This is a genomic window from Glaciimonas sp. CA11.2, from assembly GCF_034314045.1.
Classification (GTDB): domain Bacteria; phylum Pseudomonadota; class Gammaproteobacteria; order Burkholderiales; family Burkholderiaceae_D; genus Glaciimonas.
Genome location: NZ_JAVIWL010000001.1, coordinates 4,380,244 through 4,437,464 on the forward strand (window position 1 = coordinate 4,380,244; position 57,221 = coordinate 4,437,464).

55 protein-coding genes and 2 pseudogenes (1 of these 57 running past the window's edge) are annotated in these 57,221 nt (G+C 54.2%); 24 read left to right on the top strand and 33 right to left on the bottom strand.

Annotated features, from left to right (window positions below):
* Positions 1–72: 72 nt before the first annotated feature.
* The 5 genes from gspN (at position 73) to RGU75_RS19065 (ending at position 6,395) form a co-directional block, all read left to right on the top strand.
* On the top strand, positions 73–807 hold the full coding sequence (gene gspN / locus RGU75_RS19045; RefSeq protein WP_322240665.1) for a type II secretion system protein N: 735 nt from the start codon (positions 73–75) through the stop codon (positions 805–807).
* Between the two features lie 8 nt (positions 808–815).
* Complete coding sequence (gspD, locus tag RGU75_RS19050; RefSeq protein WP_322238634.1) at positions 816–3,068, top strand: type II secretion system secretin GspD; 2,253 nt, start codon at positions 816–818, stop codon at positions 3,066–3,068.
* A complete protein-coding gene (gene gspE, locus RGU75_RS19055) occupies positions 3,065–4,516 on the top strand; it encodes a type II secretion system ATPase GspE (protein WP_322238635.1) in 1,452 nt (483 codons plus the stop codon). Before gspD ends, gspE begins: the two co-directional genes overlap by 4 nt.
* Before the next feature lie 12 nt (positions 4,517–4,528).
* Positions 4,529–5,749 carry a type II secretion system inner membrane protein GspF gene (gspF, locus tag RGU75_RS19060; protein WP_322238636.1) on the top strand — a complete coding sequence of 407 codons (1,221 nt, stop codon included), beginning with the start codon at positions 4,529–4,531 and terminating at the stop codon, positions 5,747–5,749.
* 151 nt (positions 5,750–5,900) lie between these two features.
* Positions 5,901–6,395: a type II secretion system protein N gene (locus tag RGU75_RS19065; protein ID WP_322238637.1), complete on the top strand. Its 495-nt coding sequence runs from the start codon at positions 5,901–5,903 to the stop codon at positions 6,393–6,395.
* Positions 6,396–6,466: 71 nt separating this feature from the next.
* On the opposite strand, the gene RGU75_RS19070 is transcribed toward RGU75_RS19065, so the two are convergent.
* Positions 6,467–7,333, bottom strand: a complete 867-nt coding sequence (locus tag RGU75_RS19070) for an oxidoreductase (protein ID WP_322238638.1) — start codon at positions 7,331–7,333, stop codon at positions 6,467–6,469.
* Between the two features lie 192 nt (positions 7,334–7,525).
* Here RGU75_RS19070 and RGU75_RS19075 point away from each other — a divergent pair, with 192 nt between their 5' ends.
* The gene (locus RGU75_RS19075; RefSeq protein WP_322238639.1) at positions 7,526–8,431 is read left to right on the top strand and encodes a LysR family transcriptional regulator; all 906 of its coding nucleotides are present in this window, start codon (positions 7,526–7,528) and stop codon (positions 8,429–8,431) included.
* A 331-nt stretch (positions 8,432–8,762) separates the two neighbouring features.
* Here the strand turns inward: RGU75_RS19075 and RGU75_RS19080 are convergent, their stop codons facing one another.
* Positions 8,763–9,650, bottom strand: coding sequence for a LysR family transcriptional regulator (locus RGU75_RS19080; protein WP_322238640.1), 888 nt, complete (start codon positions 9,648–9,650; stop codon positions 8,763–8,765).
* A 101-nt stretch (positions 9,651–9,751) separates the two neighbouring features.
* On the opposite strand from RGU75_RS19080, the gene RGU75_RS19085 reads away from it, so the two are divergent.
* The 6 genes from RGU75_RS19085 to RGU75_RS19110 all read left to right on the top strand — a co-directional run bounded on the left by RGU75_RS19085 (position 9,752) and on the right by RGU75_RS19110 (position 17,634).
* Positions 9,752–11,047 carry a CoA transferase gene (locus RGU75_RS19085; protein ID WP_322238641.1) on the top strand — a complete coding sequence of 432 codons (1,296 nt, stop codon included), beginning with the start codon at positions 9,752–9,754 and terminating at the stop codon, positions 11,045–11,047.
* Complete coding sequence (locus RGU75_RS19090; RefSeq protein WP_322238642.1) at positions 11,044–12,210, top strand: acyl-CoA dehydrogenase family protein; 1,167 nt, start codon at positions 11,044–11,046, stop codon at positions 12,208–12,210. The genes RGU75_RS19085 and RGU75_RS19090 overlap by 4 nt, the downstream gene beginning before the upstream one ends.
* A 54-nt stretch (positions 12,211–12,264) precedes the next feature.
* Positions 12,265–12,768 carry an acyl dehydratase gene (locus RGU75_RS19095; RefSeq protein ID WP_322238643.1) on the top strand — a complete coding sequence of 168 codons (504 nt, stop codon included), beginning with the start codon at positions 12,265–12,267 and terminating at the stop codon, positions 12,766–12,768.
* An 88-nt stretch (positions 12,769–12,856) separates the two neighbouring features.
* Complete coding sequence (locus tag RGU75_RS19100) at positions 12,857–14,173, top strand: MFS transporter (protein WP_322238644.1); 1,317 nt, start codon at positions 12,857–12,859, stop codon at positions 14,171–14,173.
* Positions 14,174–14,250: 77 nt separating this feature from the next.
* The gene (locus RGU75_RS19105; RefSeq protein ID WP_322238645.1) at positions 14,251–16,383 is read left to right on the top strand and encodes a 3-hydroxyacyl-CoA dehydrogenase NAD-binding domain-containing protein; all 2,133 of its coding nucleotides are present in this window, start codon (positions 14,251–14,253) and stop codon (positions 16,381–16,383) included.
* Positions 16,384–16,446: 63 nt separating this feature from the next.
* On the top strand, positions 16,447–17,634 hold the full coding sequence (locus RGU75_RS19110; protein ID WP_322238646.1) for an acetyl-CoA C-acyltransferase: 1,188 nt from the start codon (positions 16,447–16,449) through the stop codon (positions 17,632–17,634).
* A gap of 681 nt (positions 17,635–18,315) precedes the next feature.
* On the opposite strand, the gene RGU75_RS19115 is transcribed toward RGU75_RS19110, so the two are convergent.
* The 5 genes and pseudogenes from RGU75_RS19115 to RGU75_RS19135 form a co-directional block, all read right to left on the bottom strand.
* Positions 18,316–19,011: an MBL fold metallo-hydrolase gene (locus RGU75_RS19115; protein ID WP_322238647.1), complete on the bottom strand. Its 696-nt coding sequence runs from the start codon at positions 19,009–19,011 to the stop codon at positions 18,316–18,318.
* An 81-nt stretch (positions 19,012–19,092) separates the two neighbouring features.
* A complete protein-coding gene (locus RGU75_RS19120) occupies positions 19,093–19,437 on the bottom strand; it encodes a sulfite exporter TauE/SafE family protein (protein ID WP_322238649.1) in 345 nt (114 codons plus the stop codon).
* A 79-nt stretch (positions 19,438–19,516) separates the two neighbouring features.
* On the bottom strand, positions 19,517–20,746 hold the full coding sequence (locus RGU75_RS19125; RefSeq protein ID WP_322240668.1) for an FAD/NAD(P)-binding oxidoreductase: 1,230 nt from the start codon (positions 20,744–20,746) through the stop codon (positions 19,517–19,519).
* Positions 20,747–20,791: 45 nt separating this feature from the next.
* Positions 20,792–21,115: pseudogene (locus RGU75_RS19130) on the bottom strand (TIGR01244 family sulfur transferase); the annotation flags it as partial.
* 431 nt (positions 21,116–21,546) lie between these two features.
* The gene (locus RGU75_RS19135; RefSeq protein ID WP_322238651.1) at positions 21,547–22,236 is read right to left on the bottom strand and encodes a VIT family protein; all 690 of its coding nucleotides are present in this window, start codon (positions 22,234–22,236) and stop codon (positions 21,547–21,549) included.
* Between the two features lie 489 nt (positions 22,237–22,725).
* Here RGU75_RS19135 and RGU75_RS19140 point away from each other — a divergent pair, with 489 nt between their 5' ends.
* From RGU75_RS19140 to RGU75_RS19150, 3 genes are read left to right on the top strand one after another with little or no spacing between them, the layout of a single operon-like run.
* Positions 22,726–23,064 carry a metalloregulator ArsR/SmtB family transcription factor gene (locus RGU75_RS19140; protein ID WP_322238653.1) on the top strand — a complete coding sequence of 113 codons (339 nt, stop codon included), beginning with the start codon at positions 22,726–22,728 and terminating at the stop codon, positions 23,062–23,064.
* Positions 23,057–23,485, top strand: coding sequence for a YeeE/YedE family protein (locus RGU75_RS19145; RefSeq protein ID WP_322238655.1), 429 nt, complete (start codon positions 23,057–23,059; stop codon positions 23,483–23,485). Before RGU75_RS19140 ends, RGU75_RS19145 begins: the two co-directional genes overlap by 8 nt.
* Before the next feature lie 10 nt (positions 23,486–23,495).
* On the top strand, positions 23,496–23,942 hold the full coding sequence (locus tag RGU75_RS19150; protein WP_322238657.1) for a YeeE/YedE family protein: 447 nt from the start codon (positions 23,496–23,498) through the stop codon (positions 23,940–23,942).
* A 98-nt stretch (positions 23,943–24,040) separates the two neighbouring features.
* Here RGU75_RS19150 and merR read toward each other — a convergent pair whose 3' ends face one another.
* On the bottom strand, positions 24,041–24,472 hold the full coding sequence (gene merR, locus RGU75_RS19155; RefSeq protein WP_322238659.1) for an Hg(II)-responsive transcriptional regulator: 432 nt from the start codon (positions 24,470–24,472) through the stop codon (positions 24,041–24,043).
* Between the two features lie 71 nt (positions 24,473–24,543).
* On the opposite strand from merR, the gene merT reads away from it, so the two are divergent.
* The 3 genes and pseudogenes from merT to merA all read left to right on the top strand — a co-directional run.
* On the top strand, positions 24,544–24,894 hold the full coding sequence (merT, locus tag RGU75_RS19160) for a mercuric ion transporter MerT (RefSeq protein WP_322238661.1): 351 nt from the start codon (positions 24,544–24,546) through the stop codon (positions 24,892–24,894).
* A 13-nt stretch (positions 24,895–24,907) separates the two neighbouring features.
* A complete protein-coding gene (gene merP / locus RGU75_RS19165; RefSeq protein ID WP_322238663.1) occupies positions 24,908–25,201 on the top strand; it encodes a mercury resistance system periplasmic binding protein MerP in 294 nt (97 codons plus the stop codon).
* Between the two features lie 89 nt (positions 25,202–25,290).
* Positions 25,291–26,676 (top strand): annotated as a pseudogene (gene merA, locus RGU75_RS19170) (mercury(II) reductase); the annotation flags it as partial.
* A gap of 195 nt (positions 26,677–26,871) precedes the next feature.
* Here the strand turns inward: merA and RGU75_RS19175 are convergent.
* From RGU75_RS19175 to RGU75_RS19270, 20 genes are all read right to left on the bottom strand, one after another.
* Positions 26,872–27,540: a hypothetical protein gene (locus tag RGU75_RS19175; protein ID WP_322238665.1), complete on the bottom strand. Its 669-nt coding sequence runs from the start codon at positions 27,538–27,540 to the stop codon at positions 26,872–26,874.
* A 195-nt stretch (positions 27,541–27,735) separates the two neighbouring features.
* Positions 27,736–28,161, bottom strand: a complete 426-nt coding sequence (locus tag RGU75_RS19180; RefSeq protein ID WP_322238667.1) for a beta-lactamase hydrolase domain-containing protein — start codon at positions 28,159–28,161, stop codon at positions 27,736–27,738.
* Between the two features lie 266 nt (positions 28,162–28,427).
* Positions 28,428–29,054 carry a class I SAM-dependent methyltransferase gene (locus tag RGU75_RS19185; protein WP_322238669.1) on the bottom strand — a complete coding sequence of 209 codons (627 nt, stop codon included), beginning with the start codon at positions 29,052–29,054 and terminating at the stop codon, positions 28,428–28,430.
* Between the two features lie 107 nt (positions 29,055–29,161).
* On the bottom strand, positions 29,162–29,752 hold the full coding sequence (locus RGU75_RS19190) for a c-type cytochrome (RefSeq protein WP_322238670.1): 591 nt from the start codon (positions 29,750–29,752) through the stop codon (positions 29,162–29,164).
* 176 nt (positions 29,753–29,928) lie between these two features.
* Positions 29,929–31,149, bottom strand: a complete 1,221-nt coding sequence (locus RGU75_RS19195) for a PQQ-dependent sugar dehydrogenase (RefSeq protein ID WP_322238672.1) — start codon at positions 31,147–31,149, stop codon at positions 29,929–29,931.
* A gap of 615 nt (positions 31,150–31,764) precedes the next feature.
* Complete coding sequence (locus tag RGU75_RS19200) at positions 31,765–32,781, bottom strand: Ldh family oxidoreductase (RefSeq protein ID WP_322238674.1); 1,017 nt, start codon at positions 32,779–32,781, stop codon at positions 31,765–31,767.
* Positions 32,782–32,856: 75 nt separating this feature from the next.
* Entirely contained in the window at positions 32,857–33,795 is a 939-nt protein-coding gene (locus tag RGU75_RS19205) for a hydroxyacid dehydrogenase (RefSeq protein ID WP_322238676.1), read from the bottom strand.
* A 35-nt stretch (positions 33,796–33,830) separates the two neighbouring features.
* On the bottom strand, positions 33,831–34,736 hold the full coding sequence (locus RGU75_RS19210) for an ABC transporter permease (protein WP_322238678.1): 906 nt from the start codon (positions 34,734–34,736) through the stop codon (positions 33,831–33,833).
* A complete protein-coding gene (locus RGU75_RS19215) occupies positions 34,729–35,517 on the bottom strand; it encodes an ABC transporter ATP-binding protein (protein WP_322238680.1) in 789 nt (262 codons plus the stop codon). The genes RGU75_RS19210 and RGU75_RS19215 overlap by 8 nt, the downstream gene beginning before the upstream one ends.
* Positions 35,518–35,717: 200 nt before the next feature.
* Entirely contained in the window at positions 35,718–36,887 is a 1,170-nt protein-coding gene (locus RGU75_RS19220; protein WP_322238682.1) for a UxaA family hydrolase, read from the bottom strand.
* Between the two features lie 94 nt (positions 36,888–36,981).
* Positions 36,982–37,263, bottom strand: coding sequence for a UxaA family hydrolase (locus RGU75_RS19225; protein WP_322238683.1), 282 nt, complete (start codon positions 37,261–37,263; stop codon positions 36,982–36,984).
* Between the two features lie 159 nt (positions 37,264–37,422).
* Complete coding sequence (locus RGU75_RS19230) at positions 37,423–39,099, bottom strand: thiamine pyrophosphate-binding protein (protein WP_322238685.1); 1,677 nt, start codon at positions 39,097–39,099, stop codon at positions 37,423–37,425.
* A gap of 39 nt (positions 39,100–39,138) precedes the next feature.
* On the bottom strand, positions 39,139–40,872 hold the full coding sequence (locus RGU75_RS19235; RefSeq protein WP_322238687.1) for an L-aspartate oxidase: 1,734 nt from the start codon (positions 40,870–40,872) through the stop codon (positions 39,139–39,141).
* Positions 40,869–41,483, bottom strand: coding sequence for a fumarate hydratase C-terminal domain-containing protein (locus RGU75_RS19240; protein WP_322238690.1), 615 nt, complete (start codon positions 41,481–41,483; stop codon positions 40,869–40,871). Before RGU75_RS19240 ends, RGU75_RS19235 begins: the two co-directional genes overlap by 4 nt.
* 2 nt (positions 41,484–41,485) lie before the next feature.
* The gene (locus RGU75_RS19245) at positions 41,486–42,361 is read right to left on the bottom strand and encodes a fumarate hydratase (RefSeq protein WP_322238692.1); all 876 of its coding nucleotides are present in this window, start codon (positions 42,359–42,361) and stop codon (positions 41,486–41,488) included.
* Positions 42,362–42,410: 49 nt separating this feature from the next.
* The gene (sdhC, locus tag RGU75_RS19250) at positions 42,411–42,767 is read right to left on the bottom strand and encodes a succinate dehydrogenase, cytochrome b556 subunit (RefSeq protein ID WP_322238694.1); all 357 of its coding nucleotides are present in this window, start codon (positions 42,765–42,767) and stop codon (positions 42,411–42,413) included.
* Positions 42,764–43,111, bottom strand: coding sequence for a succinate dehydrogenase (locus RGU75_RS19255; protein WP_322238695.1), 348 nt, complete (start codon positions 43,109–43,111; stop codon positions 42,764–42,766). Before RGU75_RS19255 ends, sdhC begins: the two co-directional genes overlap by 4 nt.
* On the bottom strand, positions 43,108–43,824 hold the full coding sequence (locus RGU75_RS19260) for a succinate dehydrogenase/fumarate reductase iron-sulfur subunit (protein WP_322238697.1): 717 nt from the start codon (positions 43,822–43,824) through the stop codon (positions 43,108–43,110). The genes RGU75_RS19255 and RGU75_RS19260 overlap by 4 nt, the downstream gene beginning before the upstream one ends.
* Positions 43,825–43,963: 139 nt before the next feature.
* On the bottom strand, positions 43,964–44,980 hold the full coding sequence (locus tag RGU75_RS19265) for an ABC transporter substrate-binding protein (protein ID WP_322238699.1): 1,017 nt from the start codon (positions 44,978–44,980) through the stop codon (positions 43,964–43,966).
* 117 nt (positions 44,981–45,097) lie between these two features.
* Positions 45,098–45,829, bottom strand: a complete 732-nt coding sequence (locus RGU75_RS19270) for a sulfite exporter TauE/SafE family protein (RefSeq protein WP_322238702.1) — start codon at positions 45,827–45,829, stop codon at positions 45,098–45,100.
* A gap of 187 nt (positions 45,830–46,016) precedes the next feature.
* Here RGU75_RS19270 and RGU75_RS19275 point away from each other — a divergent pair, with 187 nt between their 5' ends.
* Complete coding sequence (locus RGU75_RS19275; RefSeq protein WP_322240671.1) at positions 46,017–46,757, top strand: GntR family transcriptional regulator; 741 nt, start codon at positions 46,017–46,019, stop codon at positions 46,755–46,757.
* Positions 46,758–47,039: 282 nt separating this feature from the next.
* Here the strand turns inward: RGU75_RS19275 and RGU75_RS19280 are convergent, their stop codons facing one another.
* From RGU75_RS19280 to RGU75_RS19290, 3 genes are all read right to left on the bottom strand, one after another.
* Positions 47,040–47,927 (bottom strand): hypothetical protein, encoded by an 888-nt coding sequence (locus tag RGU75_RS19280; protein ID WP_322238703.1) that lies wholly within the window; start codon positions 47,925–47,927, stop codon positions 47,040–47,042.
* Between the two features lie 287 nt (positions 47,928–48,214).
* Entirely contained in the window at positions 48,215–48,553 is a 339-nt protein-coding gene (locus tag RGU75_RS19285; RefSeq protein WP_322238705.1) for a hypothetical protein, read from the bottom strand.
* A gap of 439 nt (positions 48,554–48,992) precedes the next feature.
* Positions 48,993–50,681 (bottom strand): methyl-accepting chemotaxis protein, encoded by a 1,689-nt coding sequence (locus tag RGU75_RS19290; RefSeq protein ID WP_322238707.1) that lies wholly within the window; start codon positions 50,679–50,681, stop codon positions 48,993–48,995.
* A 162-nt stretch (positions 50,682–50,843) separates the two neighbouring features.
* Here RGU75_RS19290 and RGU75_RS19295 point away from each other — a divergent pair, with 162 nt between their 5' ends.
* Complete coding sequence (locus tag RGU75_RS19295) at positions 50,844–51,059, top strand: hypothetical protein (protein WP_322238709.1); 216 nt, start codon at positions 50,844–50,846, stop codon at positions 51,057–51,059.
* A gap of 168 nt (positions 51,060–51,227) precedes the next feature.
* On the opposite strand, the gene RGU75_RS19300 is transcribed toward RGU75_RS19295, so the two are convergent.
* On the bottom strand, positions 51,228–52,091 hold the full coding sequence (locus RGU75_RS19300) for a patatin-like phospholipase family protein (protein WP_322238711.1): 864 nt from the start codon (positions 52,089–52,091) through the stop codon (positions 51,228–51,230).
* A 504-nt stretch (positions 52,092–52,595) separates the two neighbouring features.
* Between RGU75_RS19300 and RGU75_RS19305 the strand changes: the two genes are divergently transcribed.
* Positions 52,596–53,972, top strand: a complete 1,377-nt coding sequence (locus RGU75_RS19305; protein WP_322238713.1) for a gluconate:H+ symporter — start codon at positions 52,596–52,598, stop codon at positions 53,970–53,972.
* A gap of 188 nt (positions 53,973–54,160) precedes the next feature.
* On the opposite strand, the gene RGU75_RS19310 is transcribed toward RGU75_RS19305, so the two are convergent.
* Positions 54,161–55,003: an IclR family transcriptional regulator domain-containing protein gene (locus RGU75_RS19310; RefSeq protein ID WP_322238715.1), complete on the bottom strand. Its 843-nt coding sequence runs from the start codon at positions 55,001–55,003 to the stop codon at positions 54,161–54,163.
* Positions 55,004–55,241: 238 nt separating this feature from the next.
* Here RGU75_RS19310 and RGU75_RS19315 point away from each other — a divergent pair, with 238 nt between their 5' ends.
* From RGU75_RS19315 to pcaF, 3 genes are all read left to right on the top strand, one after another.
* Positions 55,242–55,940 (top strand): 3-oxoacid CoA-transferase subunit A, encoded by a 699-nt coding sequence (locus RGU75_RS19315; protein WP_322238717.1) that lies wholly within the window; start codon positions 55,242–55,244, stop codon positions 55,938–55,940.
* Between the two features lie 163 nt (positions 55,941–56,103).
* Positions 56,104–56,748: a 3-oxoacid CoA-transferase subunit B gene (locus RGU75_RS19320; protein ID WP_322238719.1), complete on the top strand. Its 645-nt coding sequence runs from the start codon at positions 56,104–56,106 to the stop codon at positions 56,746–56,748.
* 91 nt (positions 56,749–56,839) lie between these two features.
* Positions 56,840–57,221, top strand: partial view of a 3-oxoadipyl-CoA thiolase gene (gene pcaF, locus RGU75_RS19325; protein ID WP_322238721.1) — the 5' end (the start) only. The gene runs 821 nt beyond the window's last position; the window shows 382 of its 1,203 coding nt (coding positions 1–382); it begins with the start codon at positions 56,840–56,842; the stop codon falls past the right edge of the window.

Sequence of the window (57,221 nt, forward strand, 5' to 3'; positions counted from 1 at the left end):
GATTAAGTCAGTGAGAACATTATGCGGGCGTTAACCCTTGGAATCAGGTGGGCCGGAGCCGCAACATTGAGTGTGCTAATAACGGTGTTGGTTTTTCTCCCAGCGGCGTGGTTGGGGCCGCTATTAGAAAATAAGACAGGCGGCCGAATCACCTTGGGCGATACACAAGGTTCGTTGTGGCGGGGCTCTGCTTTTATCGGCGTTGCGGCCAACGACAACGGTCCCGTGATGCCGTTGTTGCCAGGTCGATTGGTCTGGCATCTTTCGCCGCTGGTATTGGTGGGATTGGTGGACGCGACATTCGCAAATGTGCAAGTACTGTCGCAACCGGTCACGGTACGCGGCAACTGGACTAGCTTGACCATCAGTGCGGCGAGTGTTGCGGTCCCGGCAGAACGGTTGATGGCATTTGGTGCGCCCTTAAACACACTACAGCCATCAGGGATGATTCGGTTAGCCTGGAATCCCATGACGCTCCTAAGGACGACTAAGGGCCTGGATTTGCACGGAGTGATGACACTAGACATGATCGGGATCGGATCGCGCCTTTCGCCGGTCAAGCCGCACGGCAGTTATCGTATGCATTTTGATTGGATGGGTAGCCAGGCAGGGTTAACGTTGAAGACAATAACCGGATCATTATTACTGAATGGTAGTGGTAATTTACACAACAGTCATGTACAGTTTTCAGGAACAGCAGAAGCGGCGGCGGGGCAAGAGAAACAATTGGCGATGATACTGAGTTTAATCGGCCAACCTCGCCATCTGAACGGGAAAAACGTTACCGATCTAGATTTCAAATCTTGAAAGATAAAATGCATCTCTTCACCCCCTCACCATTGGTATCGCTCAGCTGGCGTGTCGCCATTATGACGTTGCTGACTTGCGTAACTGCGGCCACCGTCCCCTCTGTCTTTGCAGCAACTATTAAAGATAATATAAATGACGGCGTCGGCGGTCAGGCAATAATGAATTTTGTCGGTGCTGACATCGAGTCGGTGATCAAAGCCATCGGACAGTACACCAATAGGACATTCATCATTGATCCGAGGGTTAAGGGAACGATCAATCTGGTGTCGGAAAAACCGCTGAGCAAATCGCAGGCCTTCGCATTGCTGGCATCAACTCTGCGTCTACAAGGTTACGCGGTGGTGCAGGGCGACGGCTTCGTTAAAGTGGTTCCTGAGGCGGACGCCAAGTTGCAACTAGGCGCGATACCTTCGGCGGGTGTCAGAGGCGACCAGATTGCAACGCAGATATTTGCGCTGAACTACGAATCTGCAAGCAATATCCTTCCAATATTACGGCCATTGATTTCGCCAAACAATACGATCAATGCCAACCCCGGCAACAACACACTAGTGGTCACCGACTATGCCCAAAATCTGCAGCGCCTCGGAAAAATGATTGCTGCGCTCGACGTGCCAGCGGTCAGAGATCTGGATGTCATACCGGTGCGCTATGCAGTGGCCAGCGATATCGCTGTTATGGCGAGTAAATTGCTTGATACCGGTGCTGTTACACAAGGAGGAAACGATAGCGCGCGCACCATGATTCTGGCCGATTCCAGAACTAATTCGCTGGTTATTCGCGCGCCTTCTGCGGCGCGCGCCATGTTGGCAAAAGCGCTGATTACCAAGCTTGATCAGCCCACGACGCAGGTTGGCAATGTACATGTGGTTTACCTGAAAAATGCCGATGCCGTAAAGCTGGTGAAAACGTTGCGCTCCATTGTTTCGTTCGACAGCTCGGCAACCACGGCCGGTCCTTCGTCCAGCGGTCCGGCTTCCAACGTTAACGCTGGTGGGGCATTCCAGAATACGAACAGCGGCGCATCCGGTACGTTAATGTCAAGCGCATCGTCGGCTTCGGTCGGCAGTCCCGTCCCATCAGTCGGAGGTGGCGCCGGCTTTATTCAGGCGGATGAAACGACTAATACGCTGATCATTACTGCCAGTGATGCTGTCTATCGTAATATGCGCGGCGTTATCGATCAACTCGATACGCGGCGCGCGCAGGTCTATGTTGAAGCCTTAATCGTTGAGGTGACAGATACGGCGGCAAGCGAGATCGGCGTGCAGTGGCTGGCCCTCAGCGGAGATAAAAATAGTGCTTATCGCGTCGGCGGAGGCACGGGATTTACCGGAACGAATACAGGCATCACTAGCGGCAACCTGTTCAATACTGCGATCGCTCTGCAAGCGAATTCTGGCGCATTGCCTAACTTCGGCGCTGGCTTGCAGCTCGGCGTGTTTCGCCAGATTGCAGGAAAAATTGGCTTAGGTGCGCTTGCCAGTGCCTTGAACGCCACGAGCGGCAGCAACGTGCTATCGATGCCAAACTTGCTGACGCTGGATAATGAAGAGGCGCGGATCGTGGTCGGACAAAACGTTCCTTTTGTGACTGGATCGTACGCCACAACGGGTGGAACCACCACCAATCCCTTTACCACAGTCGATCGAAAGGACGTGGGAACTGCGCTCAAAATTAAGCCGCATATTTCCGAAGGTGGTACTGTGCGGCTGGAAATTTCTCAAGAAGTGTCAGCGGTGGTCCCGAGTACCGCATCCAATCAGAATGGGCCAACTACCACCAAGCGGTCGCTAGAGACGAATGTGCTAATTGATGATGGCGGCATCATCGCATTGGGTGGTCTGATTGGGGACGATAACGAACATACTATCCAGAAGGTACCCTTGCTGGGGGATCTGCCATTTATTGGTAATTTATTTAAATATCAGTCTGGCTCCCGCAACAAAACCAATCTGATGATCTTCCTTCGCCCCACCATTATCCGCAACAAGGAGCAGAGCGCTACGATCGTTGCTGACCGTTACGATTACATGCGTAATGCCCAGATTAGTGTTCAGCCGAACAAAAGTATTCTTACCGATTTCGGTTCCTCCGTGACACCAACACTAGAAGATGGCGGTCCGTTCGTCGATCTCAGGTCGAGACAGCAACGTGCTCCGGACATGCTGATCCCAGAGCAGCAGCAAGGTACAGCAGATAAACTCGGAATAGAAGTAAGGGAATCACCGGAAGTGTTGAAGGAAAAAATGCCATGAGCGATATTGGCAGGACCGATACGCAACTATTGCCGTATGCATTTGCCCGGCATAACGCATTGCTGGCTCAACGCACCGGAGGTGCCGATAACACGGACCATCCGGTGGAGTTGTGGATTTCCGACATAACCCAGCGGGCCGCGATTGCTGAAGTCGGTCGTCGCTTCGGCCAGATGCGGTTGCATGTGATATCGCGTGAAGAGCTTGATGCCGCAATTGCGCGCGCTTATGCAGGTTCTGGCGGCGATGCAGCGCAAGTAGTGGATGAGTTTGAATCCGATCTCGACCTCGCCAAACTGTTACAGGATATGCCTGCAGTCGTGGATCTGCTAGAGTCATCGGACGATGCGCCGGTGATTCGCATGATCAACGCTTTGCTGACACAAGCTTTACGAGAAGGGGCATCGGATATTCATATCGAACCATTCGAGCAGATCTCGGTAGTGCGCTTTCGCGTTGACGGTAGTTTGCGCGATGTCGTACGACCACGGAAGGCAATCCACGCGTCGCTGATTTCTCGGATCAAGATCATGGCGCAAATGGATATTGCGGAGAAACGATTACCGCAAGATGGTCGCATTACTCTGCGGGTTGGTGGCAAGCCTGTAGATGTAAGGGTCTCCACTTTGCCGACCGGTCATGGTGAACGGGCAGTGCTGCGCTTGTTGGAAAAAGAAGCTGGTCGGCTCGATCTGCAACATCTCGGTATGAGCGCTATCGTGCAGACGCAGTTCGACCGATTGATCGCCCAGCCGCATGGCATCGTTCTGGTAACAGGACCAACTGGTTCCGGAAAAACGACCACGCTGTACGCTGCGCTATCGCAACTGAATACTTCCAGTACGAATATTTTGACAGTTGAAGATCCGATCGAATACGAACTGGCGGGGATTGGCCAGACCCAAGTCAATGCGCGTATCGACATGAGTTTCGCTAAAGCGCTGCGAGCAATTTTGCGGCAAGACCCGGATGTCATCATGATTGGTGAAATACGTGATCTGGAAACCGCTCAAATTGCGGTACAGGCTTCGCTGACCGGACACTTGGTACTGGCAACGTTACACACCAATGATGCGGCTGCAGCGGTAACGCGGTTACTGGATATGGGTATAGAACCCTTTTTGTTGTCATCCTCTTTGTTGGGTGTGGTGGCACAGCGTCTGGTTAGAAAATTATGCACTCATTGCCGCCGCCATGATGGACAGTTCTGGCAGGCCGTCGGTTGTGAGCGCTGCGCGCACATCGGGTATCAAGGGCGGGTGGGTGTGTACGAATTAATGCAGGCAACTGATCAGATTCAGTCACTCATTCACAATCGTGCGTCCGAAGCCGAAATACAGCAAGTGGCGCAACGCGACGGCATGCAAACCATGCGCCAGGATGGCGAGCGCTGGCTTGCCGACGGTGTCAGTACGCATGCGGAATTGCTACGCGTCACCAAAGAGTAAGCGAGGACTACCATGCCAGCATTTCGGTACGAAGCAGTGGATAATAATGGTAGTAGTATCAAGGGCGTGGTCAATGCCGACAGCGCAAAAATGGCGCGGACCGGTTTGCGCAGCCAAGGCTTATTGCCGCTTAATGTCGATCCGATTACGCAGCAGGTGGATGCTGCCGGAAATCTTCAACGGCGGGGCTTTGCCGGACACCTTTCCACCGTTGAGATTGCATTGTTCACGCGCCAGCTCGCCAGTTTGTTAGAAGCCAGCCTGCCGCTCGAGCAGGCATTAACTGCACTGATGGAGCAAGCTGAGCGAACCTATCAGCGTGATTTGATCGCTTCTATACGCTCGGACGTTATGGGCGGCGCGTCCTTGTCTGCCGCGTTGGCTGCGCATCCGCGAGATTTCGCTGACATTTATCGCGCTCTGGTCGCTGCCGGTGAACAAATTGGTCAATTATCGCGTGTACTTTCGCGCCTGACAGATTACATCGAAAGGCGCAATGCCCTCGTACAAAAGGTCAAACTGGCATTCACGTATCCGGCTATCGTCACCGTGGTGGCATTCATCATCGTGATCTTCCTGTTGACGTATGTGGTGCCACAAATCGTTGCTGTATTTGCCAATACCAAACAGAAATTACCGTTGCTGACCGTGCTGATGCTGGCGACCTCCAGCTTCGTACGCAACTATGGCTGGGCGGTGTTGTTGACGGTGTGTCTCTTGATGTATGGCTGGCGCATGGCTTTGAAGAATCCTGTGACCAAAATGCGCTGGGATACCTGGCTGTTACGCGCACCGCTTTACGGAAAGTTCGAACGTAGCCTCAATACGGCGCGTTTTGCCAGCACGCTAGCCATTACCACCGGTTCCGGTGTACCGATACTGAAGGCATTGCAAACCAGTCGGGATACGCTCTCCAATGTCGCGATGCAGCAACAGGTGGATACGGCCGCTGCCAGCGTTCGTGAGGGTATTAGTCTGGCGCAGGCTTTGTCAGCACACAAACATTTTCCTCCTTTGTTGATTCATATGATCAGGGCCGGCGAGGTCACAGGCGAGCTACCAGCAATGTTGGAGCGGGCTGCCAATGCGCAGGAACAAGATCTTGAACGACGCGCAATGACCATGGCCGGCTTGCTGGAGCCAGCCCTGATTCTGGCGATGGGGGTGGTGGTATTGCTGATTGTGCTGGCGGTACTGATGCCGATCATCGAAATCAATCAACTGGTGCGCTAAAACACATATAACTCGCTCACATCAGGTTTGGCGTCTGGAATTGGTATTAGTAAAAGAAAAATAGCCGAGGGAAGGATCGCGTTGCTTCTCTATACTGCGCGGCTATTTCTGACATAGTGTTTAATAAAATAGATCAGCGCAAGGCGGTCATATGAGTGAAAAATTAAGTAAAAGGTTAAGCAAGCATTCCAAACGTATGCCGGAACGTCTTAGCCTGCTGCTATTCATGCTGCTTTGCGCTTGCACTGCTTACTGGGTAATAACACTGGTCAAGCCTCCAACACGCGTGGTCGTAGCACCGCCGCAGCCGGAGAGACCACCGATCAATGTGATGATGGCGGCAGGTTTATTTGGAGGGCGCGAGACGGTGACGGTCGCCAGCAATTACCAGTTACTGGGTGTAGTCGCTGCGAAAAAATCTGAGGAAAGCGTTGCCATTCTGAGTGTCGATGGCAAGCCTGCCAAAGCGGTGAGGCAGGGTAGGGAACTGTTACCCGGGACCAGTATTCAAGAGGTGCATCCTAACTATGTTCTGCTGTCCGAAGCAGGTATTTTGAAGCGTGTAATGCTGCCTGAAGAAGTGCAGCCCAAATCGGGGCCACTCGGACCGCCTTCGTTATTGACACCTCCTCAGACGGCACAATAAACGTTTGCGCAGGATGAAAATATCGGCATTTGAGCACCGATCGTTACTGCACAAAAGTCGTCGCGGCAAAACTAGATATTATTCAATGCAATTAATGCCTCCGCATCAAGTTGCAGCGCACCCGCCAACACATTCTCACGCAGATGGGCGATTGACTTGGTACCGGGAATCACGAGTATGTTCGGCGCCCGCTGTAGCAGCCATGCCAGCGCTACTTGCATCGGGTTGACCTGCATGGAGGCGGCCACGCGCGTTAAGGTGTCCGACTGCAGCGGTGTGAAACCACCGAGCGGAAAAAACGGCACGAAAGCAATCTTCTGCGCAGCCAGCGTATCGATCAGTGCGTCGTCGTCACGGTGCGCCAGATTGTATTGATTTTGCACGCAGACGATATCGGTAAATTGCTGCGCCTCTGCCACTTGCTCTGCGGTCACATTGCTAAGCCCGATGTAACGGATCAGCCCTTCTTGCTTCAACCGTACCAACGTTTCCATCGAAGCCGCTAGTGACGAATTATCGGGGCCAGTAATGCCGGGCGCGCGCAAATTGACAACATCGAGCACATCGAGTTGCAGGTTGCGCAGATTATCATGCACGGCGGCACGTAACTCCTGTGCGCTATGGGATGGTATCCATGATTCGTCTTCGCCGCGCCGGAAGCCGATCTTAGTGACGATGGTTAGCCCGTCAAAGTAAGGATGCAACGCTTCGCGAATAATTTGATTGGTAACGTGTGGCCCATAAAAGTCCGATGTGTCGATGTGGTTGATGCCCAGTTCCATTGCGTCGCGCAGAACAGCCACCGCACCAGCACGGTCCTTCGGCGGACCCCATACGTGGGGACCGGCCAGTTGCATGGCGCCATAGCCGACGCGATTAAACGAAAGGGCGCAATTGGCCGGGGTGAATTGGTCGTCGGAAAGTTGATAAATGGTCATGAAAAATCCTTGGGTTGTGTTGTGATTAGTCAGGCCTTCACCGCCAGCCTGTCTGGTTATCTAATTCTCTAATTGTCTGTCAAGCACCGTTGCGCAACTGGTCACGTCATTGTAGCCACGTCCACGTTGTGTGATAATCCGTTCAGCACCGAACGGGCTGTTCGGCATACCGCACAATCAGGTAGACAAATAATGAGTTCAGAATCTTATTCGATGGCAGATCTAGCGACCTTCGCGCTGGTGGCTCAGCACAAGGGGTTTCGTCAGGCTGCGCGCGCCAGCGAGCAATCAGCATCGACGCTCAGCGAGGCTATTCGCCGGTTAGAAAATCAGCTTGGCATACGTTTACTGCTCAGGACCACTCGCAGCGTCACGCCGACAGAGGCCGGAGCGTTGCTATTGCGGCATTTGATGCCAGCATTGGACAACGTTCACAGCGCGTTAGACGTGCTGAACGATCTGCGCGATAGTCCGCGCGGCACACTGCGTTTAAATGTGCCGGTAGTCGCGGCCCGGTTTTTTCTTTTGCCGATTATTAACGCCTTTATGAGCGCCTATCCGGACATCACGGTGGAGGTGGTGGTGGACAACAATTTTGTCGATGTCATTGCCAGCGGTTGTGACGCTGGCATACGCTACGGGGAAGAGTTGGAGCAGGATATGATCGCAGTGCCGATCGGCCCGCGTAAGCAACGCTTTGCGGTCGCTGCCGCACCATCCTATCTGGCGTTGCGCGGTATGCCGATACACCCGCGTGATTTGATGGAACACGCTTGCTTGCGTGGTAAATTTCTCAGCGGCGCGATGCACCCTTGGGAATTCGAGCGCGACGGCAAGAAGTTGTGTGTAGAGCCAACTGGCCCACTGATCATCACGCCGACCATCGCCGACATCGCGGTCAGCGCTGCTGTAGCCGGACATGGCATCATCTATCTGTTCGAGGAATGGCTCGCGCCTTATCTGGAATCCGGTCAATTGGTGCCGATATTGGAGGAGTGGTGGCCACGCTTTCCTGGCCCGTTTTTATACTTTTCCGGACGGCGTCACCTACCGGCTCCGTTGCGGGCATTTGTCGATTTCATCCAAACACCGGTCTAACGGGAAGAAGCTGCCGACCGTTAAACTTCCTCAACTTAACTTCAATCTTATTGATAACTTAAGCATCGAATGATGTGGGTGAGGTCGATGACGTTCTTTCATTTTAAAGATGACTTTCAGGCTTGAGAGACGCTTGATATGGTGAACCGTAAAAGCTCGGCGTTTATGTAGTAGAAGGAAATGCTTTCCAAATTAAGCCTTCCTTTTAGCATACACATAGCGGCACATTGCCTCTTGGCTAATCTGCATCTCTCCACTTATATTTCTATTTTGGCTTCGGGTTACCCCATGGACGTCAGCTAAGCGAAGCTTGCCAGCAGCATTAGCGAGGTCAACCCGCGATTGCCTTCGCAAACTCCAGGAAATGCCGGGCCAGTGGCGTTACGGCGTTGGTCCGGTACGCGATGCCTAGTCCGGTGGTGCCATCGCGTTGGTCGGAAAGCGGGCGCAGGGCTACCGAACGCCCCGCCATCATCTCCCAGAGCTTGGGTACAAGTGCAACGCCCAGCCCGCTCTCAACCAGCGCAATAATGGTCTGCGCCTGTGATCCCTGCTGAACGATGCGCGGGATGAACCCGGCCTGATGACAGGCCGCGAGCACACCCAGATGCGAGGTTGGCGTCATGCGCTGCGATGGAATGATGAAGGGTTCGTCGCGTAACTCTATCAGCCGTAATGACTTGCGTCCTGCGAGCCGGTGATTCTCCGGCAACGCTGCGATATAGCGGTCACTCAGCACGGGTTCCATTGTGATCGATGCCAGCCTAGGTGTTGGAAAGCGCACTATGCCGATATCGGAGTCACCGACCTCGATTGCCTTGAGTATGGCTTGCGTATCTGCTTCGTACAAATCTAGCTCCGCTTTGGGGAATGCCTCATGAAAGCGCGCAATCGTACGCGGGACAAATGCCATCATTGATGAAGCGACAAAATGCACGCGCACCTTGCCAATGGCATTCGTGTTGGCGAGCGCGATACTTTCGCGGACCTGATCTGCATGAAATACCGCATTGCGTGCATGTTCCAGCGCAGCCTGACCAGCGGCCGTTAGCACCACACCGCGTTTGGTGCGGTCAAACAGCGCCGCACCAAGCGAGGTCTCGAGACGGCGTATGGCCATCGATAGAGGAGGTTGGGCAATATGCAAACGCGCAGCCGCCTTGTGAAAGTTAAGCGTTTCCGCGACGGCGAGAAATTGACGAAGTTGACGAAGTTCCATGGCGATACTCTTTTGATATCAGAAACGATAAAACTAATATTAGACCGGTTTCGGGTCGACGTATACGATTGACTGAGTGATAAAAAACAAAGGGAACTGGAATGGCCGAGGCAAAACAAATGGGCGATGCAGCGCCACTGGCTGGCGTCCGTATACTTGATCTGACGACTATTATGCTAGGGCCGTTCGCTAGCCAGCAACTGGGCGACTACGGCGCCGACGTGATCAAGATCGAGGCACCCGGTGGTGATGCGACGCGCCAAATCGGGCCGTCCCCCGAGGTGGACATGGCGGCTGCCTTTCTAGGTGTCAATCGCGGCAAGCGGAGTATTATTCTCGATCTTAAGCAATCGACCGCACGCGATGCGCTGTTCGCGCTGATCGACAATGCCGATGTTCTGCTACACAGCATGCGCCCGCAAAAAATGGCGGCACTCGGCTTTAGTCCCGAGGCGCTGCTTGAGCGCAATCCCCGACTCATCGTTGTTGCCGCACATGGCTTTGGTGAAGACGGCCCGTACGCGGGACGTCCCGCATACGATGACATCATCCAGGGCTTGTGCGGTCTCGCGGGGCTATCGGCGGACCAGGGTGGAGAGCCGTCCTATGTGCCGAGCGTGATTGCCGACAAAATCTGCGGCATGTTCGCTACTCAGGCAGTCTTGATGGGGCTCGTCCGGCGTGCGCGCGAAGGCAGCGGCGTCTATGTAGAAGTGCCTATGCTCGAATCGATGGTGCACTTCACACTCATCGAGCATTTCTACGGTGCACACTTCGTACCACCCGAAGGCGAAGCTGGTTATCCGCGTCTGCTGACACGCTGGCGTCGTCCATATCGGACGACCGATGGCTATGTCTGTATCGTTCCCTACACTGATCGTCATTGGCGCCTTTTTTTCAGTGAGGCGGGTGTTCCTGAATACGCTGACGATCCGCGTTTCATGGGAATCGGCGCACGCACGCGACATATCGATGAACTTTACCGGCTGGTCGGAGAGCGTGTAGCGATGTGTTCGAGCGCGGTGTGGCTTGCCGCTTGCGATCGACTCGATATTCCAGCTGCACCGCTAAATCGGCTGGCTGATCTTGAGCGCGACCCGCATCTGATGGCGGTCGGGATGTTCCCAACAGTGGATGACGCGGCACTAGGCAAGGTAAAACTGGTCGCGCCACCGATGCGGTTCAATGGCAAGCGGCCGCCTGTCGCGATGCCGCCCCGATTAGGAGAGCATACCAACGAGATTTTGGCTCAGGCGGGGATTGGTACTTCCGCCCGCGAGGCGATGCTAGCCAGCGGCGGCGCCATTCAGTTTTATCCAAACACAGCCGATGGCGAGGGTGTCGTCAAAACCAACAGTCCGGCGACGGGTTATACGATTTCTGGAGTGACATCATGAATTTTTCTTTAAACGATGAGCAACGCGCTATCCAGGATGGAGTGCGTCAGGTATGTAGTGATTTTCCAGCCGAATATTGGCTAGAGCGCGACCGCAACGGTGGCTTTCCGCTCGACTTCCATGAAGCGATTGCGCAGGCGGGCTATCTCGGCGTCTGCATGCCCGAAGCCTATGGCGGAGCCGGACTCGGGATTACCGAGGCGGCCCTGATGGTGGAAGCACTATCCGGTTCGGGTGCTGGCATGAGTGGCGTGTCTGCCATTCACATGAACATCTTCGGCCTGAACCCGGTTGTGGTGTTTGGCACGGAAGCGCAAAAGCAGAGAATTCTACCGCCGTTGATCATGGGCAAGGAGAAGGCTTGTTTCGCGGTAACAGAACCCAACACGGGCCTCGATACAACCCGCCTCAAGACCTTCGCCCGCCGCGATGGAGATCGTTATCTTGTTACCGGCCGCAAGGTATGGATTTCGACTGCTCAAGTCACCGAAAAAATGCTATTGCTGGCTCGCACCACACCAATTGAGGAGTGCAAAAAGCCAGTTGACGGCCTGAGCTTGTTCTACACTGATCTTGACCGGCGCTATGTAGACGTGCGCGAAATCGAAAAGATGGGACGCAAATGCGTCGACTCGAACGAATTGTTTATCGATGATCTGCCGGTACCTGCGGACGACCTGATCGGGGTCGAAGGCCAGGGCTTCCGTAACATCCTTCATGGTATGAATCCAGAACGCACACTGGTCGGCGCCGCTGCCGTCGGTCTGGGCCGTGCCGCATTAACACGTGCCGCTGGCTACGCCAACGAGCGGGTGGTATTCGGTCGACCGATCGGGAAGAACCAAGGTATCCAGCATCCGCTCGCACAGTGTTGGATGGACCTCGAGGCTGCGTGGTTAATGGTGCTTCATTCGGCCTGGAAATACGATCAGGGTCTTCCGTGTGGCGCGGAAGCGAACGCGGCGAAGTACTTGGCGGGGGAAGCCTGCTTTCGCGCTTGTGAAGCGGCTGTTTTGACCCATGGCGGTTTCGGTTATGCGAAGGAATACCACGTCGAGCGCTACTTTCGGGAAGCGATGCTGCTGCGCATTGCGCCGGTCAGCATGCAGATGATCTTCTCGTTTATTGCTGAGAAGGTGCTCGGACTGCCGAGATCCTACTAAGACACTATGCGTAACGTGTAATTGCCTGCAGTCAAACTTTTGAGGGAAGATACGATGAGCGATAACAATACCGAAGGAACCGATCTTGGTCGGATCGGCATCGGCATGATGTGGGAAGAGTTTGTGCCGGGTACGCGCTGGCACACGGCCGGACGCACGATCACCGAAACCGACCTCGTATCTTTTATTAACCTCACCTGGTTTACCGAAGAGCTTTTCACCAATCGTCACGATCAAAGTGTCAATGTGATTGGCGGGCGTCCGGTACCCGCGGGCCTGGTATTCACGATGGCCGAAGGGCTGGTCTCGCCATCGCTTGATCGTACCGGCCTCGCATTTCTACACACCGACCTTGATGTAAAGCACGCGATCCAGATCGGCGACACGATCTATGTACATTGCAAGGTCATCGAGCGGCGCGAGTCGAAGAAGCTGGATCGGGGCTTGGTGCGCACGGAGAACACCGTCGTTTCGGGGGATGGTACTCCGCTCATGGTGTACCGTCCGCTGCGACTGGTGCGACGTAGGCATGTATCGAGTGCGCCGGCCCATGCGTGACTGGACATGGAATGGACCTGGCGTAATTAACTGAAGGGCCATGCGGGGCTTACCGCATGTTTTGATAAATAAGACGGAGACAATCACTATGTTGAATGCGCACACAGATGCGTTACCGAGGTTCGAAGTAGCATCTGACACTGAACAGCCCACAGCGAGATTACTGTTCGCCGGTTGCGTCGGCAATGCTCTGGAGTGGTTCGACTGGCTGGTCTACACCGGCTTCGCGATCTTCTTCACCAAGCAGTTCTTTCCGACCAACAACGAGACGACATCCCTATTGTCGACGTTCGCAGTTTTTGCGGTTGGCTTCAGCATGCGCCCGATAGGCGGCTGGTTGACGGGCGCATTTGCCGATCGTTACGGACGTCGTACCGCCCTTGCATGGACCATCGGCTTGATGGGAGGCTCGTCGCTGCTGATTGCGATATTACCGACCTTTCATCAAATCGGAATCGCAGCACCGATTGCGCTGACCATCTTGAGGATGCTGCAAGGTCTGTCTGCGGGAGGTGAATATGGTGCGTCGGCGGCTTATATGGCGGAATCGGCACCGCCTGCGAAACGCGGATTTTATGCCAGCTTCATGTACGTCGGTGTCGCCTCGGGACTTTTGCTAGCCTCTATATTAACTTGGGCGATGACGTATTTCGTTGGTACTCCGACGCTTGAAGCTTGGGCTTGGCGCATACCTTTCTTCATCGGTGGATGTGCCTCGATCTTCGGCGGTTGGCTGCGCTACGGCATACGTGAAACTGACACATTTATCGCTTTGCGCGCGCGCGGAATCAAGCGTCGTTCTCTATTGTGGATTTGGCGAAATCATCGTCGAGAGGTGCTGCGCGTGATCGGCATCGCGGCGCTTGGGGCGCCCAGCTTTTATCTGTTCGTCAGCTACATACCTGTTTACGCGATCCGCCATGCGGGTGCGGTTCCGAGCGTCGCATTCGGTGCTGCAACTGCTGGCATCGCGGTGTTCCTCATCTCACAGCCGTTCTTCGGCATGCTGTCCGACCGCATTGGTCGTCGGCCACCGCTCATCGCCTTCGCACTGTTAAATGTGTTGTTCCTGTACCCAGTCGTTATGTCGACTGGCGCAAGCTTTACGTCAGTTTTTCTGGTGGAGTGCTTCGGTCTCTTGAGCTACGGACTATATTCAGCGATCGCTCCGACGGTCATGGCCGAGGTCTTCAGCGCTGAGATCCGGGTCACTAGCATCGGCACGGTCTATAACCTGGTGGTTGCGTTGATCGGCGGTACGACGCCCTATCTGATGACGTATTTCGCATCACGTCATCAGGAAGGTTGGTTCATCACTTATGTGATCTTTTGGGCATTTATCAGCCTGATCACTTACATCATCATGCCGGAGACGCGCGGCATCAGCCTTGATCCGGGCAAGTGACTCGCGAGATGACCCGATGACGCAATACGCGAATAACTTTCACCCGGCTTGCCTCTTCTTTATGAACTCCGACCATCATGACACCTTACACAGAAAACCTATCCAATTCGATCTCCAATGGACACGTCAGCATTACGACGCAGGGCGAGGTTGCCGTGGTGACTATCGATCATCCGCCTGTCAATGCGCTCTCACGTTCCGTGCGACGAGAGCTTCTCGCTACCTTCGCGTTGATCAGCGCCGACCAACAGGTGAGGGCTGTTGTACTTGCCTGCGCCGGGCGCACGTTCGTCGCGGGGGCTGATATAGGTGAGTTTTCTGATCGCAGTGGCGTACTAATGACCAGCGAACCCGATCCGAATGAGGTGATTGCCGCAATCGAACAATGCGGTAAGCCTGTGGTGGCCGCACTGTTCGGTCATACGTTGGGTGGCGGACTTGAATTAGCACTGGGCTGCCATGCGCGCATCGCCCACGTCGATACGCGTATCGGGTTTCCCGAAATCACGCTGGGTGTAATTCCTGGAGCCGGGGGAACGCAACGTTTGCCGCGCCTGGTCGGCCTACCGCTGGCGCTAGAGATGATCTTAACCGGCAAGTTGCTCTGGGCGCAGGACGCACTCGCCGTAGGACTGATCGATGCAGTGATCTCGACTAACGACGATTTGGTAGGGCGGGCGATCGCTTATGCTACAGAGCTTGCCCTCAAGGCTAACGCCGGCCTGTTGGCGCGTGACCGTGCGGTCGATGTCGCCAACATGCCGGTTGGATTGTTCGCCAAAGCACGCGCTGAGAAGACTCGCAACCGCGCTCAGGCGCGTGCGCGTATTGCAGCAATCGATGTTATTGAGGCAGCAGTGGAGCAGCAGTTCGACGAGGCACTGCGGTTCGAGCGCATGCAGTTTGTGGCCTGCAATGCAAGTCCCGAGGCAGCGGCATTGCAGCACGCCTTCTTTGCGCAGCGTGCCGCCACAAAAATTGCCGGTGTGAGTTCTATGACAAAGCGCCGCCCTCTGGCGTCAGTTGGTATCGTGGGAGGTGGCACGATGGGACGCGGTATTGCCATTGCCTTTATGAACGCAGGTATTGCGGTCGTATTACTTGAAGTCAGTACCATCGCGCGCGATGCCGCGCTGGCTGCCATTTCGGCCGAATACGAGCGCGGTGTGAAGGCTGGCCGGATCGACGTGAAGACGGCCCTTGCCTGCGTTGGGCGCTTGGCAGGAGCGCTTGACGATGCGGCACTGGCCACTTGCGATCTGGTGCTGGAAGCCGTGTACGAGAATCTTGAGATCAAGCAGGCGGTATGCCGACGGCTGGGCCATATTGCAAAGCCCGGGGCGATCATTGCGACCAATACGTCGACGCTGGATGTCGACGTGCTCGCGGCTGCCACTGGCCGTCCGCAAGATGTAGTCGGCTTGCATTTTTTTAGTCCTGCGAACGTGATGAAGTTACTCGAGATAGTGCGCGGTAAAGAGACCTTGCCCGATGTGCTGGCAACGGTTATGGCATTAGCTACCAGACTCGGAAAGGTACCGGTGGTGTCGGGCGTTTGCTACGGCTTCATTGGCAACCGGATGCTCGAAGGCTATCTCCGCGAAACCGAGGCGATGCTTTTAGAGGGATTGACTCCGCGTCGTATCGATACCGCCCTCGAGCAATTCGGCATGGCGATGGGACCATGCCGCATGATGGATCTGGCAGGAGTAGATGTCTGTGCCAAGGTAGTGGAAGAGCGCGGGAAGGAGGGCAAGCTACCGTCCGATCCGACCTATCGCATTGTCTGTCGAGAATTGGCCGCGCTAGACCGTTTCGGCCAGAAGTCCGGTAGCGGCTTCTATCGCTACGATGGACGCACGGCGCGCGACGACGCCGCTGTTGATGAAATCTGTTCCAAGCTTGGGACACTAGCCGGAATCGCTCGCCGCAACGACATAACGGATGAAGAGATTGTCGAGCGCTGTTTGCTACCGCTTATCAACGAGGGTGCGCACATTATGGAGGAGGGCGTAGCTACCCGACCGGGGGATATCGACATCGTTTGGCTTGCTGGTTATGGCTTCCCACCTGAGCGTGGCGGCCCGATGTATTACGCTGATACACTCGGCCGTCAACTGGTGTCCGACCGCCTTGACGATTATGGTCGCAGACGCGGCAACCGTTTCGGCTATTGGACGCCAGCGGCATCACTAGGCCGTGCCAGCTAATTTGGTCGGTCAACCATCATCACGGGAGCGTCTTCATCAGCGCAGCCCTTTCCGGAGTCAGACATGAGAGAAGCGGTTATTGTTTCCACAGCGCGCACGCCGATCGGGCGCGCTTTCAAGGGCGCGTTCAACGCCGTCCACTCGCCGACCTTGCTTGGACACGCACTGCGCCACGCGGTCGAGCGGGCAGGTGTCGAGGCTGCGGAGATCGAGGACTTCGTTGCCGGAACCGTGCTTGGTGCCGGTACCGCCGGGATGAACGTTGCGCGCAATGCAGTTTTCGCGGCAGGTCTGCCGGTCAGTGTGGCAGCGCAAACGATCGACCGGCAATGCGCATCGGGGTTGATGGCGATTGCGATTGCCGCCAAGCAAATCATTGTCGATAAAATGGATATAGTCGCGGCTGGAGGGCAGGACAATATTTCAGCACTTCAGCAGCGCTACTTCGACTGGATCAAGGAAACCCGCGATCCCGCAGTCGATATATGGGTCCCACACGCTTACATGCCTATGCTGCTAACCGCCGAAAACGTTGCCAACCGATACAAGATCAGTCGCGAGGCGCAGGATGCGCTGGCGTATGAATCACAGCGGCGGACCGCAGCGGCGCAGTTGGCAGGGCGTTTTTCGGCTGAAATCGTACCTTTGGCGACGACCATGACGCTGACCGATAAGGCCACTGGCACCGTGATCAAGCGTGATGTCACTCTGGACCGGGATGAGGGCAACCGGCCGGAGACGACGCGTGAATCTCTCGCTGCTCTAGCCGCGGTGATCGACGGCGGCACGGTAACTGCTGGTAATGCGAGCCAACTATCGGATGGCGCCAGTGCGTGCGTGTTGATGGAAGCGGGAATGGCAGCACGCCGCGCGTTAACACCACTCGGTATCTATTGCGGTATCGCAGTGGTGGGCAATGCGCCCGAGGAAATGGGCATCGGTCCGGTCTACGCTGTCCCGAAGTTATTGAAACACCATGGACTGACGATCGACGATATCGATCTCTGGGAGATGAACGAGGCATTCGCATGCCAGGCTCTCTACTGTCGCGACAGGTTAGGAATCGATCCCGCTCGGATGAATGTGAATGGAGGCGCTATATCGATCGGTCATCCCTACGGTATGACCGGTGCGCGCATGGTCGGGCATGCATTGCTAGAGGGGCGGCGGCGCAACGCGAAGTATGTAGTGGTGACGATGTGTGTCGGCGGTGGCATGGGTGCCGCCGGTCTGTTCGAGGTGCTGCCATGAATATTGATGCGCAATCCGCCATCAGCCAAGTTGAACACGTAACGACTGTGGTACTGCAACATTAGTTGATTAGGGCGATCTGCTTCATACAATTCGACGGACCTTCGCCGTTCGGTTACATCAACAAGGCGATGACCTGCGCCATATCATCGCGCTTCTCGGCTACGAAACGCTGACCGCAACAAAGAACCTTATCGACGCCGATCCGGTACGCATTGGCGCTATTTTGGCTACAGTCATTTGATCGAGACAGCAAAGTAAGCTGAGAGCAATGTTTTCAGAAGTGCTATGAATAGTTTCCTACAGCCATTAAGTACTAACCATTAAGCGAATGCATTCAAAACCTATCCAAATGCAACACATTCGCAATGACCTAGATTTCGCATAATGTATATTATGTAAAATCAAAGAAGAAAAATAATCTTGGCCCTTTTCTGTTGATCCGCACGATAATTTAGAACTTCGTGCATTGGCCCGATTTTCTGTTTGCGAGGGCTGGTGACCTCCACTCCACTCAATTTGATCGTGCTGCCGATGCTCGCGCTGCGTTTCGGACAATTCGGTACGGACACACAAGACCATCACGAAGACAGTTTGTCGGCGATATCCAGAAACGTGGCTTACTTGAGTCGCTTGATGAATACTCGCCGGTTTTGTATCAGCCTAATGAAAACGGGGCATTCACGCACTATGGGGCAAGCCTAAATTTTGATTGGCAGGGACGGCGATATCCAGCAGCTTCGGCTTAGGCAAATGCAAGCTTTCCATAAGCGTAATGAAGTCGGTTCGGTTGTTACCTGCGAGCCGCGCGTTATGTACCTTCTCCCAACCGATGGTCGAGGCTGAACGACCCTTGTAATCATGGGCAGGCCATACTTTCGTGCCTTCTGCTAGTGTAAATAGTTTCGTTGTCACGGAAGTATAAAGTGCATCGGCACTGCCACTCTGGAAATCCGTACGACCACAACCATCAATCAACAGGGTGTCGCCCGTAAACACGTTATCGCGCCAAAGATAGGACATACTGCCGGCAGTATGTCCTGGCGTATGAATGACATAAATTTCTTCGGCATCAGCAAATACAATCCGATCGCCATCATTGAGCTGCAAATCGGCAGGCCCGATACCACATCCGGTTGGAGCGCCCGACTTAGCTCCTGTAATTTGACATAGTTTTCCTGCCGAAGTGACATGGTCTGCATGGGCATGGGTTTCTAGTACATAAGCAAGGGTTAGGCCGAGTCTGTCTAATTGCTGCAAATCACGCTCCCAATGCCGTGCGACCGGGTCTATGATCACCGCTGTCGTCTGACCGGGAATAAATAGGAGATAAGTGAATGTAGAGGATTCGGTATCGAATAACTGAAGTGGATTCATGATTGTTCTTCCTGAAATGACATCTGAAGTGCATATAGAAAAAGCTGTATGGTGGTTGGTGCTTAATTTCCGACGGCTGCTTTAGTCATTAAAGCGACTGCAACAAGTGTCGAAATCAACGCGAAACTTTTTTGTAACTGGGGTCCTGCGAGACGGCCAGACACTATTAACTATTCGCCCTCCTAACATACCGCTTATAGCGCCTGCCGAAAATGGCAATGCCACTATCCAGTCAAGATGGTTGGCTACAGCGCTACTGATCACACCCGATACGGAAACAAGCGCAATTACCGCCAAGGATGTTGCCAGCACTGACTGTGCATGCAGATTAGTATATCGCTGTAGCGCTGGTACCGTCACAAAGCCGCCTCCAACACCCAGCAGGCCTGACAACAAGCCAGCAATTACCCCGGATAGCGAAAGCACCCGGGCGCACGGTAGCGTCCAGATCAGTTTACCGATGAGGATCGTTATCGCAACCCTGCCCTGTCCGTTATGTTCGATCTCATACCTTACCCGACCGCGCCAGCCACTCGCGGCCTTTGAGCATTAACTGCCAATAGATCGCAGGCAGCAGGTTTTTCTTGAGCACCCATGCAGAACGCCGGGCGACTGTGGGATCGATTGGAAACGTCGGCAACAATTTGCCACCGTAGCCAAATTCGGCTAATACTACTTTTCCGATTTCAACGGTTAATGGACAAGCGCCGTAGCCGTCATATTCGGTGATCAGAGCGTGCTGTTGACGCAGCGCCAGTAGATTTTCTGCTACCACGACGATTTGCTTGCGTACAGCGGCGACCGTCTTGGCATTTGGTGTAGAACAGGCGTCGCCGAGACCGAAGATGGTTGGGTAGCGTACATGCTGCAACGTTTTTTGGTCGACCTCTACCCAGCCATCGACATTCCCCAGGCGGCTGGCTTTGATGACATCATGCGGAACCTGAGGCGGTACTACATGCAGAAAGTCGAACGTTTTTTCTACCCTGCTGGTCTGGCCGTTGCTGTCTTTGACATCAAACCATGCCTTACGGGCTGGTCCGTCAACCGCCACCAGATTTGAATTGAATTGCAAATTAGCCTTATAACGTTCGATATAACGCATCAAGGCTGGCACAAATGCCGCCACACCAAACAACGCGCCGCCAGCATTGTCGAATTCGACGCTGATATTGGACAACACACCTTGCGCCTCCCAATAGGAGCACGACAGATACAACGCTTTTTGCGGCGCACCAGCACATTTGATCGGCATCGCGGGCTGGGTGAAAATGGCGCGGCCTGATCGCAGCGTTTGCACCAACGACCAAGTGTACGGTGCGAGGTCAAACCGATAATTCGACGTCACGCCATTGCTTCCTAATGTCGCTTCAAGACCGGCTATACCCGCCCAGTACAATTTTAAACCTGGTGCAACGATCAAGTATTGGTAGCAGTGGGTGGAGCCGTCTGAAAGGGTCAGTTGTTGATTTTCCGGATCAAAGCTGCTGGCGCACTGTTTTAACCACCGGACGGACCCCGGTATCAGGCTCGTTGTGGGTCTGACGGTGTCGGCGATATCGAATTCACCGGCACCGACCAAGCTCCAGGCCGGCTGGTAGTAGTGCTGTTCGCTGGGCTCGATGATACTGATCTGCAGTCCCGGCTCGCGCCGCAGCAGGCTAGCCGCCACGCCGATTCCACCAGCGCCACCACCGACGATGAGTACCTCGTGGCTAACTGGCTGAGCAACAATTTTTTCGTCAGTTGCGGCAAGCGTGGCCGACGCGGCGTCCTGGGCCAGTTGAAACAATGTGGAGGCGCGTCGCCCACTGCGGCAATAAGCGAGAACCGGAGGTGGCAGGTCGATGAGTAGTTGCCTGAAACTATACACGTCCTGCGCGTTGATCTGGTCAAGGACTACCGGCAAATAAGCGGCGTGTAATCCGATGGTATGCGCCTCGGATGCGATTTCCGAAAAATCCGTTTGCTCCGCGTCTCCTTCAGTATCTGGACGATTGCACATTACACTGCGATAACCGGCAGCGCCAATGGCCGCCAGATCGGCAACTGTTATCTGGCCAGTTATTGAAAAATCTTCCGTCACTTTTACAATCGGCTCCATACTTTTGCCCCCTCCAATACGCTTGGCACAATGATCAACTCAACCGTTAAACTGCTCCATACCTATAGATTGCATAGCACTCCTGATTGTATTATTTATAGAACTTCTAAGAAACATGCCTCAATATTTACATTGCATCTACGGGGGGATGTTCAACGGGAAGATTCTGGGTGCAAGAAATAAGCGTAAAGAGAAGTATGGTGTTGCCAGCGGCCAGGCCGTGAACATCAGTGCTATTGGCTACACCGAATATTTATTGTAGTGGATGACACATTGCACGCACATCGACATAGGCACTCATTCAACCGTTACTGACGCGACAGCGATATCTCGCCAGCGCTCTCAAGTTTGGCTTATTACCCTTGCGTTTTTTGGTGTTCCTTGCCTTTCCGCTGCTTCCCAGCAGAAGTGGCTCCACCTCGCTGTCAATGCTATATTGCCGCACCGAACATTGCTCCTACCGATGATGTCACGCTCATAGCTAACACGCTCCAGAACGTGACGCGGATCACGCCGGGGAGAATTTTCGCCCCACCCGTTTTTGCGGCCAGTCCGCCCAGAAAGGCAAGTGAAATCAACGCGGCAATTGCCACCGCCGGTATAAGATGCGCTTCAGGAACAATGACTGCGACCGTTAGCGGCAATATTGCTCCGACGATAAAACTGGATGCCGAAGCACATGCGGCCTGCAAAGGTCTGGCGATTGCGCCGGAAAATATACCTAGTTCATCACGCGCATGGGCGCCCAGCGCATCGTGTGCCATCAACTTCGCAGCTACTTGTTTCGCAAGGGGAAAATCGAGACCGCGCCCTACATATATCGCGGTTAACTCCCGATGCTCGCTATCGAAATCGGCAGCAATTTCTGCGCTTTCTTCTGCCAAAGCAGCTTTTTCGGAATCAGCTTGTGAATGGACGGATACATATTCCCCTGTCGCCATGGCCATCGCACCGGCTGCCAGGCCGGTCACTCCGGTAATCAAAATACTGCCATGGGCGGCATGGGCTGCTGCGACACCCAGCACTAGACTTGCCGTGGAAATAATGCCGTCATTGGCCCCCAGAACTGCAGCGCGTAACCAGCCTATTTTTTCAATACTATGTCGCTCGTCATGCCGCATGATATTTTTCTCGTTAATGTTTTAATCAGGGACGTGGCGAGCAGATTGAGGATACCGGGCGCCAGCGGGCCTTATTTTATAGGGGCGCCTATTGAATGCCAACACAAGATACTGGGAATCATATTGGGAATGATTGCCGTTACACCGAGTGTTGCGATAGCGCAATCTTCCGCTCTTTATTGGCGGCAAACACGTGTCGTTTTTTTCGGTGGTGATCATTTCAGAATCGTACCCGCCTCAACAAAATAGGATCGTCAATGTGGTTGCCCATGATCCAGATCGGGAAAATTGGCATGGGTGTGGACTAATAAGAAAATAGACTGGATAGTTGAAAAAAATATCGCTGTAGCACACCAAATAAAAACTTACCACTGAACTATGTTGATTGTTGAATATGAGGTAATTTTTATCAAATCATATAATGATATTATATTAAAATATATAGTATAATTTATCTTAGTATAGTGTACAAACAGATTGGAAATACAGATGAAAAGTAATGGAGAAAGCATCGATATCCAAGCGATGCGACTGGCCGCCTTGCAAGCCAGTGGTTTGTTGAAAGCGCTGGCAAATCCCGATCGCTTGCTGTTGCTGTGCCAGTTAAGCCAGAGCGAGCACAGCGTGGGCGAACTCGAAACCTTAACCGCTATCTTGCAACCGACGTTGTCACAGCAACTCAGCGTGTTGCGCGAAGAAAGCTTGGTGAGTACCAGACGCGAGGGCAAACAGATTTTTTACAGTATTGCCAGCAAGCCCGCCATGGCCGTGATGCAGGTTTTATATGAACAATTTTGCGCCGCCAACGCAGGAGAGAGTAATGATTGACTGGGGCCACTTCACGCCATGGTCCGCGCTGGCCGGTGGACTATTGATCGGGCTCGCCGCCACGCTGTTTTTATTCTTCAACGGCCGTATTGCCGGTATCAGCGGCATCGTAGGCGGGCTATTGCGCCCGACCTCCGGCGACGTCGGCTGGCGTGTTGCCTTTCTCTCTGGCTTGATCGTTGCGCCCCTGATGTATCAAGGGATAGCCCCACTTCCCTTCGTTCAAATTGATGCCGATACGGCCACCCTGATCGTAGCCGGACTGCTGGTCGGACTCGGAACACGCTATGGTGCCGGTTGTACCAGCGGGCATGGCGTGTGCGGTTTATCGCGCCTGTCACCACGTTCAATGGTCGCCACTGTCCTGTTCATGCTGGCCGGTGGCATGACCGTGTTCATCCTTCGCCATTTGATCAATTAAGGAGCGCGGCATGCAACTAATGACAGCATTATTGAGTGGACTCATTTTTGGAATCGGCCTGATTATTTCTGGTATGACCGACCCGTCCAAGGTGATCGGTTTTCTGGATGTGAGCGGCAAATGGGATCCGTCGCTGGCAATGGTGATGGGAGGCGCGATTCTGGTAGGTCTGGTTGCATTTCGCTGCGCCCGCACGCGCACCAAGTCGCTCCTGGGCGCGCCGATGCGTCTGCCTACGGCGCGACAAATCGACCGTCGTCTGATTTTTGGCGCACTGGCATTTGGTGCCGGTTGGGGGCTGGCTGGCTACTGTCCTGGCCCTGTTTTAGTATCTTTGACGACCGGTTCGGGCAAGCCCTGGATTTTTACGTTGGCAATGTTGAGCGGCATGGTGATGTTTGAGATCATCGAACGTTACTCGGCGAACGTATCTAAAAAAACTGCCTGGAAAGGTTGATCGTTCCCTCGGCACATTTGCTTAACGATAATAAACAAAATGCGGGGGACTTGAGCGTGCCCCATCTAAAACTTAAGTGTGCAAAAGGGAGTGTTTTCCTATTTTGCTAAATTGTCCATGCGTTGCTTTTCTTGAAGCAACACGATCATGGGGCAGGATACATTCCCCTTGCGAGCATCGCAGGCACTTACCACTATCGACAACACTGCTTCCATGCGGGCGAGGTCGGCCATCTTTTGACGCACATCCAGTAGTTTGTGCTCGGCTATTTGCCGCGCTTCCAGGCAGTGCGCACCGTCCTCAAGTCTGAGCAATTCTGCGATTTCATCCAGGCTAAAGCCCAGTCGCTGGGCCGACTTCACAAACCGTACCCGCGCTACATCTGCCTTGCCATACCGACGGATGCGGCCGTAAGGTTTGTCGGGCTCGGTCAATAAACGCTTGCGTTGATAAAAACGAATAGTTTCTACATTGACCCCGGCGGCTTTGGCGAATAAGCCGATCGTCAGATTGTCTGAAATAGTGTGCATAGCGATTGACTCCGTACTTGACTACGGTATTAAGGTTGCGCTATTCGTGAACGTTTTAACAGGAACAACGCATGTCGACATCAAAAAACGGGCGCATCGCCCTCTTCACAGGTGGGGTCGCAGCCATCCTTGCCTCGACTTGCTGTCTGGGGCCATTGATCCTCATGCTGCTGGGATTCAGCGGCGTGTGGATCGGCAATTTGACCTTGCTTGAGCCTTACCGTCCGCTCTTCCTCGGCGTCGCCCTGGTGGCGATGATCGTCTCATGGAAAAAAATATTCCGCCCCGCCCTAGCGTGCGCGCCCGCTGATGTATGCGCAATACCGCAGGTAAGAAAAACCTACAAAGCTATTTTCTGGGTGGTCTCCGTGCTGACATTAATAGCGTTAGGTTTCCCGCTGATAGCGCCATTTTTCTATTAATCAGGAGTCTTCCATGACAAAACTATTTTCATCCCTCGCTTTGGCAGCTGCCATCATGGCCACTATTGCTCCGGTAAAGGCTGCCACCCGGACGGTGACATTATCGGTACCAGGCATGACCTGTAGCACCTGTCCGATTACCGTCAAGCACGCGATCTCGAAAGTGGCGGGCGTCACCAAGACAAAGATCATTTACGATCAGCGCGAAGCGATCGTCACATTCGACGATAGCAAAACCGAGGTCGAGACTCTGACCAAAGCGACTGCAAACGCCGGCTATCCATCGTCGCCGAAGAATACAAGGTGAAAAACTTCCCAACAATGACTTGCGCGGAAACGCAACACCTGCGAGGCGACGAAAATGACTTACCTAAAAATTCCGGTAGTGGTTTGCATATAGCCATTATCGGCAGCGGTGGCGCGGCCATGGCGGCAGCACTTAAAGCCGTCGATGAAGGCGCCCGAGTTACGTTGATTGAGCGTGGCATCATCGGAGGTACCTGCGTCAACAGCGGCTGCGTGCCATCCAAAATCCTGATCCGGGCTGCGCATATCGCCCATCTTCGCCGCATAAGCCCATTCGATGAAGGCATAGGGGCGACTAAACCCGTCATTGATCGCAGCAAGCTGGTAGCGCAGCAACAAGCTCTCGTGGATGCATTACGCGCTGCCAAATATGAGGGCATATTAGAGAGCAATCCAGCGATTGCCCTAGTGCGTGGTGAGGCACACTTCAACGGCGGTCAGAGTCTGATGGTGCGCTTGAATGACGGCGGTGAACGCGTCGTCGCGTTCGACCGCTGCCTGATTGCCACCGGCGCTAGTGCGCACGTTGCACCCATCACCGGCTTAAACGATACACCCTACTGGACCTCTTCCGAGGCCTTGATCAATGACAATATTCCCCACCGATTGGCCGTGATCGGTTCATCGGTGGTTGCGCTGGAATTGGCGCAAGCATTTGCCCGTCTGGGCAGCATAGTGACGCTACTTGCGCGCAGCACGCTGTTGTCGCGCGAAGACCCTGCCATCGGGGAAACCGTCACGGCCGCTTTTCGCGCCGAGAACATCACAGTGCTGGAACACACACAGGCCAGCCAGGTTCGCTATACGAATGGCGAGTTCACGCTTACCACGCCATACGGCGAAGTCACTGCAGACCAGCTATTGATCGCGACCGGACGCGCGCCCAATACCAGCAACCTAGGACTGGAAGCGGCGGGTGTTGCTGTTAAGGCAGACGGTACCATCATGATTGATCAGGGTATGCGCACCAGCGCAGAAAACATCTTCGCCGCCGGAGACTGCACTGACCAGCCACAATATGTCTATGTAGCAGCCGCAGCGGGTACCCGCGCAGCCATCAACATGACGGGTGGTACTGCCAGTCTTGATCTGAGCGCAATGCCAGCGGTCGTCTTCACCGATCCTCAGGTTGCCGCTGTGGGGCTGAGCGAGGCCGCAGCACACCTTATCGGGATTAACACTGAAAGTCGGATACTGACGCTTGATAATGTTCCGAGGGCACTGGTCAATTTCGCCACACGGGGGTTTATCAAGATGGTCGTTGACAGGCCTTCCGGCATTCTGATCGGGGTGCATATAGTGGCACCGGAAGCCGGTGAATTGATTCAGACTGCTGCAATGGCTATTCTGGCACGCTTGACGGTGCACGAGCTAGCCGATCAGTTGTTTCCGTACCTGACGATGGTAGAAGGATTAAAGCTTTGCGCTCAGACTTTTTTTAAAGACGTCAAGCAACTGTCTTGTTGCGCAGGGTGAAGCGAGGACAGTCTTCGTAGCATGCGAAATAGCACTTGTCGAATTGCCGGTATGGCCGAGGCCTGAAGAATGACCGTGGCAGCTGCATAATGCACCGCCGGGTCGGACCAATACTTGGACAGCGTCGTATCGACGCTATCGGTTACACAGCAAAATTAAAACTAATCACAATACTGCTTTACTTAAAAGCGCTAGTCAGGGTCTGACAATCAGTTGATGATGCGCATCAACGCCAATATCACCACGCAATTTTGCATGGGTTTTGCCATCGGAATGGTAAATAACCAGCACAGCATTATCGTGCGTTAGTGGCAATGGCGAAATGATGGTGACATTGGCTTTGCCTTCGCCATCAGAGACAAATTTATTCGCGGTTCCATTGCCGTCAAGTGGTGTAAATCCGACTGGCTTCTGATCAAAATGGTTCTCGAATACGCTATAGACGCCGTGTGGAAATAGGTGCGTCAAAATTAACGTAATTTTTTGTGTTCCATTCGGCATGTTGGTCAGGACAACGTCACCCTGCGCGGCTAGCCAGGCCCCCAGTGTCATGTCCAATGACTTGCCCATGGCGTTCATGATCGGTAGCTCGGGCATATCGGAAATCAATGCGTTGCGCACCCCGGCAATATGCTCGATACCTTGTGGGCCGGTTGCTGCAGGGGCCGTCGGCGCCGCAACAAACACCTGCGGGTCCAGAGGAGTTTTTTGTTTGGTTTCACTGGAAAAAAAAGCGGCATGGGTCTGCAAGGGCAATATTCGTGAGATGTCGTCTGCTCGTGCAGTCAGACTGGTCAATGTCGCTAATGCGAGAATACTAAAGCCAACGGTTTTTTTTATTTCTGTTGAAAAAAATCGAATCATTGTGGTCCTTGTTTCCAATAGTTTGAAGCCGTTTCGCTTGCCACCTTCGGCAATCAAGCAACCCGTGGATTTTTACGCGTTATAAGCGACCAGGGCCACTATCTCATGCCGCGGAAAGGTACGCACACGGTCACGCCTAAAACGCCTCACCGTGAGGCGAATCGCGTTTGATCATCGCTATTAGTGGAGCATGATCTAATTCCGGTTCTGTGCCACAAACGTACAAAATTCCGGAAACGCCGTTAAATCGTAGCCCATTTTTTTGGCTTCCAGCATGGTCTGCTCGCCATTCCAGTCATGCTGCTCAGCCCTGCTCAGGGAGAGTATTAACGCTGCACGCGCACCGCTCACGCAATGCAGCAAAAAAGGACCCTCGTTATTTTTTAGTGCATCAGTCAGGTCCCTGATCTGGCTAGCGTTTGGCGCTGTTTTATTGACTGGAATATTGACGTACGACAGATGATGGTTTGTGGTAAGTATCTCGTTCGAGGTAGTAGTCTCGGAGGGCTCCCGAAAATCAATAATCGTGCGAATCCCTTGCTGCCTGGCGTCCTGCAGATCTTGATCGTTCGGCTGCGGGCCTATATAAATTTCGTTGGCGACTAATTTAAAGGTACTCATAATGGTCCTCTTTGGTGGGTTAAATAGCTCGCGCCGGAGAAGAGTAGCTCATTGACACCATAGCAGAGTGAAGTCCTTGGAACTTCACGATCTGCAAGGAAGGCTTCAAGTAATGGCCTAGTCTGCCGATGCGAACAATTTACACGCCAATGTCGTTCGGTATCCACCAACATTGGATCGCGATCAATAGCTAACTATCTTACAGCAGACGTGCGTGTAACGTATCTTACGCCTCGTACGCAAGCTTGCAAAACGCTGCGTTTTTTTCAGGTTGATTCGGCGTCCATCTTGCAATAACAATACAAGAACTGTTGCGTCGTCCCGAATGGTGTTTGATGTACTTCCACGCCACTTTCCACTAATCGGAAACGTGCACCGAATTGATCATGGAGTGCTTCGCTGTCATAGCGAACGATATCAAGTCCGCTGCACGTTTCCGGGCCTTCCGGTCCGAAGGTCGCGACGATGACTGTGCCGCCCGGTTTCATCGCCGCCATGACCTGACGCACATACGCAACACGTTGCTCGGGCCGGGTCAGAAAATGGAAGACAGCGCGATCATGCCACACATCATAAAATTGTTGCGGCAATGCAATCTGCGTAATATCACCGACCAGCCATGCTACGTTATCCGCAGCTTTTCCCAAACGCTGCCGAGATACATCAATGGCAGTCTGTGAGATGTCCAGCACACTGATATTGCGATAGCCATTTGCCAGCAAGTCATCTACCAGGGTGGCTTCGCCGCCACCCACATCAATAATCTGCACCGCGGAGCCGATTGCTGCACGTTGAATCAATTCCAAGGATTTTTCAAGATGTGGACGGTACCAGCTTACCTCATCAGATGATTTCGTCTTGTAAATTGCATCCCAATAAAGTTGTTCATCCATATCAATTTGCAGAACTCTTAATATTTTTAATTACGAATACACGGTAAGGCCCGGCCAATTAACCGTTGGCGTTGCTGCTTATAATGCCTGCTTTCGATACGCTGCGTTTATTTAGTCGGAGGCTTTGCGGGCGTCGCAGAAATCGGTGCGATGCTCGTGAGGCCGGATAAATACACCGCCAGGGTTTCAATATCGTTTTCCGACAGAGCCTGGGCGGCTGAGGTCATGACGCCGTCCATATCGTAACGGGTACTGGCGTGAAAACTTATCAGTTGCGCTTTGATATAGTCGTAATGTTGTCCGGCCAGCCGAGGTATGTGCTGTTGGCCGCCCAAATCCCGCGCGTGGCACGCAATGCAATGATTCTGTTGCGTCAACGCCGCCCCGGCGCTAATTTGTTGCTCGGTCAATACTGCCGTCGGCTGTTCCTGCTTCTGACTCGAAAAGTAGGTCGCCAGCTCGTTCAGATCGGCATTACTAAGCCCTGATGCCATTGGTGACATCAGGTCATTTTTACGTTTGCCTTCGCGGAACATATAAAGCGCAGCAACCAGGAACTGCTTGGGTTGTCCGGCCAGATTCGGAATGGCAGCAATGTGCGAATTACCGCCAACCCCGTGGCAACTGGCACAGACTTGCGCTTTTGGAGGAACAGCGATATCCTGCGCCGCCGTCGTGCCACTGCTTATCGCCAGCATGCACCCCGCCAACCACGCGGCGCGCATCCATCGCTTTTGACGGAGCCGCTTCACTACAGCACCCGACGTGGGTCGCCTGCATAAGTCAGATTTCATGTGTGAAGTCTCATTTCTTTGTGACAGTTGTGATGCACCAGTTGCGATGCATCAAATGTTAAAACCTCAACCTGGAATCGTTATTTACCGACGTAACTGACTCGATATACAACGCCGTTATAGTCGTCGGAAACCAGAAGTGCACCATCATTCATGACAAGCACGTCAACTGGACGACCCCACATCGGTGGATCGGCACGCGCATCGGTCATGAATCCGTCAAGAAAAACTTCCTTTACAAGATGGCCCTTGGCGTCGGTGTGCACGCGGTCTACTCGGTAGCCTTGTTTTTCTTCCCTGTTCCACGAGCCGTGCAGCGCGATAAACATGTCGTTACGATACGCCGCAGGAAAACTTTTACCCGTATAGAAACGCATTCCCAAAGGTGCTACGTGCGCGCCCAATAACATCGACGGTGGAGTAAATTCGGCGCATGAACGGTTCTTGCCATAGATCGGATCGAGGATCGTTCCCTGGTGGCAGAACGGAAAGCCAAAATGTTGTCCCACTTTGGTCACAGTTTCGAGAACGTCTTCCGGTCCTTGGTTACCCATCCAGTCGCGTGCATTGGAAGTAAACCAAAGCTTTTTCGTACGCGGATTAAACGCCATACCGACGCTATTACGCACTCCGTGCGCGACATCTTCCACGACGCCCGTTTTTGGATCAACCCGCAGGATTGCTGCCTGTATATAACTCGGCATAGTAATATTCTGCGGCGAACCAATATTGAAATATATTTTACCGTCCGGGCCTGTCGTCAGAACTTTCCAGAAGTGCCCTGGTTGCTCCGGCAGGCCATCGACGATTACCCGAGGCGCCGGAGGATTATCGAGATTGTCCTCGATCCCAGCATAGGCAACGATGCGTTCGCGTTCAGCTACGTACAGAGTGCCGTCGGCAAACGCCAGTCCATTCGGTGAGTTCAGTCCTTTAAGGATGGTTTTTACTTCACGCTTTCCGTCATGGTCGATTACGGCGTACACATTGCTTAGCCCGCGATTGCTGACGAAAACGGTCCCTTTACTACCAAGCGCAAGCGAACGTGCGTCCGGAATTCCATCCGCCCAAACCTCAACTTTGAAGCCGGGTGGCACTTTTAGTTTTTCGATCGGAAGCTCGCTGGCACTGCGTCCGATCAAGATTGTCGCGATCGGATGTAAAGTTGAATTTGCTAGATCCGCTGACATACCTTGTGTCCATGCAGGCGCTACTGCCGGAGCAGGCGATGTCTGCGCAAAGACGGCAGTCCCGACACTTGTGAGTAACGAGACTAATAATAATTTATTACGAATTTTCATGTCTTCCTCCTGGGTAATGCTGGTTTTTTATAAGTACTTTTATTCTTTGCACACGGACAACCATTGCTATGGTGGGAACGACATCCATTATTATTCATTACATAACAATACCTTGCGGCACTATTATTAAGATAATACCATGTCAGTATACTGATAAGTACCGATAATTACTGACGAAAATAGGAGTTTAAAAAGTCGGTTTGACTGGGATTTGGAATTAATGAACTTGACGCTCTGTTGTCACCGCGGGTGAGTAAAGCGCCAAAGAGATCGTGTGTCATGCACATGATTCGAAAAGGATAGATGATCGTCACAGCAGAAAATATGATGTCGTTTACCCACCAGTCTTATGCTTTGGCGGGATAAATCCATTCGGTTTGAAGCTGGATCAAAAAACTGTCGGCAGTCCGATTTGTCTCTGGTAATGTGACCGAACCATTGCTCACGAAGGGTGGGATGATCGATCCCCTCCTCCTCCTGTTGAACGTGAATGTTTTAAGGCCCTCAAACGATCGGGGTCATCCATCAATATGATCCTGTCGTCATAGCGTGCGGGGTGGTCGACTGATTGTGCACTTGACTTCTACTCGCCTCCGTCGTCGTCCGCAGGCAAGCTCATACTGCGGCACCCTCGCCAGCCAGGCGCAGGATCTGCACGTGCAAGGCATCGGCAATGGTGATGCCGTTCCGAACGGCTGCGTTGGCCAGGTCACGGCGCCGCTCGCCTGGGATACGTACGCCTTCGTCTTCCAACATCATGTCGATCAGGCGTTCGGTGCGACTAAAATATGTGTCTGAGCCAGCCAGTGTACCGGGGTCAATCGCCAAAAATAATTGACCCAGGCGCGGTTGATTGCCTGTATCAACGAAGAAAGAATCAGCTTCGAAACCAAAGGCAGCGCCGGTCAGTGCGCAGGCCAGCAATTCTACTGTGAGTGCCAGCATCGCTCCCTTAACGCCTCCCACCGGCAGCATGCTGCCTTCCAGCGCTGCCCTGGCGTCGGTGGTCGGCTGCCCTGCTTTGTTGAGCGCCCAGCCCAGCGGGATTGGCTTGCCCTCTTTTGCCGCCAGCATGATCTTGCCACGCGCCGCCTCGCTCAGCGCCAGATCGATGACTAAGGGTGCTTTGTCGCGACGCGGAAACACTGCCGCAATCGGATTGGTACCGAACAGCGGCGTCTTACCGCCCCAGGCTGGCATCGCGGCAGGCGAATTGCTGAAGGCAAGTCCAACCAGCCCAGCCTGGCCGAGTGGCTCCAGATGCACCGCAGCGGCACCGAAGTGATTGCTATTGGTGACGCCGACACAGCCGATACCGAATTCGCCGGCGCGGGCGATGACGGTGTTGATGGCCATAGCGCAAGCTTCGTATGCCATCCCGCTGTGCGCGTCGATGAGGCAACTGCCACCCTTAGAGCGCACAATTTCCGGCACTGCATCACGGTTGCTCCTGCCATTGCCGAGGAAAGTCGCATATTGCGGCACGCGCGAGACACCGTGCGAACCCAGACCCTGGGCTTCGGCCGATACCAATGCCCGTGCGGCGGCGCCAGCTGCAGTCGGGGTGGCACCAGAGCATTCGAGAGCGCGTGTCACAAGGCAGTTTAGTTCAGAAATCGAAAGCGTCGCCATGATAATGGATCCTTTTAGCGAAAAAGTGCACGGCACGACAGACGCATAGTGTCGATTGGCCGCACTAAATTTGTTTCAGAGTGACTGCTTCTGGCGCAAGTAATTGCCCACCAGTGTAGCGATTACTGCGCTGACCCGGGTATTCGATTCCTCCGTGACGCCGGCAATATGCGGCGTGAGGATCAGGTTCGGCGCATCGGCTAGCGGCGTGTCGGCGGCCAGTGGTTCCTGCATAAACACGTCGATCGCCGCACCACCCAGGTTGCTGGCGTGCAATGCCTGTGCCAGCGCCGACTCGTCAACGATACCGCCGCGCGAGGTGTTGATCAGGATCGATGTTTTTTTCATCTTCGCCAATGCCGTAGCGTTGATCAGATTACGGGTCTGGTCCACCAGTGGTACGTGCAACGAGACAATGTCGGCAACCCGCAGCAGGTCGTCTATGCGGGTGCAGGCAACGCCTGTTGCAGCCCATACTGGCGCCTTTGGGCCAAACATCGGGTCGTACGCAATTACATGCACGCCCAGCGCCTGCGCCAACCGTGCGGTCAATTGACCGATGCCGCCAAAACCAATCAGACCGAGGGTCTTGCCGGACAGCTCGCGACCATTCGACAAGGCTGCGCGCGGCCACTTGCCAGCAGCGGTTTCGGCGCTGCGGGTATAGGCCGGGCGCAGCAAGGCCATGGCCGTTCCGATCACATATTCGGCGACTGCGCGGGCATTTGCGCCAGTTGCAGGAATGACTTCGATGCCACGTGCTGCACATGCTGCGACATCGATATTGTCAAGCCCCACACCCAACCGACCCACTACTTTTAGGTTCGGTGCTGCGGCGAGTAACGCCGCATCGACCTTGGTTCTGTTGCGTACGATTAAGGCATCCACCTGTTCCAGCTGCGCCAGCAGATCGGCGCGCTGGTCGACCAGCGTCGGTAAGTAGCACGTATCAAAGGCAGCGCGCAGGACGTCGACGGCCGCATCATCCATGAATTCAGTAATGACGATTTTCATAAGCTCTCCTGCCGTCGCGTTACTATTCTGAGTGTTCAATTCTGCATCCCCCATTTTTCGACGGTGCGCTGCTCAATGATACGGAAAATGAAGTTTTCCACGAACAGGCCGATCAGGATCACCGTCAACAGCCCGGCGAAAACACTGGGGATTTCCAGCTGATTCTTGTTTTCGTAAATAAACCAGCCAAGCCCACCGCTACCGGAACTCACACCAAACACCAGCTCGGCGGCAATCAGCGTACGCCAGGCAAACGCCCAGCCGATTTTCAGCCCGGTCAAGATGCTGGGGAACGCAGCCGGAATCAGGATTGCAAAGACGTACGGCAAGCCGCGCAGGCCATAATTCTTGCCGACCATGCGCAGGGTCTGACTTACCGACTGGAAACCCGAATGGGTGTTCAATGCCACCGCCCACAGGACTGAGTGGATTAATACGAACACCAGACTGCCGGTACCCAGGCCGAACCACAGCAACGATAACGGCAGCAAGGCAATGGCCGGCAGCGGGTTGAACATCGAGGTAAGCGTCTCGAGAACATCGCGGCCTATGCGGGAGGTAATGGCAAACACCGTTAGCAGGGCCGCTAGTGCAAGACCGGCGGCATAACCGATCAACAACACCTTGATTGAAAACAGGCACTTGCCGATCAAGCCACCACTAACGATGCCGGCCACCAGGGCCACGATCACCGAGGAAAACGTCGGGAACAGCAACGGGTTGTTCAGCCAGCGCCCATAGATTTCCCAGATCACCGCCAACAAGATCAGGATTGCAATCTTGCGCAGGCTACCTTTGTTATAAAGTTTCTCCCAGGATGTCAGCGGTTTTTGCACCACTCCGAATTCGGTGCTCGGCGCCTTTACCGCAAAATATTCGGCACGCTCGATGTTCGGGCGCAGCGAAACCTCGGCACGATGGATGTCGGACACGTCAGACATGGGACACCTCTTCTGGCTCGACCGGCTCAGAGAACAGCATGCCGTTGATACGGTCGGTCAGGCGCTCACCGTTGGCATCGATAGTATCTTCCCCTGTACTATTGAGTTCAGCCGTCACCTGACCGGGGTGTGGCGACAGCAACAGAATGCGATTGCCGATCTTGACCGCCTCGGCAATAGAATGTGTCACGAACAGCACCGTGAACCTTGTATCGTCCCACAGATGTAACAATTCATCCTGCATTTTTTTGCGCGTCAATGCGTCCAGCGCGGCGTACGGCTCATCCATCAACAGAATGTCAGGTTCCATCGCCATGCCGCGTGCAATCGCCACCCGCTGCTTCATGCCGCCCGAGAGCATGTGTGGGTAGTGATCACAGAATTTGGTGAGATTGACTTTCTCAATATATTGCATGGCCTTTTCTGCGGCCGCCTTGCCTTTCAGTTTGCCACTGGCCAGCAACGGAAACATGACATTCTGCTTGACCGTTTTCCAGGGCGGTAACTGATCGAACTCCTGGAATACCATCATACGGTCCGGCCCCGGCCTGGTGATGATCTTGTCATGCAGACGCATCTCGCCTTCGGTCGGCGTCATATACCCACCGACCGCCTTGAGCAACGTCGACTTGCCGCACCCGGATGGGCCCAGCAGGACGAAACGATCGGATTGATAGACCTTGAAGTCGACACGATAGGTAGCAGTGACCAGATGTTCTTTGGTCTTGTATTGCAAGGTTACCCCGCGGACGTCGAGCAAGGGTTGCGGCAAAGTGTTCATTGTCATTCCTCTTTATAACCAACCTGACGGCATGGTGCGCACATCTGCGTGCGCCTGATGCCGATCTGTGCCGGCTATCCTGTCAATTCTCCGTATTGGGTTCGACTTCATTGAAGCCGGGCCTGCCTTGCCTGTCGCACATGGCAGCCCATTTGTATCCCGCTGTCTGCGCAGCTTTACGAAGATCCCGCGGCGCCAGATCAGGCGCTTTCGTATAGCCGGGTCAGAACGAATTCGCGATGGCCAAGTGCCTCGGCATCGGTCAAACGACCATTCGAGGTCGCCAGCATCATTTCCAGCAGCTTGTCTCCAGTCTGGTCGAGCGTCTGTTCGCGTTGCAGCAGCCCCGAGCAATCAACGTCAATATGCTCGCCCATCAGCCGTACGGTTCGTGGATTGGCACAAATCTTGATCACTGGCAGGATCGGATTGCCGATCACGTTGCCCTGGCCCGTAGGAAACAGGTGCACCACAAAACCGGAAGCGGCGCATAGAGTCACCATCTCGGCTGCAGCCGACGAGGAATCCATGAACCAGAGTCCGGAATGGGTCGGCATTTCCGCCTTGTCGAGGACGCCATCGACCGTACAATGCTTGCCGATCTTCTGAATATTGCCCATCGCTTTTTCTTCGATAGTCGTCAGGCCGCCGGCGATGTTGCCTTTGGTCGGCTGCGAGTCCGACAGGTCGGAGGTCTTGTGGCGGTTGATCATGTCTTGGTAGCGGTCAAACATAAACATGAATTGCTTGCGCACCGCGTCATTGGCGCAGCGCGCCGCCAGGACGGTTTCGCCACCGGTGATTTCCGAGGTTTCGCCGAACACCAGCGTTGAGCCGAGAGCATGCAATTTATCGAAAGCATTGCCGACTGTCGGGTTGGCACCGCAACCAGAAGTGGTATCACTCTCGCCGCACTTGGTCGATACCCACAGCTCGCTGATGGGACACACCTCACGCTGTTTTTCGGATGCCCACTGGACGAACTCACGCGCTTTTTTTGAAGCATTCATGATCGTTTCATGATCGCCATGCCCTTCGATGCCGAAGCCGATCACCGGCTTACCGGTCGCTGCAATACCATCCACTACTTTCTTGGTCCAACTGTCTTCAATACCAATCACGACCACGGCAGCGACGTTCGGATTGGACCCGGTGCCAATCAGGGTACGAAAATGTAGATCCAGGTCCGCGCCAAATTGGAGCCTGCCATACGGATGAGGAATCGCCATCGTGCCCTTGATGTTGTGAGCCACGGCTTCACAAGCAGCATTCGACAGATCGTCGAGCGGCAGGATGATGACGTGATTACGGACGCCGACGCGGCCGTTTTCGCGGCGAAAGCCAAGGAATGTGCTGTCTTTGCTGATCATGATCTGAACCTCAGGAATTGAATGGAAGAAAAGGAATAAGGCTGAGGGGCACAAGCCCGGTTTGCAGCCTGCGAGACGGCTGCCTCGCGAAGATTTACCAGCGCTTGGTCTTGATGTTATGCACGTGGGCGTGCTCGCCGACCTTGGCGGCCACTATCACTTTGCCGATATCGACGCCATACTTGAAAACCGTATCGCCCACTTCCATCGGCTTCATCGCTACCTTATGACCCATCGGTATATCTTGTAGCGCCTTGACGGTGATGGTACGGTCGTCATCCATGATCCAGGCGGTTAGTTCGGTACCAGCCTTAATGCCCTCCACCACTGCTACAGCAACGGAGTCCTTTGCATCGTGCAAAACAACGTGAATCATTTTTAGCTCCTCGGTTTGGAAAATACGTGTTCGCATCACTGGCGAATTCAGAAAGCTTAGGCGCTAATTTCTGCGAGGTCAACTATATGACCTATATGATTTAATATTTATTTCAAAAAAATAGTGTTCGGGTTCGCTTGATCCTGCAAGTGCGACGAATCAGTACTTACAGCGCACCATCGGGGCCGGAGTCGACTGCAGCATGACGTTAAGGCAGGCCGGCTTGCCAGACGCCGCGGCACGTTCCAGCGCCGGCACCAGAGCGGCCAGCGTGGCCACGTATTCGCCATGCCCGCCCAGTGCCTGCGCGACCTTTTCGTAACGCGTTGGCAGCAGCTCGCAACCCAGAGTGCGGGCAGCGCCGTAATTACGTACCTGAATCTGGTACTCCGCATTCCAGCGCGCATCGTTGCCGACCACAACGATCACCGACAATCCATGGCGCACGGCAGTGTCGAATTCGGCCATGTGAAAACCGAAGGTACCGTCCCCCATTACCGCCAGCACCGGTTGCTCCGGATTAGCAGCCTTGGCCGCCAGCGCAAACGGTAGCGATGGCCCGATTGCACCGGCTACGCCGTTGATCAAACGTCGCTCTACCTGCACGGTCGCTTGCGGCCACTGACCAATTTCACCACCATCGCAGACCAGTGTGGTGCGCGGATGGCGGTCAATGAAGGCCTGCAGCGCACGCCCAAGCGCCACCGGATGCACCGGTTGATCGTCAGCAAATTGCATAGCGCGCCATTGCGGTGGCCGGTATGCGATCAGAGCACTGGCATCAACCAGCCAGTCATTGTCAGGCGCTGCGGCCACGCCGCATGCATGGGCCGACCGACCAGAATGCACAGCCCGCTTGAGCAGCGCGAGCATGGCATCGGCTGGCGCTGCCAGGGTAGCGAGCAACATACGCTTCTGGAGCAAGCCAGCAGCGCGGTCGAGCAGCGCCCTCTCGGGATCGATCACGATCCAGTGACAAAGCGCATCAACAGCTGGCGCGTGACCGAAGCACAACGTAAAGTCGAGCGGCTTGCCTAGCAAGACAATCAGGCTGGCCTGGGCGACTACCTGGGCATACGCACCGAGGCCAGGATCGTTTATGCCGCGCGGACTTTCCATGCCCACCACGGGTGCGCCCGTGCGCCGCGACAGTTCCTGCATCGACGTCCGCCCCGCCACACTGCAGAAGGTCGGTCCGCATACAATCAGCGGACGGGCTGCCGCTGCGACATGCATCAGTACCAGATCGGCGACTGCGTCTGACAGTGGGGTAACCAGACGCTCCGCATCGTCCATGCCAGGCCACAGATTGTCGGTAAGCGGCACTGCCTGTTCCAGCAGGTCGACCGGCAGGCTCAGATGCACCGGGCCCGGCCGTCCACTGCGTGCAATTTGCATGGCGCGCGCCAGATCGTGACCGAACGCCGCTGCACTCTGCACGGTCCACGACGCTTTGGTGAGCTCCCTGCAAAATTCAGCCTGGCGCATTTCCTGGAACGCGCCCTTGCCAAGTTCGTTCAGACCTGCGTGGCCGGATAGCAGGATCACAGGTGACTCTGCGGCCAGCGCGGTGGCCAGGGCGGCAGTCCCATTGGCATGACCCTGGCCGCCGGTGACAAGTGCAATACCGACTTCCCCGGTCAGTCGCGCGTAGGCGTCTGCCATGTGAACGCAGGCCGCCTCATGTCGAACATGGATCAGGTCGATTGCCGTATCAACGAGGGCATCATAGACCGGCATGATGTGATTGCCCGATAGGGAAAATATTTTCTCGACGCCAAAACGCTCTAACGTACGTACCAGAAGATCGGCACCGCGAATCGTCTCATTTGGCATGGCTGCAGGCCTTCCGTTAAACGTGTCCAGATCTGGGCGCTAGGTGATCGCGTGGCTGTCGTCAAGTATGGTTTCGCCCGGCCTGACTCGCACGAACTCGACCGGCGTGCGCGACACGATGAGTTGGCCATCAATCTGGCGCACCACGGTGAAGGTAGAACCAGGCAAGTCTTTGGTTTCCGGATAGTCTTCCCGAAAGTGCGCGCCGCGCGAATCCTCCCGCGCCAGCGCCGCCGTCACCACCACCTTGCTCACGGCAATCAGGCTTTTCAGATTTAACCAGTCATGCCAGGTCATGTTAAAGGCAGGGTCATCGTCGTCAACGCCGATCTGCGACAGTTCGATATCGAGTCGCTCGAGCGTTTGCATGCCGTGCTCCAGACCTGCCGCAGTGCGCAGGATACCGGCGTCTTCCCACATGCAGTCGTAGAGCGCTTCGCGGATCGCTTCCAGATTCCCGGCCGGGAGTCCGAGCGGCAGGCGATGCATTGCCATTGCCTGCTCCAGTGCAACTTCGTCAGCGGGCCGCAGACTATCGTTAGTCTGCACCCAGGCCGCCATGGTGTCGCCAGCAATGCCGCCGAAGACGGTCGAATTAGCCACTCCGTTGCCGCCCAGCCGATTGGCGCCATGCACGCCGCCAGTATCTTCGCCGGCTGCGAACAGACCCGTCAGCGAAGTGCTGCAATCGGGCCGGAAGATCACACCGCCCATCATGTAATGAGCGGTCGGCACCACTTCTACCAAACCGCCGGCCAGATCAAAGCCGCAATCACTGCAACGCTCGACCATGCCCTTGAACTGCTTGCGCACCTTGTCTGGTCCCAGGTGCGCCATCTGGATATAGACGCCGCCATTGGGCGAGGTACGCCCTGCCCGCATTTCGGCATAAATCGCGCGCGAGACGATGTCCCGTGTTGCGCGCTCGCCGCGCGAATCATAGGCGTGCATGAATCGCTGTTGTTCGCCGTTGAGTAGATAACCGCCAGCGCCGCGCAGACCTTCTTCCAGAACCGTGCCCGTCATCCGGGTGTGGGTACCGGCCAGCAGTCCGGTAGGGTGGAATTGCACCATCTCCATGTCGCGTAAGGCCAAGCCGGCGCGCAAGGCCATGGCCAGCCCATCGCAGCTCTTTTCACCGGATGGGGTGTGGAATTTGTACATCGTCGGGCCACCACCGGTGGCCAGCAAAACGGCCTTGGATTGCACGAACACGAACTCGCCATCACGCATGTCGATCATCAATACACCTGCCAAAGCACTCCCATCGGGTGTCCTGATGAACTCAACGGCGCGGTGTTCTTCCAGGCGATTGATGCCACGCGCCCAGACCTGCTCGGCCAGACGGTTGATGATCTCGATGCCGGTCAGGTCACCCTTGTGTACGGTGCGGTCAAAAGTCTGGCCGGCAAATGCCTTTTGATGCACAGTACCGTCGGGATTACGGTCAAAGAAGCACCCCAGTTCATTTTCCAGCTCATGAATCCGCTCGACCGCTTTGGTTACCAGAGTCCAGGCCAGTTCCTGGTCAGACAGCCACTTGCTGCCTTCGACGGTGTCCATGAAATGCCGCTCGACCGAATCGCCCTTCGCCAGCGCCACGTTGTAGCCGCCCTGGACCATGCGGGTACATCCCGATTTGCCGAGCAAGCCTTTGACCGCCACTGTGATATGCAAATCTGGATCGGCCTGATGCGCGTGCAGCGCTGCAAAGAGGCCAGCCCCGCCGGTGCCAAGGATGAGGATATCGGTTTCCAGTCGCCTGATGTTCATGACGTTTGCACGCCAAGGCTTGCCAGCACCGCTGCACGACGGGATTGGGCCTCATGGTTGACGGCGTCATACAGACTGCCGCCATGACTGTCCATCGCCACCAGCAGCGGGCCGAAATTTTTGATTTGAAATTTCCAGAGAGACTCAGGATTCAGGTCGTCCATGTCCACTTCCTCAATCTGGGTAATCCAGGTGGTTTCCAATGCCGCCGTGCCACCAATGATGGCCAGATAGGCACCGCCGATTTCCTTGAATGCCGCCAATGAGCCAGCGCGCATGCCGCCCTTGCCAATGATGATGCGCACGCCGTTCTGTCGCATCAAGGGCTCGGTAAAGCGCTCCATGCGGTCCGAGGTAGTTGTGCCAATACAGATCGGCATGTAGCCAGCAGGGTAATCGGCGCTTGGCTCGACTTTTTTGACGTTCGGTGCAGTGTGGATCACGGCATGGCCGTTCAAATTGAAGCGGGTGGCACGGCCATGGTCGAACATCTGGATCTGAGTTGCGTCGCGAATCCCGTAAAGCGTCTGGTGCAGCGTCACGGTATCGTTGATGCGTAATTGCCGGGCCTGCGCTTCGCTAACCGGCATGGTGAGTTCATAATGGGCCATGATCAGAATCCGTAGCTAAGGTTAGTCGGCGTGAAGGTCGCAGATGCACGGCGCGCCGAGTGGCACTGCATGTTAACGGCGACCGGGTTCATCGTGATGTGGGTCGCTGCCAATTCGATATGGACCGCGAATGCGGTGGCGTCGCCACCAAGTCCTTGCGGTCCGACACCGAGCGCATTGACCGCCGCCGACAATTGACGCTCAAGCAGCGCGCCATCGGGGTCGGCGCAGGATGTCCCCAGTTCCCGGGTCGAAGCACGTTTTGCGAGCGCCATGCACAACTCTGATGTGCCACCGATACCGACACCCACTATCGTCGGCGGACAGGTCTTGCCACCGGCAGCGAGCACGCAATCGATGGTAAATTGCTTGATGGCATTAATCCCCTCGGCCGGGATCGCCATTTTCAGAAACGAATTGTTTTCCGAGCCGCTGCCCTTGGGGATCATCAGGATTTTTAATACATCCGGCGTAGTGGTGAAATCGATGCTGATTGCCGGGATTTCGATACCGCAGGACGTGTGTTCGTTCTTGCGCGTCAGCGGATGCACTACCGAAGAACGCAACGGGTGTTCGCGGGTTGCCCGTTCGCAGCCACGGCGGATAGCCTGTTTCAGGGCGAAGCCATCGACCTCGACGCCGCTGCCGATGATGACCTTGTAGATCGGCACGCCAGTGTCCTGGCACAGCAAGTTATTATTGTCTTCGGCGACCCGGATGTTGGTCACCATGGTGCCGAGAATGCGTTGGGCCACTGGCGCTGTCTCGCGCCGGACCAGTTGGGCCAGGCCTTCTTTGATATCAGGTGGCAGGATCTTCAGCGCCCGGATATAGAGTTCCTTGGCGGCATCTTCCACCAGCTGCAAGTCGATTTTCATGATGCGATTTCCTTGTTCGTTGATTTAAGGTGGTCGCCGGCTGCGACTGTTACCAAAGCAGCGCCATTGCAAAGGCAAGGCCGGTGGCGATAGCAACACCGACGGCGCCAGCGATCCAGTTCTTGCGCGGACCCGACCACGTGCCGAATTCGATCAGCAGCAAGCGCACGCCACCCATCATATGCAGCGACAGCAGTACCACCAATCCCCACTCTCCGAGCTTGAACAGCGGCCGGTCGGCAAAGCGAAGAAAGCCTTCCAGCGCCACTTCACCGTGAATTGCCTGGCCGAGCGCCCAGAAATGCAGCGGCAAGAACAACGCCAGCGCCAGACCCGAAATCCGGTGTACGAGGAAGGCCCAATAGCCAGGATGGGCACGCGCCCGATAATCGTTGCGGCGGCTCATGGAAAGGTAACTCCCGCGACCGCGCGCAGGCCCAACAACAGTATCAACAGCCCGGCTACAAAAAACAGGATGCGGCCGCCGCGGTTACTCCAGCCCCACCACTCTTCGGCAATGTTGGCCACACCGATCGGCACATGCACGGCACAAGCCAGCACGAAGGTGGCATAAAAGATACCGAAGCCCCAGTTGCCACGCGTGCGTGCCAGGATCTCGATAGCGCTCAGGCCACCGCGCACCGCATAGATGATCACGCCGATATGCACCACCACGCACAGTGCCAGCACCATCGCGCTGATGCGCTGAAAGTACCAGCCCCGGGCTTGGCGCGCGACGTTACTGGTCATAGCTTGCCGCGCAAAGCGGCCCTCGCTGTTAACAGCTTCAGGCCGGAGATACCGGCGGTCGGCGCAATCTGTTTCGGACAGCGCTGGGTACAAGACCCCTGGGTATGGCAGGAATGACAGCCGCCATCTCCGGCAACGGCCTGCAAACGCGCATCCTGCTGCGTGTCACGCACGTCGTTGGCCAAAGTCCAGGCGCGGTTCAGTGCGGCGGGGCCAAGAAAGGCCGGGCGCCAGGTCACCACGTCGCAAGAGGCGTAGCAAACACCACAACCGATGCATTCGATGCCGGCATTGGCGGCCAGGCGCGCCTTGGACGCCGGGTCAACGTTGGCGAATGGATCATGGCGAGTGGTTGAACCCTTGAACTGGCCTCTGGCACTGGCCCACTTATCAAAAAATTGCGTCATGTCCGTGGCCAGATCCTTGATCACCGGCAGGTTCGACAGCGGCGCGATTTCCAGCACATCGTCGACGGCTACCTTGGACACGTGGGTGCGGCAAGTCCAACGCGCCACACCGTTGACTGTCATAGCGCACGAGCCGCACATGCCAACCCGGCAAGAGAAGCGGTAACTGAGGGTATGGTCAAGCTGGCGCTGGATGAACGTCACCACATCCAGCACGGTCTGGCTCTCGCGCCGCGGTACATCATAGGTCTTGAAACTACCCTTTTCCTTGCCGCGCCAGACTTTTACTTTCAAGCTGTTTGTCATGATGTCACCTGGTTTCTGCCTGCAATTGATATGCGGCGACCGGCCAGCCCATTCCTTCACGTGGCAACCGGATCATTGTATGAAATTTGGTCAGGCCCACGCCGCGCACGCCAACGGCGGCCAGCGTGCGCTTTGCGCTTCAGCTTCCTGGCAAATTGCGCACATTCGGGAAGAACATTTCTTTCCACGACGATGGCTTGACCTTGATCATGCCAATGCGCTGCATGAACTCGGCATATTTCATCGAATTCTTTGGTGTCGTGGTGAATTCGATGTTCGGATCGTTCAACATTTTTTCAATGAAAGCGACCGATTCCTTCGTCTTGGCAGCCTTGACGTAGAACTCGGCAGCGGCCTGCTTGTCCTTGTTGATCAGCGCAATCGCGGAGTCGAAAGCACGCAGAAAGGCGGCATAGGTTTTCGGATTAGCGGTGACGAACCTGGTGCTGGCCCAGACCACGTTGAACGTATGCGGCCCGCCTGTCACGTCGTAAGAGTTGAGGACGGTATGCATCCCTGGCTTTTCCAGCTCGACGTACTGGAACGGCGGTGCCGTGAAGTGACTATTAATCGGGCTACCACCGCCTAGCATGGCCAGCATCCCGTCCGGGTGCGATTGCGTGACGGTGAGGGCATCCAGACGATTGGCCTGTCCGGCTCCAAATTCTTTTTCCGCTGCCATCTGTAGCGTAATCGCCTGTATCGACACTTTTACGGCTGGCAACGCGATCTTGTCCTTCTCAGTGAAATCCTTCAGGCTCTTGATGTCGGGATTGTTTGTGTTTAGCAGCAATGGCATCGAATTCATCGCGCCGATGGCCTTGACGCCAATGTTGTTTCTGGTTTTGGCCCATAGCGTGATGAACGGTCCAAGGCCCCCGGAAGCAAACTGCAAGTCACCCGACAGCAATGCATCGTTCATCACGTTACCGCCAGCAAACTTGGCCCAGGTGACCTTGACGTCGCCAAGGCCCGCCGCTTTGGTTTCCTTCTCGAGCAGCTTGTTTTCCTGCATGATCATCAGCGGCAGGTAACTGATGCCGTATTGCTGGGCGATGGCGACTTCACTGACTTCTGCCAGCGCGCTGGTGAGTGAACCCAACGTAAGTACCGTGCCTAGTAAGACCGGCAAGCCGAATTTTTGTCGAAATTTCAAGATGTCTCCTCTTTTTATGGAAGGGGACCGCGCACTTTGTGCGTCGGGGTCGTACAGTGCGCGCAATAACAGATATCACCGCCCAGATATCACTGCGCCAATTCGTCTAGTTGGATGCTAAAGCAGCAGCGCCAGCCCGGACAATAGAAATAGCAGCAATATCAACTTTCTAAATCCATTTTCGCTCACATGATGAAACAGCCGCAGTCCCAGCCAGGTGCCGACCATCAGCGCAGGCAGGCACAATAGAACGTTGCGTGCAGTGCTGGCATTCAATTCACCTGCCGAGCCCATCCATGCCAGCGTCATGAGATGCACGATCAGAACGTATGACTGGAACACGCCGCGCTGATCGCCCTTGCTCCAGCCACGCAAGCCGCACCACAAGGTCGGAAAAATGCCGTTCAGGCTGGTTGCGCCACCCATGAAGCCACCCAGCATGCCGATCGCACCGTCAGCCACCTGTCCACTATATGCACCGAGCCGCATCACCGGCATGACAGGCCTGGAAAACATGTATAGGCTGTACGCCACCAATACCACGCCCACCGCCTGCCGGACAACATGGCCATCGAGTCGGTGCAATGCCGCCACGCCGATCGGCACACCAATCATGGCCCCGGCCAGAAACGGCCAGAGCAACCGGAGCCGCACCATGCCGCGCAGACGCCACACCAACGCCGCATTGACCAGCATCGAACAGATAACTACCAGTGGCACCACCTGGGACGGTGCCAGCACATGCAGCCAGATCGCCGATGCAATCAATCCAAACGCAAAGCCACTGCTTCCCGACACCATTGCAGCGAGAACTGCACCAGAGAGGATCACACCAACTTCATACGCCATCTGGCCCGCTCCGCATTAACATTGAGATCTAATGTAGGACCATTATTCATCAATGTCAACTATATGACATGTATCATTTAAAATAAAATGGTATCATTCGGCGACGAGATACGGCCTCGTCAGAATGGCATTGCCTTCCATGGAACCGTCCGCCGTTCATTCACACATCAGAACTGACCATCCCACCATGCTCGAACTCGATCCCTCATCCACGCTCGGCACCACACTTTACGAAGAGGTCAAGCGGCAGATGCTGCACGCCTTATGTGCTGGCGAATGGAAACCAGGGGAAGTGATCCCTGCCGAAAAACGCCTGTGCGAGCGCTTCCGCGTATCAATCGGCACCCTGCGCAAGGCAATCGACGATCTTGTCGCAGACAATATTCTGGTACGACATCAGGGACGCGGCACATTCGTGGCGTTGCACAATCGCGAGCAACAATCGTTCCGGTTTTTTAATTTTGTCGCTCATGACGGCCACAAGACTTCTCCGAAAGTGGAGCTATTGTCCTTCACCAGAAAAAAAGTAAGTAAGATCGCCGCCGATATGCTCGGCTTGCCCGGTACGTCAAAGGTTATTGCATTCACGAATTTGCTGAGCCTCGATGGTCGACCGGTGGTCATCGACGACATCATCCTGCCCGAAGTTCTTTTCGTACGCATGAGCGAAGATCAGGTGCGCAACCGGGCCAACACCCTGTACCACCTGTATCAGGCCAGCTTTGGTCTGAACGTGATCCGAACTGAAGAACGCTTGCGTGCAGCCAGCGCCACCGAAGCACAGGCCCGTATACTCGGCATTTCTACGGGCGCTCCGTTGCTGGAATTGCGGCGCGTTGCTTATTCTTATAACGATCAGCCCATCGAATGGCGAGTGTCACATGTTAACTCCGAACGGCACGAATATTTGGTGCCAAAAAGTCGCTAAATCCGCCTGCCAGGGATTTTTAAAATGGCACGGACTCTTGCTCGGCACCATGATGTAAAAGTTCAGGGAATCGTAGACCTCGGCAAATTCATCTATAGTTTTCTACCCCTACTCATCGGTAGTAGTAGCATTTTGTAGACCAATTTACCCTTACAATAAAGAGTCCAGTTAACACCGGAGGCAGCCTAAGCAAGATGTTAAAACGCGTTGTCAGTGATGACAAGATCGATTTTCGGCTGAGTTGGGAGATCGACATTTTGCTTAGAAGCTGTTTAGAGTCATTCAATAAACCAAGTTCGCTCCGAAATCGGGCGTCTGCCCTGCCTGAACTGCACTCTTCCACTTGTCGAGACGCCCGTCTTCCAACTTCCAGAATTTGCGGCAGAGTTCGAAGTATTCAAGCACAATCTCACGCTCACCTTTTTTTATCAAATCTGAAGCAAGACTAACGTTGGGACCAAAAGTGTCGAGTTGAGGAGAGCCTGGCGTATGTCCGGCCAACAAAAGGTAGCGTTTAGCATCAACAATTCGATCTTGTTGGACTGCAATTCTACCCAGCACCAGGTTTATATCCTGAACCGCATTTCCATAGTTCCAATTGTTCTTAAATTGTGGAAGTAACGTGTTCTGTTCCTCGGCATATTTCTTTGCCTCATCAAGGTGTCCTTTTTCAAAGTATTTTTTAGCGGCGTCACCGAGCTTATAAAAGCGCTCTTCCGGTAATTTAATCGTCGACAAATCAGGAAGACCCTCCCGAGAAGGCAGAAAAGGTATCGCATCAGGCGTGTCTAAGAGCTTTGAAATCTTGCCACTATCATCGGTTATAAATCCGGCTTTAACTAAGAACCGGAGGTTCTTCGCGGCTTGATCGAGATCGCCAGTTTCAATGACTTTTAGTATAAGGTTGCCTTCGAACTTTGATCTCTCCAATTCTCGCGTTGATTGCACCTGTAAGAGTGCACCGATCGCAGACGCAACCATGCCTGCCACCGCAACTAAGATAGTTGTCGCACTAGGCGACCACTTTGTCTTCATGTCAGGTGCCTTCTGAGTGGCGAGCTGATCTCGCTTGAGCGCTATCTCAATTTCTCGAATCCTCATGTCTGCTTCCAACTTACGCTCTTCTAATAAAGGCGAAGATTCTTGGATATTCTCAAGTTGAGTGGACATATTTGCTCTCTTCAAGGAGGCGAGGTGCAATGCAGATCATGTAGAAGTCACTTTTAGAGTTAGATGTGTACTCTTCTACTGTACTTCGGATCATTAGGTAAGTATCGTTACGGTAACAATTAGGATGCTTGCATTAAAGAGCCGTCACGGCGCTTCCAACCGACACTGTAAAACCACTCGGCCAGATGCCGGTAGTTGTTGTCGTCCCTGATAGACAAGTGTTCTATTGTTGAAATAACGCCAAAAACCGGAAGCATTTATTGAACGACGCACTGCGCCTGAATGGATTATTCTGCCGGGCTCACATTGTGGCTTGGGCGGCAACCCAGCTTGTCAATCGGCAGTTCCGCAAAGCGCGCCAGCATGTGGGATGACGTCAATGCAAACCGCAGCAAGGTTTCTGTATCAGCAATATTCAGCATGGGTGTCGTATCAGTATCTCTGTCCATATTGCTGAAATGGGCCAGATCAATGCAGGTTTGTATGCCTTGGCAGACATCCTTGGTCAATGCATAAAATTCTGCGGCTTCTTCATTTTTGTGATGTTCAGGCAGCCATGAAAACGGCTGATGGAGAGATTCTGGTGATGTTGGCGATGTGTATCTGGTTCTGGTCGGCTTGCTCATGATTGACCTACCAGTTTGATGGAAATAATGCGGGACTTAATGATGGTAAAAACGAGGTGGGATAGGCAGGATGGTACTCAGCATTGTTGGTTCCTTTTTTGCGGTTGAACCGCGCACCGCTACTAAGTAGGGTGGGCAGCAAATAGCAGGGTTAGCAGACTGGTAAAGCAAGCAAAAATCCAGCAAGCCCGAAGGCTTCCCCGCCACCGCCGCCCAGAGAGGACGTACGACGACAGAAGCACATAAAAATACGGCATGACGCCGTTTGTGCGCTTAACTTTAATCAGGCTGCTAAACCAGTTCCTCTTTTTCTCGAGGGCGAACTGAGTATAGAACATTATTGCAATTCCTGGAAACCCTTAAACAAGCGATCGCTATCGAAGCCTGTCGGTATTGATCGCGCGCCAACACTCAAGACCGAACACCGCCGCTGGTTTTATCAGCCAGCAGCGCAATGAAAAGGATCGCCATCCGCACCAGCAACACCACGCCCAGCCCGATTAGCCCATACGATGTGCTCAAATGCCGTCCGGGCTTGGGAATGGACAGTCTGCTCAAATTCGTTGCTCTGCTCGTCGTCCAGTTTAAACACGCTGACTACTTGCGCCAGATTGCCCGCCTGGTCTTGCAGCGATTCGGCCTCAGCCGCCGCTTTTTCTACCAATGCTGCATTGCGCTGCGTCACTGTGTCCATCTCAGCGATGGCTTGGTTGATCTGTCCGATTCCGACTTCCTGATCCCGGGTGGCGACATCAATCTCTGCCATCACCTCGGACACGCGCTGAACGCTGGCCACGATTTCGTCCATGGTGGCGCCGGCCTGATTGACCAGCTTGCTGCCCGCCTCCACCCTTCCTACCGAATCCTCGATCAGGGACTTGATTTCCTTTGCAGCGATGGTGGAACGCTGGGCGAGAATACGCACCTCGGCAGCGACGACGGCAAATCCGCGACCATGATCACCGGCACGCGCCGCTTCCACGGCAGCATTCAGCGCCAAGATATTTGTTTGGAATGCGATTGCTTCGATAACGCCGGTGATGTCGCCAATCTTCCTGGCCGACTCATTAATCGACGCCATCGTCACAACCGTTTGCGATACCACTTGGCCACCCTTGACCGCAACATCCGAAGCAAACGCAGCCAGGCGATTGGCCTGCCGTGCGTGATTGCCGTTTTGCTTGACGGTGGAAGTCAGTTCCTCCATGGAGGCTGCAGTTTGTTCCAGTGCACTGGCCTGCCGCTCGGTACGGGATGACAGATCACGATTGCCGACGGCGATTTCCCGTGACGCGACATCAATGGCCTCCGCGCCCGCCCGCACTTTGGCGACCTTACCAGCGAGCACTTGATTCATCTCGCGTAGCGCGGACAACAGCTGCCCGATTTCATCCTTGCGATCAACATCAATGGTTGCACGCAAATCGCCTTGCGCCACTTTTGTCGCGAGCTGAACCGCTTGCTTGAGCGGCTCCACAATACTGCGGGTCAGCAGCCAAGCCAGCAATACACCCGAGGCAAGTGCCAGAGCGCCCAGCCCGGCCAGCAATGCGCGATTGATCTGGAATTGGCGAGCCGATTCCAGGGCCAGCGATTCCGCCTGCTTTTTCTGATGCGCGACAAGTGCATGAACCGCGTCGATATAAGCCTTAAAGGTAGATGCCATTTTCGAATCAACCAATTGCTCTACCTCCATCGTCCTGCCCCCCGCTTTCAATTTAAATACTTCGTCGCGCACAAGCTGGTACGTTTTGCGTTGCTTACCCATCGATGCCAACAATGCCTGCTCTGGCGCATCATGCGGTACCGCTCGCAGCTTGTACTCAACATCGGCGACCAATTTCTCGCCCATGGTCGTGCGATTTTGAAAGTATTCAGCAACTTCGAGGCTATCACTTTTGGCAATCAGCACCGCCCGCTCGCCATTGAGCTGAACGGCAGCGAGCAAGTCAGCCGCCAGTTGCTGTTTGGCCAGCTTGTCGTGCACGAGGTATTCAGTCATGTCGTTGGCCGACTGCAAACGCCAAAGCGCAATCGTCGTCATCGACGCCATCACCGCCAACACAAGTACAAAAGAGAAAATGACCCGAGAGCCGGTAGACAGGTTGGAAAATTTGGGAAATCTCATTTTGTAGGGGGCTTTGCGTGAAATGCCGAAAGAAATAACTCGGGCAGTATATAAAGCCATTGTTACCGCACTATTACCTATTGCAGACTTACGGAAAAATATTTCCTAGGCGGCAAAAAAAGCTAGCTACAAAACGTATGTTAAATCAGTACATTGTCGCGCATGACATCGAAGTCCCCGACCCGACTGAATTACTGCCAGGACCTGCCGGTAAGCCAGCTCAAACATACTATCGCGGACTACACGGACCACACGCGTAAAGATCCAGCGTCTTTTGAGATCGCCAAAGACAGCTGGACGCGTCCAACTTATCTGCCTTTAGAGTCGGCAGATATACAGGAAGGCCGCGGCGCGTGGTTGCGATACAAGAAGCAGTGAAGTCCTGAAATAGCGCGCTTGAAGTAGCGGTTCCTTCCGCTCAGAAAACCAATTAATTTCGAACTGAAATCAATGGTTCATGCGGGGTGAATGGGATAACTTACCTGCTTGGTAATCACAACTGCGACATCTTTTGAGATATCGCAGTTGTCTTGATGTCAAACATTCTTATTGATGAGAATGTGGAATCAACGCACTCGGTATCTCGCGACTATCCAGTCCGCCAGATGCCAGCCAAAGCCGCGTTGCATTGGCCGCCCTATCGATCAATGCGCCTGACTGGCTGTAATCATAAGGTGACACGTCTAGTGGGCATAGCGGAGCGACCACTGCGATGGCTGCGTGCGATGACCAACGCTCCAAATCGACCAACAGTTGCCGCGCGACAAGCAGGTTGAGGGCACGCATGGCGTGCTCAAGCGCTCCTCTGGGCGGACGCCGTTCGGCACAGGTAAAGCCGGTGGATAACACAATCACGCGGGTCGCGCCCAAGCGAATCGCGGTAGAAATAGGTGTATTGTTAGCAACACCGCCGTCAATTAGTAACTGTCCCGCCACCAATACAGGTGGGAATACGCCCGGGATAGCTGTACTTGCCAATACCGCATCGACCACAGAGCCGGAGGAAAGTACAACCTCGCTACCGGTCGTCATATCGGTGGTCACCACATAGACCGGCAAACCGCTATTCTCAAGACGTGTTTCACCGAATTGAAGATGCAAAAACGCGCGCAGTTTTGCAGAACTGATCAGATGCGACCCTTTTGTGCCGAATATACCTAATGCGCCAAGTATTGAGAGAATCGACCACGGCATAATATGCTCTCGACGCGTACCGCGCCACAACAACTCCAGCGCCAGCGCCCCAGCCATATGTGGCTGAAAAGCAAAAAAAACGCTATTAATCGCACCCGCCGAAGCACCTACCAACAAATCCGGAGCGACGCCTGAAGCGATCAGTTCGCGCAGCATGCCTGCCTCGATAGCACCGAGACTTCCTCCACCGGCGAATACAAATGCGGTCTTTTCCATCGCAGCAACCTTCGCGTCTTTATGTTGAGCGAGCCAGTCATTAAATCTGCAAATTGGTGGAAAACTTCGCTAGAACATATTAATGATCCTAGCATTCACCACAGCGTACCCTAGCCTTTGATCGAAGTAAATCTGCAAACAAAACAGCATAGAAAAATCAATGGACTATCGTAATGGCCTTCTTACAGCAGAAATACGGAGCATTTTCTTTTGTTTCAATTTAAATTCAGGCCGGGTCTCAATTTCATGGTGTTAAAGAGCCTTCACGGCGCTTCGAACCGACACTGTAAAACCACTCGGCAAGATACCGGTAGTTGTCGTCGTCCCTGAGGGACAAGTGTTCTATGTTTCATATGGTAACTTTTCAGTAACAAAGTTCAGGTCTCACATGGCCAGCATTTTATGTGACATTAATGTGAAGTTGCCCTTTAATGGCCACTCCTGCATGGCAAGCCCAAAATAGGATATCGTAGCGCCTCATTTAACAAAGTATCATCGAAGGAGTTGCAATTGGATCTGTCGCACGCAGTGTGGATCGCTCACGATACCCGCCTTATCATCTGTTGCGTTGTGGCGATAGGTGCCATTATCCTGCTCATCAGCGCGACCAAATTACCGCCTTTTTTGTCGATCCTTGTCGGCACTTTTATTGCTGGACTTGGGGCGGGCTTGCCGCCTGAAATGGTAGCCAAAGCGTTTAGCAAAGGCGCAGGTGGCATTTTGGGTGAGGCCGGCATTATCATTGGGCTTGGCGCCATGCTTGGTGCTTTGATGGCTGTTTCGGGTGCTGCGGATCGCATCGCTACGACGCTGTTAAGCAAGGCCAGCGGGCGCGCCCTTCCCTGGGTTATGGCGGCGGTTGCCATGGTTATCGGTCTGCCGTTATTTTTTGAGGTTGGCCTTGTGATGATGGTGCCGATCATTTTTGTAATTGCGCGCCGCTCCGGTCAACCATTGCTGAAAATTGCTATCCCGGCATTAGCCGGTATGACGACGCTGCATGCACTCATGCCGCCACACCCCGGTCCACTTATTGCCGTTAGCGCTCTGCATGCCGATCTCGGTCTGACGATGATGCTGGGGTTTATTATTGCTGTGCCTGCGGTGATTTTGGCTGGGCCGCTGTATGGAATCTGGCTATCGCGCCGTATGCCGATTGAACTGCCTGCTACCGTAGGGGCCGTGTACAGCGCAAAAGAAACGCAAAACAAGCAACCAAGTTTTGCGCTGTCACTGCTGATCATTTTGTTACCTGTGATTCTGATGCTTGGAAGTACGCTGGCAAAAGTGGCGATGGCACCGGAAAGCCAACTGGCTTTGCTGCTGAAGTTTTTGGGTGAACCGCTGGTCGCGCTTGGACTGGCCGTATTGGCGGCGGTGATATTTCTTGGATGGGGAAGCGGCTTGCCGCGTGAGCGCGTCGGTGACTTGTTACGTAAGAGTCTTGCGCCGATTGCCGTGCTGTTGCTGACCATCGGCGCTGGTGGTGGACTTAAACAAACCTTGCTGGATGCGGGCATGAGCACGACGATCAGCAAAGCGGCTGAGGTCGCGCATCTGCCTTATATTCTTCTCGCATGGCTGATTGCCGTGGCACTGCGGCAGGCGACTGGCTCTGCAACTGTGGCGACCACCACCACCGCCGGTATTTTAGCCCCGCTGGCCATGGGCATGTCGGCGACGGAAGGTTCTTTGATCGCGCTTTCTATTGGTGCTGGTTCGGTATTTTTCTGCCACGTTAATGATGCCGGATTCTGGATGGTGAAAGAATTTTTTGGCCTGGAACTCAAGCAGACACTGTGGGTCTGGTCGGTGTTGCAGACTATTGTGTCGGTAGTTGGATTAGCTGGAACACTATTGCTTTGGCAGCTTTTGCATTGAGTATTGCTACAGCGCTGAACCTGGCGCTGATTCATTACATTGGCTCGGCATCGCGAAGGTGGTTCTTTCGAGAAATACTGAAGAGTTAGCCGAATTCATGTATCTAAAATATCCACCCAAATAACCACCCAAATCCCCGATCAGCAACGTTGATTGGGGATCTAAAAAGATCCAATGCTGCCACGCTCTTACGATTGTGCACGCACTAGCAGATTGATTTTGGCCGCCGCCGCCATCAATGCGGGAAGGCAGTTCTCTAATAACTGGGTCGGGCTTGGATTGTTTGCCTGTCCACTGATATTAATCGCAGCCACGACGCGACCGTTACGATCAACAATCGGTGCCGCCATTGACACCAGGCCGGGCTCCAATTCCTCCCTGACCAGACTCCATCCCTGAATGCGAACCTGCTCGATCGTCTCCTCCAGACGCTTTGGTTCGATAATGGTGTTTGGGGTATGCTGGGCCAGTATCATTCTGTGCAAGCGATCACGCAATGTCGCTGGTGGCAAGCCAGCCAATAAGACCCGCCCCAACGACGTGCAGTAAGCTGGCAACCGACTGCCAACGCCAAGGTGAATCGACATGATTTTGTGGGCAGGTACTCGCAAAATATAGACAATTTCGTCGCCATCCAACACGGCGGCTGAACAGGATTGTCGCAGGCTTTCTACGAGGTCTTCCATCACCGGTTGGGCCTGCGTCCATACCGGTAATGATGATAAATAAGCAAACCCGAGTTCTAATACTTTAGGTGTTAAACGGAACAAGCGCCCTTCTGCGGCGACGTAACCGAGATGCAATAAAGTCAGCAAAATTCGACGCGCTCCCGCACGCGTCAGGTCAGCGCGTTCGGCGACTTCCGTTAGCGTTTGAGAAGGCGCATCTGCGCCAAAACTTCGTAACACAGACAGGCCACGGGCAAATGACTGCACATAACTATCGCCGGGCTTTGGAATGGCAGACGACGGATGATGGGAGTCCGGTAACTCTGGTTCTTCTTGAAGAGGGAATGGCACACTATCCGACATGTTTATGCTCTTTCAAATTTCTTAATAACAATTGGATAACTTCTACCCGCTTCCCAAACGCTGAAAGTGTAAATGGATGGCGCCGAATTAATTAACAAAAAACAATTAAATAATGCGCTAACAAATATTGACAACGCAGCGGTCCCTGTCTATTCTTATCCCATAAGTTCTAAATGCGAATATTTGTTCATTATAAGAACTTTAAACGATATTTCAACCTAATGTTCGTATAAAAACCATGATTAACAAAATAATTCCTTCTGTGACAGAAGCGCTGGCAAATATTCATGATGGTGCAACGATCATGATCGGTGGCTTTGGCGGTGCTGGACAACCTGCCGAATTGATCGATGGTCTGATTGCGCACGGCGCAAAAGATTTAGTGATCGTCAATAACAATGCCGGTAACGGTGAAACTGGTTTGGCCGCCCTGCTCAAGGCTGGTCAGGTGCGCAAAATCATTTGCTCTTTCCCGCGACAAGCGGACTCGCATATCTTCGACGGTCTATATCGCTCCGGGAAGTTGGAGCTCGAACTTGTCCCGCAAGGTAATCTTGCCGAGCGCATTCGTGCTGCCGGTGCTGGTATCGGCGCGTTCTTTACACCAACCGGTTTTGGCACGCAATTGGCGGAGGGCAAAGAAACCCGGGAAATCGACGGTCGCATGTATGTGCTGGAAAGCCCGATTCATGCCGATTTTGCGTTGATCAAAGCCGAATCTGGTGACCGTTGGGGCAATCTGACGTATCGCAAAACAGCCCGTAATTTTGGCCCGATCATGGCAAGCGCAGCCAAGGTGACGATTGCATCGGTACATCAAATTGTCGATTTGGGCAGTCTTGATCCAGAAGCAGTCATCACGCCTGGCCTCTACGTGCAACGCATCGTTTTAGTGCCGCGTACCGCTACGGGACCGGCTGGTCTTAAAGCTGCATAGTGGACATGTGATAAAGACGCTGACGTATGCGAACGATTGGGCAACGCGGTCAACTTGGCGATTATGCCGTTAACCGCTTCCTGGTTGCAGATCAATATGCTTACCAAGCGCCATAAATGATAAGAGTACAAGTCAGCCTTAGTACAAAATAAGCGAGAAAAATATGAGCAAGTGGACAAGAGAACAAATGGCGCGACGCGTTGCGCAGGATATCCCGGATGGCGCTGTGGTCAATCTTGGTATCGGATTGCCGACCATGGTGGCGAATCATTTGCCGAGTGATCGGGAAGTGATTCTGCATAGTGAAAATGGCGTGATTGGCATGGGCCCTGCGCCCGCGGAGGGTGAAGAGGACTACGATCTTATCAATGCGGGTAAACAGCCTGTGACATTGTTGGCGGGCGGATGTTATTTTCACCACGCCGATAGTTTTGCGATGATGCGGGGCGGCCATTTGGATGTCTGTGTATTGGGTGCGTTTCAGGTATCTGTCGGTGGTGATCTGGCAAATTGGCATACCGGCGCACCGGACGCCATTCCGGCAGTCGGCGGCGCGATGGATCTTGCGATTGGTGCAAAGAAAACTTACGTCATGATGGAACATATGACGAAATCAGGCGAAAGCAAACTGGTATCAGCTTGCACGTATCCGTTAACCGGCGTCGCTTGTGTCAGCCGCATCTACACCGATCTGGCCGTCATCGATCTGGATGCAGATGGTGCCAAAGTGATCGAAATCGTTGAAGGAATGACGTTCGATGCATTGCAAAAGGTGACGGCTGTTCCACTGATTAACTTGGCTGGCTGAGTCATCGAATAAAGCTAATCTGCATATCTGCTGTGCTTACCAAAGGTGGCACAGAGCTCAAAATAATAATCATTAATCAACGGAGAGTGTCATGTCCCATGCTTTTATTTGCGATGCCCAACGCACGCCCTTTGGCCGTTACGGCGGTGCTTTGTCTGGTATCCGCGCTGATGATCTAGGCGCAATTCCTATCCGCGCCTTGATAGCCCGCAATCGGCAAGTTGACTGGCACGCCGTGGCTGATGTGATCTACGGTTGCGCCAATCAGGCTGGTGAAGACAACCGCAATGTTGCGCGCATGTCGGCATTGCTGGCTGGCTTGCCGGTTGATGTACCGGGCGCTACCATCAACCGTTTGTGCGGTTCAGGTATTGATGCTATCGGCACTGCAGCGCGTGCAATTAAGAGCGGTGAAGCGGGATTGATGATTGCCGGTGGCGTGGAAAGTATGAGTCGTGCGCCGTTTGTCATGG

What these genes read in the sequence shown, in the direction of transcription:
- gspD (WP_322238634.1), top strand. Translation starts at nt 816, where the DNA reads ATGCATCTCTTCACCCCCTCACCATTGGTATCGCTCAGCTGGCGTGTC.
- gspE (WP_322238635.1), top strand. Translation starts at nt 3,065, where the DNA reads ATGAGCGATATTGGCAGGACCGATACGCAACTATTGCCGTATGCATTT.
- gspF (WP_322238636.1), top strand. Translation starts at nt 4,529, where the DNA reads ATGCCAGCATTTCGGTACGAAGCAGTGGATAATAATGGTAGTAGTATC.
- RGU75_RS19065 (WP_322238637.1), top strand. Translation starts at nt 5,901, where the DNA reads ATGAGTGAAAAATTAAGTAAAAGGTTAAGCAAGCATTCCAAACGTATG.
- RGU75_RS19070 (WP_322238638.1), bottom strand. Translation starts at nt 7,333, where the DNA reads ATGACCATTTATCAACTTTCCGACGACCAATTCACCCCGGCCAATTGC.
- RGU75_RS19075 (WP_322238639.1), top strand. Translation starts at nt 7,526, where the DNA reads ATGAGTTCAGAATCTTATTCGATGGCAGATCTAGCGACCTTCGCGCTG.
- RGU75_RS19080 (WP_322238640.1), bottom strand. Translation starts at nt 9,650, where the DNA reads ATGGAACTTCGTCAACTTCGTCAATTTCTCGCCGTCGCGGAAACGCTT.
- RGU75_RS19085 (WP_322238641.1), top strand. Translation starts at nt 9,752, where the DNA reads ATGGCCGAGGCAAAACAAATGGGCGATGCAGCGCCACTGGCTGGCGTC.
- RGU75_RS19090 (WP_322238642.1), top strand. Translation starts at nt 11,044, where the DNA reads ATGAATTTTTCTTTAAACGATGAGCAACGCGCTATCCAGGATGGAGTG.
- RGU75_RS19095 (WP_322238643.1), top strand. Translation starts at nt 12,265, where the DNA reads ATGAGCGATAACAATACCGAAGGAACCGATCTTGGTCGGATCGGCATC.
- RGU75_RS19100 (WP_322238644.1), top strand. Translation starts at nt 12,857, where the DNA reads ATGTTGAATGCGCACACAGATGCGTTACCGAGGTTCGAAGTAGCATCT.
- RGU75_RS19105 (WP_322238645.1), top strand. Translation starts at nt 14,251, where the DNA reads ATGACACCTTACACAGAAAACCTATCCAATTCGATCTCCAATGGACAC.
- RGU75_RS19110 (WP_322238646.1), top strand. Translation starts at nt 16,447, where the DNA reads ATGAGAGAAGCGGTTATTGTTTCCACAGCGCGCACGCCGATCGGGCGC.
- RGU75_RS19115 (WP_322238647.1), bottom strand. Translation starts at nt 19,011, where the DNA reads ATGAATCCACTTCAGTTATTCGATACCGAATCCTCTACATTCACTTAT.
- RGU75_RS19135 (WP_322238651.1), bottom strand. Translation starts at nt 22,236, where the DNA reads ATGCGGCATGACGAGCGACATAGTATTGAAAAAATAGGCTGGTTACGC.
- RGU75_RS19140 (WP_322238653.1), top strand. Translation starts at nt 22,726, where the DNA reads ATGAAAAGTAATGGAGAAAGCATCGATATCCAAGCGATGCGACTGGCC.
- RGU75_RS19145 (WP_322238655.1), top strand. Translation starts at nt 23,057, where the DNA reads ATGATTGACTGGGGCCACTTCACGCCATGGTCCGCGCTGGCCGGTGGA.
- RGU75_RS19150 (WP_322238657.1), top strand. Translation starts at nt 23,496, where the DNA reads ATGCAACTAATGACAGCATTATTGAGTGGACTCATTTTTGGAATCGGC.
- merR (WP_322238659.1), bottom strand. Translation starts at nt 24,472, where the DNA reads ATGCACACTATTTCAGACAATCTGACGATCGGCTTATTCGCCAAAGCC.
- merT (WP_322238661.1), top strand. Translation starts at nt 24,544, where the DNA reads ATGTCGACATCAAAAAACGGGCGCATCGCCCTCTTCACAGGTGGGGTC.
- merP (WP_322238663.1), top strand. Translation starts at nt 24,908, where the DNA reads ATGACAAAACTATTTTCATCCCTCGCTTTGGCAGCTGCCATCATGGCC.
- RGU75_RS19175 (WP_322238665.1), bottom strand. Translation starts at nt 27,540, where the DNA reads ATGATTCGATTTTTTTCAACAGAAATAAAAAAAACCGTTGGCTTTAGT.
- RGU75_RS19180 (WP_322238667.1), bottom strand. Translation starts at nt 28,161, where the DNA reads ATGAGTACCTTTAAATTAGTCGCCAACGAAATTTATATAGGCCCGCAG.
- RGU75_RS19185 (WP_322238669.1), bottom strand. Translation starts at nt 29,054, where the DNA reads ATGGATGAACAACTTTATTGGGATGCAATTTACAAGACGAAATCATCT.
- RGU75_RS19190 (WP_322238670.1), bottom strand. Translation starts at nt 29,752, where the DNA reads ATGCTGGCGATAAGCAGTGGCACGACGGCGGCGCAGGATATCGCTGTT.
- RGU75_RS19195 (WP_322238672.1), bottom strand. Translation starts at nt 31,149, where the DNA reads ATGAAAATTCGTAATAAATTATTATTAGTCTCGTTACTCACAAGTGTC.
- RGU75_RS19200 (WP_322238674.1), bottom strand. Translation starts at nt 32,781, where the DNA reads ATGGCGACGCTTTCGATTTCTGAACTAAACTGCCTTGTGACACGCGCT.
- RGU75_RS19205 (WP_322238676.1), bottom strand. Translation starts at nt 33,795, where the DNA reads ATGAAAATCGTCATTACTGAATTCATGGATGATGCGGCCGTCGACGTC.
- RGU75_RS19210 (WP_322238678.1), bottom strand. Translation starts at nt 34,736, where the DNA reads ATGTCTGACGTGTCCGACATCCATCGTGCCGAGGTTTCGCTGCGCCCG.
- RGU75_RS19215 (WP_322238680.1), bottom strand. Translation starts at nt 35,517, where the DNA reads ATGAACACTTTGCCGCAACCCTTGCTCGACGTCCGCGGGGTAACCTTG.
- RGU75_RS19220 (WP_322238682.1), bottom strand. Translation starts at nt 36,887, where the DNA reads ATGATCAGCAAAGACAGCACATTCCTTGGCTTTCGCCGCGAAAACGGC.
- RGU75_RS19225 (WP_322238683.1), bottom strand. Translation starts at nt 37,263, where the DNA reads ATGATTCACGTTGTTTTGCACGATGCAAAGGACTCCGTTGCTGTAGCA.
- RGU75_RS19230 (WP_322238685.1), bottom strand. Translation starts at nt 39,099, where the DNA reads ATGCCAAATGAGACGATTCGCGGTGCCGATCTTCTGGTACGTACGTTA.
- RGU75_RS19235 (WP_322238687.1), bottom strand. Translation starts at nt 40,872, where the DNA reads ATGAACATCAGGCGACTGGAAACCGATATCCTCATCCTTGGCACCGGC.
- RGU75_RS19240 (WP_322238690.1), bottom strand. Translation starts at nt 41,483, where the DNA reads ATGGCCCATTATGAACTCACCATGCCGGTTAGCGAAGCGCAGGCCCGG.
- RGU75_RS19245 (WP_322238692.1), bottom strand. Translation starts at nt 42,361, where the DNA reads ATGAAAATCGACTTGCAGCTGGTGGAAGATGCCGCCAAGGAACTCTAT.
- sdhC (WP_322238694.1), bottom strand. Translation starts at nt 42,767, where the DNA reads ATGAGCCGCCGCAACGATTATCGGGCGCGTGCCCATCCTGGCTATTGG.
- RGU75_RS19255 (WP_322238695.1), bottom strand. Translation starts at nt 43,111, where the DNA reads ATGACCAGTAACGTCGCGCGCCAAGCCCGGGGCTGGTACTTTCAGCGC.
- RGU75_RS19260 (WP_322238697.1), bottom strand. Translation starts at nt 43,824, where the DNA reads ATGACAAACAGCTTGAAAGTAAAAGTCTGGCGCGGCAAGGAAAAGGGT.
- RGU75_RS19270 (WP_322238702.1), bottom strand. Translation starts at nt 45,829, where the DNA reads ATGGCGTATGAAGTTGGTGTGATCCTCTCTGGTGCAGTTCTCGCTGCA.
- RGU75_RS19275 (WP_322240671.1), top strand. Translation starts at nt 46,017, where the DNA reads ATGCTCGAACTCGATCCCTCATCCACGCTCGGCACCACACTTTACGAA.
- RGU75_RS19280 (WP_322238703.1), bottom strand. Translation starts at nt 47,927, where the DNA reads ATGTCCACTCAACTTGAGAATATCCAAGAATCTTCGCCTTTATTAGAA.
- RGU75_RS19285 (WP_322238705.1), bottom strand. Translation starts at nt 48,553, where the DNA reads ATGAGCAAGCCGACCAGAACCAGATACACATCGCCAACATCACCAGAA.
- RGU75_RS19290 (WP_322238707.1), bottom strand. Translation starts at nt 50,681, where the DNA reads ATGAGATTTCCCAAATTTTCCAACCTGTCTACCGGCTCTCGGGTCATT.
- RGU75_RS19295 (WP_322238709.1), top strand. Translation starts at nt 50,844, where the DNA reads ATGACATCGAAGTCCCCGACCCGACTGAATTACTGCCAGGACCTGCCG.
- RGU75_RS19300 (WP_322238711.1), bottom strand. Translation starts at nt 52,091, where the DNA reads ATGGAAAAGACCGCATTTGTATTCGCCGGTGGAGGAAGTCTCGGTGCT.
- RGU75_RS19310 (WP_322238715.1), bottom strand. Translation starts at nt 55,003, where the DNA reads ATGTCGGATAGTGTGCCATTCCCTCTTCAAGAAGAACCAGAGTTACCG.
- RGU75_RS19315 (WP_322238717.1), top strand. Translation starts at nt 55,242, where the DNA reads ATGATTAACAAAATAATTCCTTCTGTGACAGAAGCGCTGGCAAATATT.
- RGU75_RS19320 (WP_322238719.1), top strand. Translation starts at nt 56,104, where the DNA reads ATGAGCAAGTGGACAAGAGAACAAATGGCGCGACGCGTTGCGCAGGAT.